This window comes from Buchnera aphidicola (Takecallis arundicolens) (genome assembly GCF_964058945.1).
Lineage (GTDB): Bacteria > Pseudomonadota > Gammaproteobacteria > Enterobacterales > Enterobacteriaceae > Buchnera_L > Buchnera_L aphidicola_AH.
The window spans coordinates 230,686-288,356 of sequence record NZ_OZ060369.1; the positions used below are offsets into that span (position 1 = coordinate 230,686).

Annotated in this window: 49 protein-coding genes, 3 tRNA genes and 1 pseudogene (2 of these 53 only partly in view); 26 read left to right on the plus strand and 27 right to left on the minus strand. The window is 24.1% G+C overall.

The genetic code is table 11. From position 1 onward, the window contains the following. Nucleotides 1-984 carry the 3' portion of a type I glyceraldehyde-3-phosphate dehydrogenase gene (gene gap / locus AB4W50_RS01045; protein WP_367676933.1) on the plus strand. 9 nt of this gene lie to the left of the window's left edge, so only the last 984 of its 993 coding nucleotides appear in the window; the start codon falls outside the window, past its left edge; it ends in the stop codon at nt 982-984. A 149-nt stretch (nt 985-1,133) separates the two neighbouring features. On the opposite strand, the gene fldA is transcribed toward gap, so the two are convergent. Beyond that, nucleotides 1,134-1,646, minus strand: coding sequence for a flavodoxin FldA (gene fldA, locus AB4W50_RS01050; RefSeq protein ID WP_367676934.1), 513 nt, complete (start codon nt 1,644-1,646; stop codon nt 1,134-1,136). A 359-nt stretch (nt 1,647-2,005) separates the two neighbouring features. On the opposite strand from fldA, the gene AB4W50_RS01055 reads away from it, so the two are divergent. The 5 genes from AB4W50_RS01055 to pfkA all read left to right on the plus strand — a co-directional run bounded on the left by AB4W50_RS01055 (nt 2,006) and on the right by pfkA (nt 8,500). Continuing rightward, nucleotides 2,006-2,749, plus strand: a complete 744-nt coding sequence (locus AB4W50_RS01055; RefSeq protein WP_367677310.1) for a Nif3-like dinuclear metal center hexameric protein — start codon at nt 2,006-2,008, stop codon at nt 2,747-2,749. Between the two features lie 62 nt (nt 2,750-2,811). Then, nucleotides 2,812-5,520 (plus strand): 2-oxoglutarate dehydrogenase E1 component, encoded by a 2,709-nt coding sequence (locus AB4W50_RS01060; protein ID WP_367676935.1) that lies wholly within the window; start codon nt 2,812-2,814, stop codon nt 5,518-5,520. A 14-nt stretch (nt 5,521-5,534) separates the two neighbouring features. Beyond that, a complete protein-coding gene (sucB, locus tag AB4W50_RS01065) occupies nt 5,535-6,686 on the plus strand; it encodes a dihydrolipoyllysine-residue succinyltransferase (RefSeq protein WP_367676936.1) in 1,152 nt (383 codons plus the stop codon). A 110-nt stretch (nt 6,687-6,796) separates the two neighbouring features. After that, the gene (gene gpmA / locus AB4W50_RS01070; RefSeq protein WP_367676937.1) at nt 6,797-7,495 is read left to right on the plus strand and encodes a 2,3-diphosphoglycerate-dependent phosphoglycerate mutase; all 699 of its coding nucleotides are present in this window, start codon (nt 6,797-6,799) and stop codon (nt 7,493-7,495) included. Between the two features lie 42 nt (nt 7,496-7,537). Continuing rightward, nucleotides 7,538-8,500, plus strand: coding sequence for a 6-phosphofructokinase (gene pfkA / locus AB4W50_RS01075; RefSeq protein WP_367676938.1), 963 nt, complete (start codon nt 7,538-7,540; stop codon nt 8,498-8,500). A gap of 60 nt (nt 8,501-8,560) precedes the next feature. On the opposite strand, the gene tpiA is transcribed toward pfkA, so the two are convergent. From tpiA to serS, 6 genes and pseudogenes are all read right to left on the minus strand, one after another. Continuing rightward, nucleotides 8,561-9,331 carry a triose-phosphate isomerase gene (gene tpiA, locus AB4W50_RS01080; protein WP_367676939.1) on the minus strand — a complete coding sequence of 257 codons (771 nt, stop codon included), beginning with the start codon at nt 9,329-9,331 and terminating at the stop codon, nt 8,561-8,563. Between the two features lie 175 nt (nt 9,332-9,506). Next, nucleotides 9,507-11,048, minus strand: a pseudogene (gene rpsA, locus AB4W50_RS01085) (30S ribosomal protein S1); the annotation flags it as partial. Between the two features lie 84 nt (nt 11,049-11,132). Then, nucleotides 11,133-11,813 carry a (d)CMP kinase gene (cmk, locus tag AB4W50_RS01090; RefSeq protein ID WP_367676940.1) on the minus strand — a complete coding sequence of 227 codons (681 nt, stop codon included), beginning with the start codon at nt 11,811-11,813 and terminating at the stop codon, nt 11,133-11,135. Between the two features lie 69 nt (nt 11,814-11,882). After that, the gene (gene aroA / locus AB4W50_RS01095; protein ID WP_367676941.1) at nt 11,883-13,172 is read right to left on the minus strand and encodes a 3-phosphoshikimate 1-carboxyvinyltransferase; all 1,290 of its coding nucleotides are present in this window, start codon (nt 13,170-13,172) and stop codon (nt 11,883-11,885) included. A 73-nt stretch (nt 13,173-13,245) separates the two neighbouring features. Continuing rightward, nucleotides 13,246-14,340, minus strand: a complete 1,095-nt coding sequence (gene serC / locus AB4W50_RS01100) for a 3-phosphoserine/phosphohydroxythreonine transaminase (protein ID WP_367676942.1) — start codon at nt 14,338-14,340, stop codon at nt 13,246-13,248. Between the two features lie 44 nt (nt 14,341-14,384). Beyond that, nucleotides 14,385-15,680 carry a serine--tRNA ligase gene (serS, locus tag AB4W50_RS01105; RefSeq protein ID WP_367676943.1) on the minus strand — a complete coding sequence of 432 codons (1,296 nt, stop codon included), beginning with the start codon at nt 15,678-15,680 and terminating at the stop codon, nt 14,385-14,387. Between the two features lie 202 nt (nt 15,681-15,882). Here serS and trxB point away from each other — a divergent pair, with 202 nt between their 5' ends. Genes trxB through aspS form a run of 3 tightly spaced genes read left to right on the plus strand, consistent with a single transcriptional unit; the run spans nt 15,883 to nt 18,838 of the window. After that, a complete protein-coding gene (gene trxB / locus AB4W50_RS01110; protein WP_367676944.1) occupies nt 15,883-16,854 on the plus strand; it encodes a thioredoxin-disulfide reductase in 972 nt (323 codons plus the stop codon). Nucleotides 16,855-16,869: 15 nt separating this feature from the next. Further along, nucleotides 16,870-17,088 (plus strand): translation initiation factor IF-1, encoded by a 219-nt coding sequence (infA, locus tag AB4W50_RS01115; protein WP_367676945.1) that lies wholly within the window; start codon nt 16,870-16,872, stop codon nt 17,086-17,088. 37 nt (nt 17,089-17,125) lie between these two features. Further along, on the plus strand, nt 17,126-18,838 hold the full coding sequence (gene aspS, locus AB4W50_RS01120; RefSeq protein ID WP_367676946.1) for an aspartate--tRNA ligase: 1,713 nt from the start codon (nt 17,126-17,128) through the stop codon (nt 18,836-18,838). Nucleotides 18,839-18,870: 32 nt separating this feature from the next. Here the strand turns inward: aspS and AB4W50_RS01125 are convergent, their stop codons facing one another. The 3 genes from AB4W50_RS01125 to pyk all read right to left on the minus strand — a co-directional run bounded on the left by AB4W50_RS01125 (nt 18,871) and on the right by pyk (nt 21,944). Next, on the minus strand, nt 18,871-19,647 hold the full coding sequence (locus tag AB4W50_RS01125; RefSeq protein WP_367676947.1) for an iron chelate uptake ABC transporter family permease subunit: 777 nt from the start codon (nt 19,645-19,647) through the stop codon (nt 18,871-18,873). Nucleotides 19,648-19,683: 36 nt separating this feature from the next. After that, a complete protein-coding gene (gene znuC / locus AB4W50_RS01130; RefSeq protein WP_367676948.1) occupies nt 19,684-20,400 on the minus strand; it encodes a zinc ABC transporter ATP-binding protein ZnuC in 717 nt (238 codons plus the stop codon). A gap of 104 nt (nt 20,401-20,504) precedes the next feature. Further along, nucleotides 20,505-21,944, minus strand: coding sequence for a pyruvate kinase (gene pyk / locus AB4W50_RS01135; protein WP_367676949.1), 1,440 nt, complete (start codon nt 21,942-21,944; stop codon nt 20,505-20,507). Nucleotides 21,945-22,184: 240 nt separating this feature from the next. Between pyk and zwf the strand changes: the two genes are divergently transcribed. The 4 genes from zwf to tsaB all read left to right on the plus strand — a co-directional run bounded on the left by zwf (nt 22,185) and on the right by tsaB (nt 26,831). Next, nucleotides 22,185-23,621 (plus strand): glucose-6-phosphate dehydrogenase, encoded by a 1,437-nt coding sequence (gene zwf / locus AB4W50_RS01140; RefSeq protein WP_367676950.1) that lies wholly within the window; start codon nt 22,185-22,187, stop codon nt 23,619-23,621. A gap of 145 nt (nt 23,622-23,766) precedes the next feature. Next, nucleotides 23,767-24,645, plus strand: coding sequence for a protease HtpX (gene htpX, locus AB4W50_RS01145; RefSeq protein ID WP_367676951.1), 879 nt, complete (start codon nt 23,767-23,769; stop codon nt 24,643-24,645). Nucleotides 24,646-24,703: 58 nt separating this feature from the next. Next, nucleotides 24,704-26,011: a TerC family protein gene (locus AB4W50_RS01150; RefSeq protein ID WP_367676952.1), complete on the plus strand. Its 1,308-nt coding sequence runs from the start codon at nt 24,704-24,706 to the stop codon at nt 26,009-26,011. Nucleotides 26,012-26,138: 127 nt separating this feature from the next. Next, on the plus strand, nt 26,139-26,831 hold the full coding sequence (gene tsaB, locus AB4W50_RS01155; protein ID WP_367676953.1) for a tRNA (adenosine(37)-N6)-threonylcarbamoyltransferase complex dimerization subunit type 1 TsaB: 693 nt from the start codon (nt 26,139-26,141) through the stop codon (nt 26,829-26,831). A 58-nt stretch (nt 26,832-26,889) separates the two neighbouring features. Here the strand turns inward: tsaB and leuD are convergent, their stop codons facing one another. The 7 genes from leuD to minC all read right to left on the minus strand — a co-directional run bounded on the left by leuD (nt 26,890) and on the right by minC (nt 33,524). Then, nucleotides 26,890-27,507, minus strand: a complete 618-nt coding sequence (gene leuD, locus AB4W50_RS01160; protein ID WP_367676954.1) for a 3-isopropylmalate dehydratase small subunit — start codon at nt 27,505-27,507, stop codon at nt 26,890-26,892. A 27-nt stretch (nt 27,508-27,534) separates the two neighbouring features. Beyond that, on the minus strand, nt 27,535-28,935 hold the full coding sequence (gene leuC, locus AB4W50_RS01165) for a 3-isopropylmalate dehydratase large subunit (RefSeq protein ID WP_367676955.1): 1,401 nt from the start codon (nt 28,933-28,935) through the stop codon (nt 27,535-27,537). Nucleotide 28,936: 1 nt separating this feature from the next. Beyond that, the gene (leuB, locus tag AB4W50_RS01170) at nt 28,937-30,031 is read right to left on the minus strand and encodes a 3-isopropylmalate dehydrogenase (protein ID WP_367676956.1); all 1,095 of its coding nucleotides are present in this window, start codon (nt 30,029-30,031) and stop codon (nt 28,937-28,939) included. Between the two features lie 80 nt (nt 30,032-30,111). Then, complete coding sequence (gene leuA, locus AB4W50_RS01175; protein ID WP_367676957.1) at nt 30,112-31,662, minus strand: 2-isopropylmalate synthase; 1,551 nt, start codon at nt 31,660-31,662, stop codon at nt 30,112-30,114. Nucleotides 31,663-31,713: 51 nt separating this feature from the next. After that, nucleotides 31,714-31,965 carry a cell division topological specificity factor MinE gene (minE, locus tag AB4W50_RS01180; protein WP_367676958.1) on the minus strand — a complete coding sequence of 84 codons (252 nt, stop codon included), beginning with the start codon at nt 31,963-31,965 and terminating at the stop codon, nt 31,714-31,716. 3 nt (nt 31,966-31,968) lie between these two features. Further along, on the minus strand, nt 31,969-32,781 hold the full coding sequence (minD, locus tag AB4W50_RS01185) for a septum site-determining protein MinD (RefSeq protein ID WP_367676959.1): 813 nt from the start codon (nt 32,779-32,781) through the stop codon (nt 31,969-31,971). A 26-nt stretch (nt 32,782-32,807) separates the two neighbouring features. Further along, complete coding sequence (gene minC / locus AB4W50_RS01190; RefSeq protein ID WP_367676960.1) at nt 32,808-33,524, minus strand: septum site-determining protein MinC; 717 nt, start codon at nt 33,522-33,524, stop codon at nt 32,808-32,810. Between the two features lie 85 nt (nt 33,525-33,609). Between minC and rsmC the strand changes: the two genes are divergently transcribed. After that, nucleotides 33,610-34,620 (plus strand): 16S rRNA (guanine(1207)-N(2))-methyltransferase RsmC, encoded by a 1,011-nt coding sequence (gene rsmC, locus AB4W50_RS01195; RefSeq protein WP_367676961.1) that lies wholly within the window; start codon nt 33,610-33,612, stop codon nt 34,618-34,620. A 15-nt stretch (nt 34,621-34,635) separates the two neighbouring features. Here the strand turns inward: rsmC and AB4W50_RS01200 are convergent. Next, a tRNA-Leu gene (locus tag AB4W50_RS01200) sits at nt 34,636-34,719 on the minus strand. Nucleotides 34,720-34,728: 9 nt separating this feature from the next. Next, nucleotides 34,729-34,799, minus strand: a tRNA-Cys gene (locus AB4W50_RS01205). Between the two features lie 209 nt (nt 34,800-35,008). Between AB4W50_RS01205 and AB4W50_RS01210 the strand changes: the two genes are divergently transcribed. Beyond that, nucleotides 35,009-35,096: transfer RNA gene (locus AB4W50_RS01210), tRNA-Ser, on the plus strand. Nucleotides 35,097-35,193: 97 nt separating this feature from the next. Here the strand turns inward: AB4W50_RS01210 and murJ are convergent. Further along, the gene (gene murJ / locus AB4W50_RS01215) at nt 35,194-36,726 is read right to left on the minus strand and encodes a murein biosynthesis integral membrane protein MurJ (protein ID WP_367676962.1); all 1,533 of its coding nucleotides are present in this window, start codon (nt 36,724-36,726) and stop codon (nt 35,194-35,196) included. A 756-nt stretch (nt 36,727-37,482) separates the two neighbouring features. Between murJ and AB4W50_RS01220 the strand changes: the two genes are divergently transcribed. The 9 genes from AB4W50_RS01220 (at nt 37,483) to ptsG (ending at nt 44,644) form a co-directional block, all read left to right on the plus strand. Beyond that, nucleotides 37,483-38,418: an RluA family pseudouridine synthase gene (locus AB4W50_RS01220; protein WP_367676963.1), complete on the plus strand. Its 936-nt coding sequence runs from the start codon at nt 37,483-37,485 to the stop codon at nt 38,416-38,418. Nucleotides 38,419-38,456: 38 nt separating this feature from the next. After that, on the plus strand, nt 38,457-38,639 hold the full coding sequence (gene rpmF / locus AB4W50_RS01225) for a 50S ribosomal protein L32 (RefSeq protein WP_367676964.1): 183 nt from the start codon (nt 38,457-38,459) through the stop codon (nt 38,637-38,639). A 116-nt stretch (nt 38,640-38,755) separates the two neighbouring features. Further along, on the plus strand, nt 38,756-39,700 hold the full coding sequence (locus AB4W50_RS01230) for an ACP S-malonyltransferase (protein WP_367676965.1): 945 nt from the start codon (nt 38,756-38,758) through the stop codon (nt 39,698-39,700). Beyond that, a complete protein-coding gene (gene fabG / locus AB4W50_RS01235) occupies nt 39,687-40,421 on the plus strand; it encodes a 3-oxoacyl-ACP reductase FabG (protein WP_367676966.1) in 735 nt (244 codons plus the stop codon). Before AB4W50_RS01230 ends, fabG begins: the two co-directional genes overlap by 14 nt. A gap of 72 nt (nt 40,422-40,493) precedes the next feature. After that, nucleotides 40,494-40,727: an acyl carrier protein gene (locus AB4W50_RS01240; protein WP_367676967.1), complete on the plus strand. Its 234-nt coding sequence runs from the start codon at nt 40,494-40,496 to the stop codon at nt 40,725-40,727. A 15-nt stretch (nt 40,728-40,742) separates the two neighbouring features. After that, nucleotides 40,743-41,408, plus strand: coding sequence for a dTMP kinase (gene tmk / locus AB4W50_RS01245; RefSeq protein WP_367676968.1), 666 nt, complete (start codon nt 40,743-40,745; stop codon nt 41,406-41,408). Further along, a complete protein-coding gene (locus AB4W50_RS01250; RefSeq protein WP_367676969.1) occupies nt 41,381-42,367 on the plus strand; it encodes a DNA polymerase III subunit delta' C-terminal domain-containing protein in 987 nt (328 codons plus the stop codon). The genes tmk and AB4W50_RS01250 overlap by 28 nt, the downstream gene beginning before the upstream one ends. An 18-nt stretch (nt 42,368-42,385) precedes the next feature. Beyond that, nucleotides 42,386-43,168, plus strand: a complete 783-nt coding sequence (locus tag AB4W50_RS01255; RefSeq protein WP_367676970.1) for a TatD family hydrolase — start codon at nt 42,386-42,388, stop codon at nt 43,166-43,168. 45 nt (nt 43,169-43,213) lie between these two features. Further along, complete coding sequence (ptsG, locus tag AB4W50_RS01260; protein ID WP_367676971.1) at nt 43,214-44,644, plus strand: PTS glucose transporter subunit IIBC; 1,431 nt, start codon at nt 43,214-43,216, stop codon at nt 44,642-44,644. A gap of 875 nt (nt 44,645-45,519) precedes the next feature. Here ptsG and asnS read toward each other — a convergent pair. From asnS to AB4W50_RS01275, 3 genes are all read right to left on the minus strand, one after another. After that, entirely contained in the window at nt 45,520-46,920 is a 1,401-nt protein-coding gene (gene asnS, locus AB4W50_RS01265; protein ID WP_367676972.1) for an asparagine--tRNA ligase, read from the minus strand. A 109-nt stretch (nt 46,921-47,029) separates the two neighbouring features. Further along, complete coding sequence (locus tag AB4W50_RS01270) at nt 47,030-47,977, minus strand: rhodanese-related sulfurtransferase (RefSeq protein WP_367676973.1); 948 nt, start codon at nt 47,975-47,977, stop codon at nt 47,030-47,032. Between the two features lie 76 nt (nt 47,978-48,053). Next, nucleotides 48,054-50,885 (minus strand): valine--tRNA ligase, encoded by a 2,832-nt coding sequence (locus tag AB4W50_RS01275; RefSeq protein ID WP_367676974.1) that lies wholly within the window; start codon nt 50,883-50,885, stop codon nt 48,054-48,056. 493 nt (nt 50,886-51,378) lie between these two features. Here AB4W50_RS01275 and argF point away from each other — a divergent pair, with 493 nt between their 5' ends. Together argF and AB4W50_RS01285 are read left to right on the plus strand one after the other, a co-directional pair. After that, nucleotides 51,379-52,410, plus strand: a complete 1,032-nt coding sequence (gene argF / locus AB4W50_RS01280; protein WP_367676975.1) for an ornithine carbamoyltransferase — start codon at nt 51,379-51,381, stop codon at nt 52,408-52,410. Nucleotides 52,411-52,442: 32 nt separating this feature from the next. Beyond that, complete coding sequence (locus AB4W50_RS01285; RefSeq protein ID WP_367676976.1) at nt 52,443-52,829, plus strand: Rid family detoxifying hydrolase; 387 nt, start codon at nt 52,443-52,445, stop codon at nt 52,827-52,829. Nucleotides 52,830-52,959: 130 nt separating this feature from the next. Here AB4W50_RS01285 and AB4W50_RS01290 read toward each other — a convergent pair whose 3' ends face one another. The 4 genes from AB4W50_RS01290 to truB all read right to left on the minus strand — a co-directional run. Beyond that, the gene (locus AB4W50_RS01290) at nt 52,960-54,597 is read right to left on the minus strand and encodes a DEAD/DEAH box helicase (protein WP_367676977.1); all 1,638 of its coding nucleotides are present in this window, start codon (nt 54,595-54,597) and stop codon (nt 52,960-52,962) included. Nucleotides 54,598-54,752: 155 nt separating this feature from the next. Then, on the minus strand, nt 54,753-56,843 hold the full coding sequence (gene pnp, locus AB4W50_RS01295; RefSeq protein ID WP_367676978.1) for a polyribonucleotide nucleotidyltransferase: 2,091 nt from the start codon (nt 56,841-56,843) through the stop codon (nt 54,753-54,755). A 124-nt stretch (nt 56,844-56,967) separates the two neighbouring features. Beyond that, nucleotides 56,968-57,225 (minus strand): 30S ribosomal protein S15, encoded by a 258-nt coding sequence (gene rpsO / locus AB4W50_RS01300; protein WP_367676979.1) that lies wholly within the window; start codon nt 57,223-57,225, stop codon nt 56,968-56,970. 51 nt (nt 57,226-57,276) lie between these two features. Continuing rightward, a protein-coding gene (gene truB / locus AB4W50_RS01305; RefSeq protein WP_367676980.1) for a tRNA pseudouridine(55) synthase TruB crosses the window boundary here: on the minus strand, nt 57,277-57,671 show its final stretch. The gene runs 517 nt beyond the window's last position; the window shows 395 of its 912 coding nt (coding positions 518-912); the start codon falls outside the window, past its right edge; its stop codon occupies nt 57,277-57,279.

A 57,671-nucleotide genomic window follows, 5' to 3' on the forward strand; every position in this document is an offset into this window, starting at 1 on the left:
AAAATTGGTATAAATGGATTTGGTAGAATTGGTAGAATAGTATTTCGTATTGCACAAAATAGACCAGATATTGAAGTAGTTGGTATAAATGATTTACTTAATATTGAATATATAGCGTACATGTTAAAATTTGATTCTACACATGGGAAATTTCCAGGTTCAATTTATATTAAGAATAATTGTCTTTTTGTAAATAATAACAAAATTCGAATTTTTGCAGAACGTGATCCAGTTAATATCGATTGGAAAAGTTTAAATACAGATGTTGTAATTGAATCAACAGGGATATTTTTAACTACTGAAAGTGCAAAAAAACATATATTTGCAGGATCAAAGAAAGTTATTATTACTGCTCCTCCCAAAGATGATACTCCAATGTTTGTCAATGGTGTAAATTTTAATAAATATTCTGGTGAAAATATCGTTTCTAACGCATCTTGTACTACTAATTGCTTAGCACCTTTAGCAAAAGTAATACATGAAAATTTTGGTATTGTAGAAGGATTAATGACTACTGTACATGCTACTACTGCTACTCAGAAAACTGTTGATTCTCCATCTCAAAAAGATTGGCGTGGTGGTAGGGGAGTATTACAAAATATTATACCAGCATCAACTGGTGCTGCTATAGCAGTTGGTAAAGTCTTACCTGAATTATATGGTAAATTAACAGGTATTGCATTCCGTGTACCTACACCGAATGTTTCAGTAGTAGATTTGACTGTACGATTAAAAATCTCAGCAAGTTATAAAAAAATATGTGAAGTCATTCAAAATGCTTCTCAAACACATATGAAAAATATTCTTGGTTACATTGATGAAGATGTAGTATCAAGTGATTTTAATGGTTTTCATGAAACATCAATTTTTGATGCAAAAGCAAGTTTATGTTTAAATGATAATTTTGTAAAATTGATTTCCTGGTATGATAATGAAACAGGTTATTCAAGCAAAGTATTAGATTTAGTACATTTAATTGCATAAATGTTTTATTAGTATTTTATTAATTGCACAGCATGTTTAATTTTTAAATAAATTATTACATGCTGTATTATTTTTAATGTATTATACAGTGATTATAAAAAAATATTATTTATATTTTAATAAGATATGTTTTTAATATAAAGATATTATTAAATATTTAATTCTTTAAATAATTGTTTTAACCAGGTTTTTATTCTATTTTCAGTATATTCTTTTTGTCGATCTTCATCAATTACTAAACCGACAAAATAATTTTTATCAATTACAGCTTTAGAACATTCAAATTGATAACCTGTTATAGGCCATCGGCCAATAAAATCAGCATGTCTTGTTTTTAAAATATTATATATAATACCCATACCATCACAAAAATATTCACTATAATCTTCTTGATCACCACACCCAAATAATGCAATAATTTTATTTTTAAAATTAATTTTTTTTAATTGTGGAATAAATTCATCCCAATCACATTGCAATTCACCGTAATACCAGGTTGGTATACCAAAGATTAAAATATTAAATTTATTAATATCATCAATTTTTGCATTAGCAATATCATAAATTTCTGCTTGTTTTATTCCAATCTTATTATAAATTTTTTTCGCAATTTTTTCAGTATTACCAGTATCACTTCCAAAAAAAATTCCTATTTTTTGCATTTTAGCCTCAAAAATATGTTAAAATTTATTTAGTAATATATAAAATTAATTTATATCATATATTGTATAAAATTGGATTTTATATTATAAAAATAATTTTTAACAAAAATAGTATTACGCATACAGAATATTTATTTGTATATATTTTTTATTTACTTTTTTTAAAACCATATAATAAATTTATTTTACCAATGTAGTTTATTATATAGATGTAATAATTACATTTTACTGCAATAAATAGATAAATTTTAAAATTAAAAAAATATACAAAATAAATATATTTCTATGATATATATATTTTACAAATTCATATATTAAAATATATACTTATAAATACATTATTGGAAATATATAATATGATGAATAATTATGAATTAGAAAAAATTATTAATAAAGAACTAGATACCCACTTATTTCATGATAATATACCTAATGGATTACAAGTAGAAGGTATAAAAAATATTCATAAAATTATTACAGGAGTTAGTATATGTGAAAAATTAATTAATATTGCAATTAAAAAAAAAGCACAAGCTATTATTGTACATCATGGTTTTTTTTGGAAGAATGAATGTTCAAAAATTATTAAAAACAAAAAAACAAGACTACAATTAATTTTAAAAAATAATATAAACGTATATAATTGGCATTTACCTTTAGATATACATCCAATTCTTGGAAATAATGTACAAATTGCTAATCAATTTAATATTAATATCTTAGGTCAAATATCTAATATATTATTATGGGGTAAATTTATTAATTCAATTACAGTACAAGAATTAAATACAAAAATAGAATTAATTTTACAAAGAAAACCTTTATGTATACAACATAATCGGAATAATATAATTAATAGTATTGCATGGTGTAGCGGAAAAGGACAAGAATTTATTAAAAATATTGGTGATATAAAAATAGATGCATTTTTAACAGGTGAAATATCTGAAGATACTATGCATTATGCATATGAAAATAAAATTCATTTTTTTTCAGCAGGGCATTATGCTACAGAATGTTGCGGTATACAAGCATTGGGACAATGGTTAATAAAAAAATATAATTTAGATGTTGAATTTATTAGAATTGATAATCCTGTATAAATCTATACTAAAATATATTTTTTAATAAAAAAATTTAATTATCCTATTAATATAGGTAAAATATGAAAAAAAATTATTCTTTACATGATAAATTTTGTAACTTGAGTAACAGTAATCAAATATATATTGAAAAAATATATCAATTTTTTATAAAAAACTCTAATTGTGTTTCTTCGGATTGGAAAGAATTTTTTCAATCAGATGATAATTATAATCAGTATATATGTCATACTGATCAAAAAAAACATATAAATAATGTTGATGATGATCATAATAGTATATATATTGCAGAATTTATAAAATTTGTTAGAACATATGGACATCAATATGCAAATTTAAATCCATTAAAAAAATCAATATCAAAAAATGCATTACGAAAAAAACTGTTAAATGATTTTTATCTTGATCAAAATATAAAAAATAATATTAATAATAATATGCAAAAAAACCCTTATTTTGAAGAAAAATATTCGATTTTTACCAATATATATTGTACATCTATTGGAATAGAATATATGCATATTAGTAATATAGAAGAACGTATGTGGATACAAGAATATGTAGAAAAAAAATTTTTAAAATTTTTTCTTTCACAAAACGAAAAAAAAAATTTATTAAGTTTGTTAATTAAATCAGAAATATTTGAAAAATATTTACATACTCGATTTCCTGGATCAAAACGTTTCTCGTTAGAAGGTTGTGAAGTATTAATTCCACTATTAAAAAAAATCATATGTTATACAAATAAAAAATTAACTTCAAAAATTATTATTGGAATGGCTCATAGAGGACGATTAAATGTTTTAGTTAATATTTTAAAAAAAAAAATCAATACTTTGTGTGATGAATTTACTTCTAACTATATTATAAAAAGTGGAACTGGAGATGCAAAATATCATTCTGGAATGAAAACCACAAAAAAAACAAAAAATAAAAATATAATAATTGATTTAAAACCAAATCCTTCACATCTTGAAATTATTAATCCGGTAGTTATGGGATCTTCTCGAGCATATCTTGATAGTTTTGAAAACAAAAATTCAGACCATGTTCTACCAATAAATATACATGGTGATGCTGCTATTATAGGACAAGGAGTAATTCAAGAACTATTAAATATATCACAAACAAGAAATTATACTGTTGGTGGTATTTTACATATTGTAATTAATAATCAAATTGGTTTTACTACATCCAGTTTAAAAGATATTAGATCTAGTCAATACTGTACAGATATTGCAAAAATGATACAAACACCAATTTTTCACGTTAATACCGATTTTCCAGAATCTGTCATTTTTATTACACAATTAGCATTAGATTTTAAATATAAATTTAAAAAAGATGTTTTTATAGATTTAGTATGTTATCGTAGAAGAGGACACAATGAAGCAGATGAACCGAGCGTTACACAACCTATAATGTATCAGAAAATTCAACAACATCCAACGGTATGTGAAATTTATAATACATTTTTACTATCTAAAAAAAATATTCCTTTAAATTATTTAAATGATGAACGTATAAAACAAAGAAAAAAAATACATGAACTCAGTGAATTGCCTATTGTACATCAAGATACTAAATGTATAAAAAAAAAAAATAAAAATATTGTTCCAAATATAGATTTAAAAATTTTATTTGAAAAAATTAATTACATACCTAAAACTTTCAAAATACATGAACGAGTTTTAAAAATTTATCAAGCACGACAAAACATGTTACATATTAATAAAGCATTTGATTGGGGAGCTGCAGAAAATTTAGCTTATGCAAATATATTATCGCACGGTATATCATGCAGATTATCTGGAGAAGATGTTAGTCGAGGCACATTTTTTCATAGACATTCTGTGTTATATGATCAAAATAATGGATTAAGTTATGTTCCATTATATAATTTACAAAATAATAAAACTAAATATTATATTTGCAATTCTGCTCTTTCAGAAGAAGCAGTATTAGCATTTGAGTATGGTTATTCTGTGGATGCAGAGAACACTATAAATATCTGGGAAGCACAATTTGGTGATTTTTCTAATGGTGCTCAAATTGTAATTGATCAATTTATTAGTTCTGGTGAGCAAAAATGGGGTATAAAATCCAAATTAGTATTACTTTTACCTCATGGATATGAAGGACAAGGTCCAGAACATTCATCATCTAGAATAGAACGATTTTTACAATTGTCTGCTCAAAATAATATGAAAATTTGTATTCCTTCTACTGCAGCACAAATGTATCATATTTTAATGTATCAAGCATTGTGTAATATAAAAACACCATTAATTATTTTTACACCAAAATCATTATTACGTAATAATATGACATATTCAACATTTTCAGATATACAATGTGGAACCTTTCAAAATATTATTCATGAAATTAATATTATAAATTGTAATAATATTACAAAAATCATTTTTTGTTCAGGAAAAATATATTACGAATTGTTTTCTACAAGACAACAATATAATATTAAAAATATTTCATTAATTCGAATTGAACAATTATATCCATTTCCTAAAAATGAAATTATTAAAATTTTAAATTATTATCATAATATTCAAGAAATTACTTGGTGTCAAGAGGAACCAAAAAACCAAGGTATGTGGTATTACATGTACAATAAATTAAAAGAAAATATATCATCTAATATAACTTTAAAATATGTTGGCCGTAATGCTTCTGCTGCTCCTGCAGTAGGATGCTTATCCATACATAACAAACAACAAAAAAAAATAATCTTTGATGCTTTAAATATTTTATAAAGAGAAACTTTTATATGACAGAAATTCTTATTTCGGTTCCTGAATTACCTGAATCAATTAATCAAGCTGTTGTTATTATATGGCATAAAAAGATAGGAGAATTTGTTAAACAAGATGAAGTTTTAGTTGAAATAGAAACTGAAAAGGTAATTTTAGAAGTACCAGCTCATATTAATGGAGTATTAACATCAATATTACATCCTAAAGGAGATATAGTCACTAATAAACAAACATTAGGATATATGAAAGCAATAAAAAATACAACTCAAGATACATACCAAAAAATTCAAACAAAAAAAACAAATATCGTAGAAAAAATAGTTGATACAACAATAAATAATCATACATTACAATTAAGTCCATCAATTAGGCGTATGTTTTATAAAAAAAATATTGATAATACACATATTAATCAAAAAAATAAATTACAACATGAAGGAGATCATTTACATCCTTTAAAATTAGAAAATCGTGAAAAACGTATTCCAATAACTGTAATTCGAAAAAGGATATCAGAAAGATTATTACGTACAATGCATAATACTGCTATGTTAACAACATTTAATGAAGTTAATATGTCTAAAATAATGAAGATACGTCAACAATATCGTAATTTATTTGAATTAAAACATGGTGTTAAATTAGGATTAATGTCTTTTTTTATTAAATCTGCTATAAAAGCTTTACAATCTTTTCCTGAAATAAATGCAAAAATCGATAATAATGAAATGGTATATTATAAATATTTTGATATAAATATTGCAATATCTACAGAAAAAGGTTTAATTACACCAATTATCAAAAACGTAGATTGTATGTCTATGGCTGATATTGAAAAAAAAATTCAGGATTTGATTTCACGAGGAAACACAGGACAACTAAAATTATCTGATTTATTAGGTGGTAATTTTACTATTACTAACGGTGGAATATTTGGTTCATTATTATCTACTCCAATTATTAATCCACCGCAAATTGCAATTTTAGGTATTCATACTATTCAAGATCGAGTAATATCTGTAGATAAAAAAATAAAAATAGCACCTATGATGTATATAGCATTGTCTTACGATCATTGTATTATTGATGGAAAAGAAGCTGTTGGTTTCTTAAATATTATCAAAAATACTTTAGAGAATCCTGAACGTATTTTACTAAATATTTAATACAACAAAATGTTCTAAATAAAAATGTAAAGTATGTAATAATGTAATAAGGAATATAAAATAACTTACTAGAGAATAGTAAAAAACAATAATTATTTTTAGGATACATTATGAAAAAAAATCAGTTAGTTTTAATTCGGCATGGTGAAAGTACATGGAACAAATTAAATCAATTTACAGGATGGACTGACGTAAATTTATCTAATCAAGGTAAAAAAGAAGCAAAGTTAGCTGGAAAATTATTAAAAGATAAAAACTTTATATTTGATCTATGTTATACATCTGTATTAAAAAGAGCAATTCATACTTTATGGTTGATCCTTTTTGAATTAGAACAAGTATGGCTACCAATTAAAAAAACATGGCGATTAAACGAAAGACATTATGGTGATTTACAAGGATTAAATAAAGAATCTATTATTTTGAAATATGGATCCGATCAAGTAAAAAAATGGCGTAGAAGTTTTACAGAAATTCCACCAAAAATAGAAAAAAATAAACATTCTTTTACATATCATGATCGTCGATATGAAAATTTACAGAAAATAAACATCCCGACTGCAGAGAGTTTAGAATTAACTTTGATAAGATTAATTCCATTTTGGGAAGAATATATTTTTCCAAATATAAAAAATGGAAAAAAAATATTAATTGTTGCACATGGTAATTCTTTAAGAGCGTTAGTAAAATATTTATCTAACTTAAATAACGAAGAAGTTTGTAATTTACATATTCCTACTGGTGTTCCAATGATATATGATTTTCATAATAATAAATGTTTAACAAAGTACTCTTTTCTAAAAAATTAACATTTTTTATACTTTATGTTTAATATTTTATAAGATTAATATATGATTAAAAAAATAGGTATACTAACAAGTGGCGGAGATTCTCCTGGAATGAATGCTGCTATTAGAGCAATAGTACGTACAGGTTTAAATCACAACATAAAAATGATTGGTATATATGATGGATATTTAGGTCTATATGAAAACCGAATGATTGAATTAAACCGTAATAGTGTATCTAATATGATAAATAGAGGAGGTACATTTTTAGGGTCTGCAAGATTTCCCGAATTTTATAAAACTAATATTCGTTCTATTGCTATACAAAATATTAAACATGCGAAAATTGATGCATTAATTATTATTGGAGGAGATGGTTCATATATTGGAGCAAAAAAAATTACAGAAATCGGTATACCATGTCTAGGATTACCTGGAACAATTGATAATGATATTTTTGGTACAGATTATACTATTGGTTATTTTACAGCATTAGAAACTATTGTAGAAGCTATTGATCGATTAAGAGATACATCATCTTCACATCAGCGTATTTCTATAGTAGAAGTTATGGGAAGATTGTGTGGAGATTTAACTTTATCTGCTGCTATTGCAGGAGGATGTGAGTTTATTGTACTACCAGATACAAATTTCAAAAAAGAATTATTACTTCAAAATATTAAAAATAGTATTCAAAAAGGTAAAAAACATGCTATTATAGCGATTACAGAATGTATTTGTGATGTTGATAAATTAGCTCAATATATTGAAAAAAATACTCATAGAGAAACAAGAGCAACGATTTTAGGGCATATACAAAGAGGAGGAGCACCAGTTGCATATGATCGAATTCTAGCATCCAGGATGGGTAATTATGCAATTAAAAAAATATTACAAGGTTATGGCGGACAATGTTTAGGTATTAAAAATGAAAAAATTATTCATTATAACTTAAATATTGCTATTGAAAACAAAAAAAAAAATTTTAAACAAAATTGGTTAAAAATAGCAAGAACATTATACTGATTTTTTGAGTGCCGGCCATAATACCGGCGCTTATAAATAATTAGCAAATAATTTTAATAATCATGCATAATATGCTTGATTTATATATTGAATAATTTGTATAAATGTTGAAAATTGTAGTGATGCAGTACCTAATAATACTCCATTAACAAAATCTGTATTCATAAAATCTTTTATATTACATAAATTAACTGATCCACCATATTGCACAATAATATTTTTTATATCAACATCACTATTATCTGAAATATAATATTTAATAAACTTATGCATTTTATTTACGTATTTAATATCTGCAGTTTGACCTGTTCCAATTGCCCAAATAGGTTCATATGCAATAATAGAATTTTTAAATACATCTTTTTCTTTTAGATTCAAAATTGCATCAATTTGTTTCCTGCAAATTAATTCAGATTGTTTTAAATTTTTTTCTTGTAAGTTTTCACCTAGACATAATATCGGTATTATATTTTTAGATTTAATAATTTGAAATTTTTTTGCAATATATGCATTATCTTCACGATGAAATATTCTACGTTCAGAATGTCCTATAATAACATAATTTACACCAATATCTTGTAACATATCAATAGAAATTTCACCAGTAAATGCTCCAGAATAATGTATATCGACATTTTGTGCGCCAATAAAAAAATTGTCATTTTGAATTGTATTTTTTATGTTATTAATATATATTACAGGAGGCGTAAAAATTATATTACTCAAGATTTGATTTGTATCAAAATAATATTTCAATTTCTTTATAAAACTATATATTAATACATTATTTCCATTTAATTTCCAATTTGCAGTTATTATAAATTTTTTCAAAAATTTTCCTCCTTAATGTAATAGAAAAACTAAGTCACTAAAAAAATTAATCATAGCACTTAGTTTCTTGAAAAATACATAATTAGATTATTTGTTTATTTAATTCAATATTTTGAGAATTAATTTTAAAAAATGTATCATTGTGAAATTTTTTAAAAAAATCTGTTTTTTTACATGTATTAAAAAATACAAGATGAATAGTACGATTCTTACGATCAAATTTATTAAATTTACATTCAATATAATCATTTATATTTAGAGCTGTAGTGTTATTTTTCATATGTATTGTTCCAATAACATTATCAGCTAATTTTATATAAACAATTTGATTTTTCAGTGCAATAATTTGCCCTGGTACAATATCATCACGTTTATATTTTTGAATATATTTACTAAAAGTATCTTCTTTTAACTGTTTAATACCTAGTGAAATTCTTTCTCGTTCTGGATCTACTTGTAGTACTACTGCAATTATATCATCACCTTTTTTATATTGATTTAATACTTTTTCATTAGCATGTTTCCATGAAAGATCAGATAAATGTACTAAACCATCTATACCACCTTCTAATCCAATAAAAATACCAAAATCAGTGATCGATTTAATTTTTCCTTTTACACGAACACCTCTTTCATTTATTTGAGAAAATAATTCCCATGGATTAGGTTTACATTGTTTAATACCTAATGAAATACGACGTTTTTCGACATCAATATCTAATATCATTACTTTTACAGAATCAGCAATATTCACTACTTTAGTTGGATGAATGTTTTTATTTGTCCAATCCATTTCAGAAATATGTACTAAACCTTCTATACCTTCTTCAATTTCAACAAAACAACCATAATCTGTTAAATTTGTTACTCGACCATAAACTTTTTTACCTTCATGATATCGTTCTAAAATTGAATTCCATGGATCTTCACTTAGTTGTTTTAATCCCAATGAAACTCTTGTTTTTTCACGATCGAATTTTAATATTTTTACAAATATTTCATCTCCAATACTAACAATATCACTTGGATGTTTTACTCGTTTCCATGCCATATCAGTAATATGTAATAAACCGTCAACACCACCTAAATCAACAAATGCACCATAATCAGTTAAATTTTTTATAATACCTTTAATTTTTATACCTTCTTGTAAATTTAATAATAATTGTTCTCGTTCAGCACTAGTTTCGGATTCAATAACGGCTTTTCTTGAAACAACTACATTATTTCTTTTTTGATCTAATTTAATGACTTTAAATTCTAACTCTTTATTTTCTAAATAACTAGTATCTTTGATTGGTCGGATATCTACCAATGAACCAGGTAAAAAAGCACGTAAATCATTTAATTCAACTGTAAAACCTCCTTTTACTTTTCCACTAATAATACCAGTAATAATTTCAGAATTTTCATATGCTTTTTCTAATTTGATCCATGACGCATGTTTTTTAGCTTTTTCTCGTGATAATACAGTTTCACCAAAACCATCTTCTATTGCATCTAAAGAAACATCAATATGATCACCAACTTTAACTTCTAAATGTCCAAATTTATTTTGGAATTGTTCAATTGGAACATAAGATTCAGATTTTAATCCTGAGTCAACTAATACTGTATCTTTTTGAATAGCAATAACTGTACCAGTAATAATTGATCCAGTTTTTGTTTTTATTTTTTTTAAAGATTCTTCAAATAATTTTGAAAATATTTCATTCATATATATTATTAAAAATAATGAGAGTTAACGTCTATTTTACTTCATGTTAAATAGGTTAATTGAAATTTTCTATAATCATCCTAATTATAGAGAAGATAATTTTATTATATTAATATATGACATAGCTACTTTAAAAACTTCTGTAACGTTCATATTACTGGAGTCGATTATAATTGCATCTTTTGCTTTTTCTAGTGGAGAATCTGTTCTATTTGTGTCGCGATGATCTCTTTTTTGAATTTGCAGTAATATGTTTTTGAAATTTACATAAAAACCTTTTTTTTTTAATTCATTCATTCTACGAAGTGCACGGTATTTTAATTTAGCTTTTAAAAAAAATTTTATTATGGCGTCTGGAAAAACAGTTGTACCCATATCACGTCCATTAGCAACTAATCCAGGTTTTCTCCTAAATAAACGTTGTTTAATTAATAAATTTTTTCTAACATATGTAATTGTTGCTAATTGAGAAGCAACTTTTGTTACTTCTTGTGACACGATATCATTTTCTGAAAAACTTTTTTTAATAATATTACATATTATTCCATTATCATAAGTAAAATAATGATTTAAATCTTCTAATAAAGAAATCAAATTTTTCTTGGAAAAAATCGGATTTTTTTTTAGAAATAAACAAGCAAATAATCTGTAAATTATACCAGATTCTAAATTAAACCATTCTAAATTTTTAGCAAGCGCTTGTGATAAAATACTTTTACCTGATCCACTAGGTCCATCAATTGTAATTACAGGAGCTAATTTCATATTTAAACATTCTCATACAAAATTGATATTATAAAGAATCATATTAAAATATATTATACAATATATTTTTTATGTTTTAAAACGACTAATTTTTTGAAATTCATAAAAATATTGTGGAAACGTTTTTGATACACATTCCGGATTAATAATGGTAACAGATTGATTTGATAATGCAAGCAAAGAAAAACACATTGCCATTCTATGATCATTATATGTATTTATATGAGAATAAATAAATTTTTTAGGAGGTTTAATAAAAATAAAATCCTTACCTTCTTTAATAATTGCACCAATTTTTTTTAATTCTGTTGACATTGCATATAATCTGTCTGTTTCTTTAACACGCCAATTATATATATTGTTAATTGTTGTACTCGATCCATCTGTAAATAATGCAAGCATAGCAATTGTCATTGCAGCATCAGGAATATCATTTGCATCTAATTGAATACCTTTTAATTTACCCTGTATACATTTTATATAATTTTCACCCCATATGATCTTTGCTCCCATTCTTTTTAGGATATCTACAAAATATATATCACCCTGTATACTATGTTTATTAATACCATATACCTTAACAGATTTACCTTTAATTGCAGCAGCTGCAAGAAAATAAGTAGCTGAAGACAAATCACCTTCAATAAAATATTTTCCTGGAGATTGATATTTTTGTTTAGCAGGAATCGTAAAAGTTTTATAATTGTTATTATATAAAATGATTCCAAAATCTTTCATAATTTTTAAAGTCATATCAATATATGGTTTCGATACTAACATACTATTTAAAATAATTTTAGTATCTATTTTAGCTAAAGGAGCTGCTATTAATAAAGATGTTAAAAATTGACTTGAAATTTCACCATTAACATATATTTTCCCTCCTTGAAAACCACCTTGTACTTGTATTGGTAAATAATGTTTTTGACCAAGATATTTAATATTACCACCACCTTGAATTAACGCATCTATTAAGTCTTTTATAGGTCGTTCTTTCATTCTATCATTACCAGTAATAATTATTTTTTTATTTTGTAATGCTAAAATAGCGGTTAATGGACGTACTGCCGTTCCTGCATTACCTAAAAATAATGATATACCAGACTTATATTGTAAGATATTTTCGCACCCTTGTATTATGCAATCAGTTTTATTTTTAAAATAATATTTTATACCAAGCATTTTTAATGCATCTAGCATATATATAACATCATCGCTATTTAATAAATTTTTTATATAAGTTGTTCCAGAAGATATTGCAGCCAACAATAGAACTCGATTTGAAATACTTTTTGAACCTGGTAAATTAATACTACCTTTAATTTCAGATATTGAACTTAAAGTTAATAAACTATTCATATCAAAGATTCCTTTTAATAAAATAATACTTACATATTTAATGATTAGTTTAGAATAAGTTTTATATAATTAACTATATTCTTTTAAATTTAAATTCGAAATTTTTCATAAACTGAATTAATTTTTTTACTCCAGTCATTGTCATAGAATTATAAATAGAAGCGCGTAACCCTCCTACTACTTTATGTCCTTTTAAAAATTTTAATCCTGCTTCATGTGATTTTTGTAGAAATATATCATTTAAATTTGGATTACGTAAATGAAAAGTAATATTCATATGTGATCTATTATTAGGATGTACAGTATTCATATAAATAGTACTGTTATCAATTGTTTGATATAATAAATGTGATTTTCGATAATTATTTTTTTCAAAAAAATCAATTCCGCCTTGATTTTTAGCCCATTTCAATACTAAACTAACGACATACCATGAAAAAGTTACAGGAGTATTAAACATAGAATCAGAATCAAAAATTTTTTTATAATCTAAAATAGATGGTACAAAAGGATAACTATTTTTTAATAATTTTTTTTTAATAATCACGATAGTAATACCTGAAGGTCCAAGATTCTTTTGTGCACTAGCATAAATTAAATCATATTTTTCAATATTAATTTTTCGAGATAATAAAGTAGAAGAAAAATCTCCAACAACAATTTTATTTTTAAAATTTGGTTCTTCGTGTATTGCAATACCTTCAATAGTTTCATTAGGACAATAATGTATATAGTCTGAATTTATATTTATTGGCCAATCTTCCATTTTTAATAGTGTTATTTGGCCATCAGTATTTTTTTTAATATTAATGTGATTTGGAACGCAATACTTTTTTGCTTCTATCATTGCATTATATGACCAATAACCACTATCAATATAATCCGCACAATGAAATTGATCAAGTAAATTCATTGGAATTGCAGAAAATTGAGCTCGAGCCCCACCTTGACAAAATAATATCGTATATTTATCAGAAATATTTAACAATTCATTTAAATATTTTTTAGAATTTACAATAATGTTATAAAATTCTTTACTTCGATGACTGATTTCTATAATTGATGCACCAATATTATTCCAATTTAAAAAATTTTTTTTTATTTCTTTTAAGACTTCATCTGGAAGCATAGCAGGTCCAGCGCTAAAATTATATATTTTTTTCTTCATATGTATACTAATAATATTAATATTTAAAAATGTTTTTATAAAAATTAATTGAGAAATTTCATACCATACATATATTTTTTACTTAATATTTTTGGTATTTCAACAACTCCATGAGAATTTTGATAATTTTCTAAAATTGCAGCTAATGTTCGTCCAATTGCCAATCCAGAACCATTAATTGTATGTAATAAAATATTTTTTTTTGTTTTTTTTTGACGATATTTAGCCTGTATTCTTCTCGTTTGAAAATCAGACATATTTGAACACGAAGAAACTTCACGATATTTGTTTTGAGCTGGAAACCAAACCTCTAAATCATAAGTTTTAGCAGCAGAAAATCCAAGATCGCCAGTACATAAAAGTACTTTTCTATATGGTAATTCTAGTAACTGTAATATTTTTTCAGCATGCAATGTTAACTTATCTAAACTACTCATAGAATTTTCAGGAGAGGTTATATGGAATATTTCTACTTTATCAAACTGATGCATTCGAATTAATCCACGTGTATCCTGCCCATAAGATAAACTTTCAGCACGAAAACAAGGTGAATAAGCTGTCAACATAATTGGTAATTGTTCTTCGGAAAGAATTGTATTGCGAAATAAATTTGTTAATGGTACTTCAGCAGTTGGTATTAAAATATACTTGTTATTTTTTTTTTTTTGATGTACTGTAGATACATAAAATAATTCCTTTTGAAATTTTGGTAATTGCCCAGCACCATACATACTTTCTGTATTGACTAAATATGGTATATTAGTTTCTAAATACCCATGTTCTATAGTATGTACATCTAACATAAACTGACCTATAGCACGGTATAATAATGCCATTTTATCTTTCATTACAACAAATCTTGATCCAGACATTTTAGAAGCTGTAAACCAATCAAAACCATTAATTTTTTTTCCTAATTCAATATGATTTTGAATATTAAATTTAAATTCTTTAATTTTACCCCATGAAAGTATTACTTTATTATCAGAATACCCAATTCCAAAAGGAACAGAATCATCAGGTATATTTGGTATATACGATACAATATTTTTAATTTTATCCTGTATTTTCTTTAATTGATGATTTTTTATTAATAAATTATTTTTTATACTAAATACTTCTTCTTTTAAAACTTTGTAATTTTGTTCAATATTTAACTTTTTCCCAATTATTTTAGATAAATTTTTATAACTATGTCTTAAATTTTCTATTTCAAACTGTATTTTTTTTCTTTTTTCTTGAATAAAATTTAAATTTTCTATATTTAAAGTAAAACCCCGATTTCTTAATTTTTCAAGAATTATATTCGGTTGATAACGTAATAACTTTGGATCAATCATAATATTTTTTTATAATTTTATTAATCATGGTTACGATAATATAAATCTATAAAAGATGTTATTATCCACAATATTTCTAATAATAAAAAAAATTATATAATGTATTATTATATACTATTATTTAGAAAAATAAAAAATATTTAAAAAACATTATATTATATAATAAAAATGATAAACTACATAAAATTAATTAGGTTATTTAATGATATATATAAAAAAAAAATTATTACATAAATTGATTATTATTGGATCAGGACCAGCCGGATATACTGCTGCTATATATGGTGCACGAGCAAATTTAAAACCATTATTAATTACTGGATTGCAAAAAGGTGGTCAATTAACAAAAACAGATCGAATTGAAAATTGGCCTGGACGATTTAAACCAGTAACAGGTATAGAATTAATGAATGATATGGAACAACATGCATTATCTTTAAATACACATATTATTCATGATCAAGTATTAGATGTTGATTTTTCTAGTCCAAAATTTAAAATAATATGTGAAAAAACAGAATATATTAGCATGAGTGTTATTATTGCTACAGGATCATCTCCCCGTTATTTAGGACTAAAATCCGAACAGAAATTCATAGGAAAAGGAATTTCAACTTGTGCAACATGTGACGGTTTTTTTTATCAAAAAAAAGAAATTGCTGTTGTTGGAGGTGGTAATTCAGCTGTAGAAGAAGCATTATATTTATCAAATATTGCTTCTAAAGTACATTTAATACATCGAAATACAGTGTTTAAAGCAGATAAAATATTAATACATCGATTAAATAAAAAAATAAAGATAGGATCTATTATTTTACACACTAATTATATTATTTCAAATATTATAGGACATGAAACAGGAATATCTAAAATTGAGATTACTAAATTAAAAAAATTTAATAATAAAAAAATACTTTCCGTTCAAGCATTATTTATTGCAATTGGTAGTATTCCGAATACTAATATTTTCCATGGAAAATTACAAATGGAAAAAGGATATATTAAATTACAATCAGGATTAAATAATATTTCTACCCAAACAAATATACCAGGAATTTTTGCTGCTGGAGATGTTGTAGATCATTTGTATAAACAAGCAATTACTTCATCCGCTAGTGGTTGTATGGCTGCATTAGATGCAGATCGATATTTAAGTACATTAGACTTAATTTAAAAAAAAGGAAAAAACATGAATAAAGAAGAAAATATTGAAATGCAGGGTAATATTATAGATACATTACCTAATACAATGTTTAAAGTAGAATTAGAAAATGGACATATTATTACAGCACACATATCTGGTAAAATGCGAAAAAATTATATTAGAATATTAACCGGTGATAAAGTAACAGTAGAATTAACTCCATATGATTTAAGTAAAGGGCGAATTATTTTTAGAAGTAGATAAAAATATAAATACTTTAATTTTATAGGTCAAAAAATACATGCGTACAAAATATTGTGGTAACATTACAATCTCTGATGTAAATCAAACCGTTACATTATGTGGATGGGTAGATCGTAAAAGAAATTTTGGAAATTTTATTTTTATTGATATGCGAGATTGTACAGGAATTATACAAATATTTGTTCATTCTAAAAATCACGATGTTTTTCAAAATGCACTAAAATTAAAAAACGAATTTTGCATTCAAGTTATTGGTACAGTAAAAAAACGCACCTTAAAAAATCAAAATATTAAACTAAAAACAGGGTTAATAGAAATTACTGTAAGTATTTTAAATATTATTAATAGTTCTCTTGCACTACCTATGGATATAAATCAAAAAAATGACGAACACATACGTTTTAAATATCGGTATTTAGATTTACGTCGATTTGATATGTTCCAAAATTTAAAAACACGTCATAAAATTACTGCATATATAAGACAATTTTTAAATAAAAATCATTTTATCAATATTGAAACTCCATTTTTAACTAAATCTACACCTGAAGGAGCTAAAGAATATTTAATATCTAGTCGAATACATCATAATAAATATTATGCATTACCTCAATCACCACAAATATTTAAGCAGTTATGTATGATATCTGGTATAGATAGATATTATCAAATTGTAAAATGTTTTCGAGATGAAGATTTACGTTCAGATCGACAACCAGAATTTACACAAATTGATATAGAAGCTGCTTTTATTGATGATATTTATATCAAAAATATTACTGAAGAAATAATAAAAATGTTATGGAAAAAAATTTTAAATTATTCAATAATAGATATTCCAACAATAAAATTTTATGATGCTATTAATACATATGGTTCTGATAAACCTGATTTACGTAATCCAATGAAAATATATCATTTAAAAAAAACAAATCTTATATATAATATTCATGATTTCAAACAAAACAATATAATTACAATTGCTCTAATTATACCTATGGGAATATCAAAATTTACAAGCAATCAAATAAATAATTTAAATGATATAATTAATATATATAATTCAATTCAATATATTTATATTTCTATAAATAATATTCATAAAAAAAAATATAGTATTACAAATACTATAAATAATTTAAAATCACAGCATATTATGGAAATAATATATGAAATAAATGCTAATAATGGCGATATTGTATTAGTTTTATCTGGTCAAAAAAATATTATTAATATATTATCAAATAATTTAAGACATATTATTGCAAAAGAACTTAATATAATCAATTATAATAGCTGGAAACCAATTTGGATTACTGATTTTCCGATGTTTAAAAAAGATAAAAATAATATCTTATCAGCAACACATCATCCTTTTACATCCCCTAAAGGTATCAGTATAAAAAAATTAAAAACTACAAATCCAGAATCAATTATTGCAAATTCTTATGATTTGGTAATAAATGGATATGAATTAGGTGGAGGTTCAGTACGCATACATCATCCTGAAATACAAAAAATTATTTTTGATATTTTAAACATGTCAATTACACACAAAAAAAATCCATTTGACTTTTTTGTTCACGCTTTACAATATGGAACTCCACCACATGCAGGTATTGCACTAGGTTTAGATAGAATAGTGATGTTGTTAACTAAAAGTCATAATATCAAAGATGTAATTGCTTTTCCAAAAACTAATATTGCAACTTGTTTAATGAGCGGTGCACCATCAAAATACACTTATTAATCATAATGGCACATGTTATATAATAATATTATTTATATCATGACACTAATTAAAAATATTATTGATTCTATTAATATAATTATTGAGCTAATTGGAATATTATAAATTATTGAAATTATTATACCTATCGTAATCGAAATGACATTAATACATATTGAAAATACTACCATATGTTCAGGTGAAGTAGAAAATTTTTGCGAAATAGCTGGTGGAATAATGAGAATCGCGGTGATTAATAAAGCACCAATTAATGTTGTTGATATACCAATTAAAAAAGCAGTTAATATCATTAATATTAAACGCATATTAAAAATATTAATGCCGCTTACTTGAGCAAGTTCAACATTAATAATCATTAATAACATTGATTTCCAAAAAAATAATATAATTGAACAAATTATCAATGTCATAATGACAATAATATTAATATCTATTCCCGTTAATTGTAATACATTACCTAATAAATATTGTGTCAAATCTGATTTTTCATCTTTTGAAATAAAATGTAAAATAATCATACCTATTGATAAAGAACTATATGTTATAATACCTAAAATTGTATCCATAGACAAATTTGACATACGTTCTATATAAATAATAATTATTGTTAATAAAATTAATATTACTAAAACTGTAAATACTCTATTAATATTAAATAATAATGCACATGCTAAACCCAACAAAGATGCATGTGATAACATATTACCAAATGATGACATTTGACGCCATAAAATAAAAGATCCTAAAGGTCCACAACAGAATGACAATAATATTCCTGTTATCCAAACAAAAAAAAAATGTTTGCACATTTTTGAATCCTCTAAAAATAACATATATATATTAATTTAAAAATCGTGTACATGATTATGTTTATGAGAATATAATGCTAATTTATATATTGGTGCAGTACCGAACATTGAAATAAATTTTGAATTCTTAGTAATAGTTTTAGGTGATCCAGAACAACATATATGATTATTTAAACAAATAACCTCATCAGTTTGTGCCATAACAAAATGTACATCATGCGATACAATTAAAATCGAGCATAATAATTCTTTTTTTAATTGATGTATAAGTTGATAAAAAGCAATTTGACCATTTATATCAACTCCTTGTGTAGGTTCATCTAAAATTAATAATTGAGGTTGACTTAATAACGCACGTGCTAATAGAACTTTTTGTATTTCTCCTCCAGATAATTTATTTAATTGAACATATTCTAAATGTTGTATATTAATTTTATTTAATGATTGAATAATATTATTTTGATTTTTATGATAAGATAATTTTAAAAAATCATGTACTGAAATAGGAAAATATGCATGAAAATTTAATTTTTGTGGAACATAACCAATACTCAAATTTGGTATACGTATTATAGAACCTTTTTTTGGATGAATTAATCCTAATATTACACGTACTAAAGTTGATTTTCCTGCTCCATTAGGTCCAATTAATGTAATAATACGATTCGAATATAATGATAACGATATATTTGATAAGATACTTCGATTAGATAGATCAATAAAAATGTTTCTTAAGGAAAGTAAGATTTTCATATGTTATTAGTGCGTATAATCGAATTAAAAAAAAGAAATTTTAAAAATATTATTTCTAATATATGTAAAATTTCTATAATAAATATAAATTGTATATAAAAAAATTAAACTTTTAAAATTCTATGAATATTAGTTTTACCAGATTTTCCCATAATATCACCTTGTGTAATAATAATAATATCTCCAATTTTTAATAAATTTTTCTTTAATAGCAAAAAAATTGCATCATTAGCTACTTTTAAATCTTTATTTGGGCTATTAAAATAAATTGGTACTACACCACGATATAAAGATACTAAATTTAATACATTTTGATGTTTAGATAATGCAAAAATTGGCAAACCTGAACTAATTCTCGAAGTTAATAAAGCACTTAAACCAGATTCTGTTAATGTAATAATTGCACTTACACCATTTAAATGATTTGCGGAATACATTGCAGACATTGTAATAGTTTCTTCAATATTGTTAAAATGTATTCCAATTCGATGTTTAGAAACGTGCATACTTGGTATTTTTTCTGCACCCTTACAAATATTAGACATTGCTTGTACTGTCTCAGATGGATAATATCCCGTTGCAGTTTCAGCAGATAACATAACTGCATCAGTACCATCTAGAACAGCATTTGCAACATCCATAACTTCTGCACGAGTTGGAATGGGATTATGTACCATAGATTCCATCATTTGTGTAGCAGTAATTACTATTCGATTTAATTGTCTTGCATACTTAATAAGTTTTTTTTGTACACCAACCAATTCAGAATCACCAATTTCAACACCTAAATCACCTCTTGCAACCATAATTGCATCAGATGCTAGAATCATTCTTTTCATAATATTAACATTTGATACTACTTCTGCACGTTCCATTTTTGCAATTATTTTTGGATAATTACCTAATGCACTTGATAGTTCTCTTGCTAACATTATATCTCTTGGATGTCGGGGAAAAGATACTGATAAATAATCTACTCCAATGTTAGAAGCAATAATAATATCTTTTTTATCTTTTTCTGTTAAAGATTCTGCAGATAACCCTCCTCCAAGTTTATTAACACCTTTATTATTTGATAATTTACCACCAATTAAAACTTGTGTAATTACTTGAGTATCATAAATTTTTAAAACTTTTAATTGTATACGACCATCATCTAATAATAAAATATCATTTATTTTTAAATCTGTTGATAATTCTTTATAATCTATACCAACCCTGGTTTCACTACCTTGATTACTTGGTAGATTTATATCTAATATAAATTTTTTACCTGGTATTAAAAATACGTATTTTTTTTTAAAACCAGATATACGAATTTTTGGTCCTTGCAAATCTCCCAACATTGCCACATGACAACCAAGTTTTTTAATAATTTGAAATGCATGATATGCTCGACTTTCATGTTCTTCTTGCGTACCATGAGAAAAATTTAAACGTAATATACTTGCACCTGCTAAAATAGATTTTTCAAGATTATCATTCTGATCTGTTGTTGGACCTAAGGTAATAACTATTTTTGTTCTTCTTCTACTTAAATTCATTTTATTCAACCATAATGTTTTGGATAAATTAAAATTAAAAAAAATTGTAATTATGAAATAATTATACGTGTAATAAATAATCATATAAAATATTTTATAAAATATATATATTTAAATTTATTAAAATTAATTTATGAACTAATATAAGATTATTTTAAGTTTTTTTTTGATATCAAAAATTAACCTTTATAATATATTATTTTTAAATATTAAAAAATAAAACATCTTAAAGAGGAATACGTGAAGATAAACAATATTAAACCACATGATTTAGTAATTTTTGGAGCAAAAGGTGATTTATCTTGCAGAAAATTAATACCTTCCTTATATCGATTAGAATTACAAAAATTATTGCACATAAATACTCGAATTATTGGAGTAGGACGCGCCGATTGGGATCATAATCATTATTCCAGTGTAGTATTTAAAGCATTAAATCAATTTAACAATGATGTCATCGATTATAATATCTGGAATAAATTTAAAAAAAAATTATATTTTTATAATCTTGATGTTACTAAAATAAACAATTTTATTCATTTAAAAAATATATTACAAGAATCTACAAATACTAAAATATATTATTTTGCTGTACCCCCTAATAAATTTAATGACATTTGTACAGGATTGGGTAAAATAAAATATAATAATCAACCAAATCGAATTATTGTAGAAAAACCAATCGGTGTATCATTACAATCATCAAAAATTATTAATCAACAATTAAATAAATATTTTCACGAAAATCAAATATTTAGAATAGATCATTATTTAGGAAAAGAAACAATACTAAATTTATTAATATTACGTTTCGCAAATCCCATGTTTCATAATATTTGGAATAATACTACTATTAAATACGTGAAAATTACTGTTGCTGAAACAATAGGAATAGAAAATAGATGGTCATATTTTAATAGTATTGGTCAAACGAAAGATATGGTACAAAATCACTTGTTACAAATATTAAGTTTGATTACAATGTCATCTCCAAAAAAACTAGATTCATATAATATAAGAAAAGAAAAAATTAAAGTCTTAAAATCATTACGAATAATTGATTCAAGTAATGTGCATACAAATACATTACGCGGACAGTACAGTTCAGGTGTGATTAATGGTAATATAGTACCTGCATATATTAAAGAAAATAGTTCAGAAAAAAACAGTGATATCGAAACATTTGTTTTAATTAAAGCAAACATTGATAATCCACAATGGTATGGTGTACCTTTTTATTTAAAAACTGGTAAACGCATGCATGTAAAAAAAACTGAAATTACGATGTATTTAAAAAATATACCAAATACAATATTTCAAGATAATATTAACAAAAATTATGTAAATAAATTACGTATTAAATTAGAACCAAATGAAGGTATAGAAATTGAATTTTTAAATAAAAAACCTGATATAAATTGTAAATATAAACTAAAAACAGCATATTTAAATTTTAATTATCATGAAATTACACAAAATAAAATTGCAGATGCATATGAACGGTTATTATTAGAAAGTATGAAAAACGATCAGTCATTATTTGTATCTAAAGAAGAAATTGAAACCTCATGGAAATGGATTGATTCTATTAGTAATGCCTGGAAAAAAAACCAAATAAAAGTGCAATTATATCCAGCAGGAACAAAAGGATTATCTTTTTCAAAAAAAATTAAATAAAAATATTTTTAAAAATATAATAAGTAATATACCCAATACAACTTAATAATTTTCTTTTTTATAAAATATAAAGTTATTAAATTAATTCATGTTTTTATAACATATTAAAATATAAAATTTATTTAAAATAGGAAAATATAATTATATGATACGAGTCATTCTATTTTTACTCACTAATTTGTCTGTTACATTTATGTTTGGAACAGTATTATTTTTGACCGGAATTGAATCAAATAGTATCAGAGCACTAATTATTTTTTCTTCCCTTGTTGGATTTACCGGTTCAATTACATCATTATTATTATCAAAATGGTCTGCTCTTCGATCTACCAATGGAAGAATTATTTATAAACCTCAGACATCAATGGAAGCATGGATTTTAAATGCAGTAAGATATCAATCTAATCAACTAGGTATTAAAGCACCAGAGGTTGCAATTTATACTTCAAATTCAGTAAATGCATTTGCTACTGGTTACAGCAGAAATAGTTCTTTAGTAGCATTTTCGAATAAACTTCTTGATGTAATGGATAAAGACCAATTACAAGCTGTAATTGCACATGAGTTAAGTCATGTTGCTAATGGTGATATGATTACATTAGCTTTAATACAAGGTGTAATTAATACATTTGTATTTTTTGTTTCTACAATCTTCTCACGATCAATTATGAATATGTTATCTACATATAGAAACTCAAATTATGTTAGATCGTATGGTTTTTTAATTAATTATGTATCTACTATGCTTTTACAAGCGATATTTGGTATGTTAGCAAGTATAATTGTTATGGCTTTTTCAAGATATCGTGAATTTAAAGCAGATGCTGATGCAGCAAAACGTGTTGGGTGGGATCGAATGATTCGATTGCTCGTAAGATTTAAAGAAGTTACTGAACCTAGACCACCTGAAGATATCAAAACATACTGTATTCATGGACAAACAAAATCTTTCTTCAATTTATTTTCTTCACACCCTCCAGTACAAAACAGAATTGACGCATTGCATGATAAAACTTATGAATAATAATTTTAAAATACATTTTATAAACTAAATTATCTATTACTTTTTATGGAGTTTGTTCATGGTATGCTTGTTAAATCCAGCAACATGGGTTGGATTATTAACTCTTGTTTTATTAGAAATAGTATTAAGTATTGATAATTTAATTTTTATTGCTATATTAATAGATAAACTACCTCCAAATAAAAGAGATAAAGCTCGTTTCATAGGTTTAGGAATATCATTAACTATACGATTAATTTTACTCAGTACAATATCATGGATGACAACATTAACTGATCCTATTTTTAGCAATAAATATTTTACTTTATCTGGGCATGACTTAATACTATTATCTGGAGGGTTATTTTTAGTATTTAAAGCAACCATTGAACTACATGAAAAATTAGAAGTATGTGTAAATAACCATCCAAATAATCAACATTATTCTGGATTTTTGACTATTATCTTTCAAATTATAATTGTAGATATTATTTTTTCATTAGATTCTATTATTACTGCAGTTGGCATGGTAAATAAATTGTTTATCATGATTTTTGCAGTAATAATTGCAACATTTATAATGTTAATAGCATCAAAATCATTAACAAAATTCATTCACGAACATCAAACAATTGTAGTATTATGTTTAAGTTTTCTATTAATTATTGGTGTTAATTTAGTTTTAGAATCTTTTGGAGTATATGTAACTAAAGGATACATGTATTGCGCAATAGGATTTTCATTGTTGATTGAAAAGTTAAATCAATTTATTTCAAAAAATCTTATAAAACACGAATCTTTAAAACCAATTCGACAACATGTAACTGAAATTATTTTCAGTATAATGCAAAAAAACAGTAATAAAAAAATAAATATACAAAGTAAAAAAATAAAAAATACAATGCGTCATATACTTCCTCTTTATAAGAATAATTTTCAAGATGAAGAAAAATATATGATTAAAAATATATTAACTTTAACAGAACGATCTATTCGAAGTATTATGACCCCTAGAAAAAAAATTATATGGATTAATACAGTCAATCATGTTAATAACATTAAAATACAATTATTAAATACACCTCATAGTATATTCCCATTATGTAAAGATACATTAGATAATATGATTGGAATAATTCAATTAAAAGAATTATTAATACATTTTGATTATCATAAATTTGATATTAAAAAATTTCCTATACTAAAATCACCAATTATAGTATTAGATACTGTAAATCCAATTCATGTAATTGGGACTTTAAAACATACAAAAAGTAATATTATTATTGTAACAAATAAATTTGGTATTATACAAGGATTAATTACTCCCTTAGATATTTTAGAAACAATTACAGGAAAATTTTCAAAAATTAATTCAAATAAATAAATTATTATAAAAAATACATTAATTTATAAATATATCAATAAAATAATAGTAAAAGTTTAAAAAATAATAAATATAAAAATCTTATTGCATATTGAATGATAAAAAACATAATCAGGTTATTAAAATAATGCACAATACAAAACATCATAATATATTATCTATTGATTGTTCCTTACAACATAATGTAATTGCTATATTATATAACAACATCCTTTATTATAAAATTGATCAATGTCATAAAAATCACGAAAAAAATATTTTAACAACACTTAATAGTTTGTTAACTATAAATCATATAACAATAAAAAATTTTAAAATTCTTTCTTTTTTTATTGGACCTGGAAGTTTTACTGGAATTAGATTAAGTGCAAGTATTGCTCAAGGATTATCAATCCCACATAATATTAATCTAATTGGGATTTCCACCTTAAAAATACTTGCAGAACAAGCATGGCGTTTATACCAAATAAAAAAAGTTATTGTGTGTAATATTGCTAATAAAACAAAATTATATTGGGTTCAATATAAAAAAAATGAAAAACATGATTGGATAGGTAAAGAATTATTATTAACTATACATCAAGCATATGAAAAAATTTATTCCTTGCAAGAAATATGGTATATGGTTGGATCCGGAATTTTTTATTTTCAAAATATAAAAAATCCATTTTTATATATTAAAAATATTAATACATCTTATGCACAAGATATGATTAAATTAACACAAATAGAAGATAAAAAAAGTAATTTTTTATTATTAGAAAATATCCACTTAAATTATTTAAACAACCCAAGTTATATAAAAAATAAAAAAATATAACAAACTACATATTTTCACTTATAAAATAAAATATATGTAGTTGCATTATACATGATGATTAAATAGTTGATTTTAATTGATAAAAATTTGGTATTTTTTTTTCATATTGAATAATTTTATCTTCATGTTTCAATGTTACATCAATATTATCTAGCCCTTGTAATAAACAAGAACGATAAAAATTATCAATTTCGAAAAAATATTTTTTATCGAGAATTATCAATTCATTATTTTTTAAATTAATAGTAGCTTGTATACCAGGTTTTTTATAAATCATATTAAAAATATTATTCACTTTATTTTCAGATAATGTAATTAATAACAAATGATTGTTAAAACTATTACTGTAAAAAATATCTGCAAAATTTGGAGCAATAATAGCACGAAAACCATAATCTAATAAAGCCCATACTGCATGTTCTCTAGATGAACCACAACCAAAATTATTTCTTGTAATTAAAATACTACATTGAAAATAATTTGGTTTATTCAAAACGAAATTTGTATCTAAAGTATGTATGTTACCCTTAATAAATCGCCAATTATAAAATAAACTTTCTGAAAATCCAGTTTTATCAATTTTTTGTAAAAATTGTTTTGGTATAATAGCATCAGTATCAACATTAGAGATATCTAAAGGTGCTATAATACCAGTATGACTAATAAATTTTTTCAATATTTAACTCCAAAAAAACGTTATATATTATTTTATTTTTCTAATATCTTTAAATTTACCAAATAATGCAGCAACTGCTGCCATAGCAGGACTAACTAAATGTGTACGACCTCTATGACCTTGCCGATGTTCAAAATTACGATTACTTGTTGAAGCACATCTATCCTCAGGATTTAATTGATCATCATTCATTCCTAAGCACATTGAACAACCAGGCAGCCTCCATTCAAATCCAGCATGAATAAAAATTTTATCTAACCCTTCTTTTTCAGCTTGTTTTTTAACAAGTTTCGAACCTGGGACAACAATTGCTGTGACTTTTTCATGAACATGTTTATTACAAATCATTTTAGCAGCTAATCGTAAATCTTCTATTCGAGAATTAGTACATGATCCAATAAAAACTTTATTGATTTCAATATCTGTTAAAAATAATCCTGATTGTAATCCCATATATAATAACGATTTTTCTGCTGCTTTTTTTGTAGAAATATCTTGAAATGATTCAATTGATGGAATAGGTTTATCAATTGAAATAACTTGACTAGGATTTGTACCCCATGTAACTTGAGGAGCAAGATTAGTAATATCTATTGATAATGATTTATCAAAACAAGCATCGTCATCCGATTTCAAAGTATTCCAATATTTTATAGCATTATTCCAATTAAAACCCTTAGGTGTAAAATTTTTATTTTTTAAATATTGAAAAGTTATTTCATCAGGAGCAATAATACCTGATTTTGCACCCATTTCTATTGCCATATTACATAATGTCATTCTACCTTCCATACTTAACTGAGATACTGTTGTACCAGTAAATTCAATTACATATCCTGTACCTCCAGAAACACCAACCTGATTAATAATAAATAAAATTATATCCTTAGGACTAATATTATCATTTAACTTACCAGAAACATCTATTTTCATCGTTTTATAACGTTTTTGTTTAATTGTTTGAGTTGCAAGTACATGTTCAACTTCTGATGTCCCAATTCCAAATGCTAAAGCACCAAAAGCACCATGTGTTGAAGTATGCGAATCACCACACACAATTAACATTCCAGGTAATGTCATGCCCTGTTCCGGTCCTATCACATGCACAATACCTTGATTTTCATGATTTAAATCAAATAACGAAACATTAAACTCATGACAATTATTAGATAATGCTTGTATTTGATTACGAGCCATATGATCTAATAAATTAACATTACTTGTTTTAGTGGAAACGTTATGATCCATTGTTGCAAATGTTTTTGACGGACAACGAATTTTTCTATTTTTTAAACGTAAACCGCTAAATGCTTGTGGAGAAGTCACTTCATGAATTAAATGTAAATCAACATATAAAATCGATGTATTTTGTGTATCTGTATGAACTATATGGCTGTTATACAGTTTTTCATATAATGTTTTTCCCATATTATATCTCTTTAAGTAACGTTTGGGAAATTATATCTCCCATTTGGTTAGTATTAACATAATCTTTTTTATTATTTGAAAGGTCAAATGTTCTGTAACCTTTTTTTAAAACTTGTTTAATAGTTTCAAAAATTGCATCGGATAATTCATATAACTTCATACTATAACGTAATAATAATGCAATTGATAGAATTTGAGCAATTGGATTTGCAATATTTTTACCTTGAATGTCTGGTGCAGATCCTCCAGCTGGTTCATACATACCAAAATTTTTTTCATTCAAACTTGCTGAAGCTAACATACCTATTGACCCAGTAATAGCTGCGCATTCATCTGATACAATATCCCCAAACAAATTAGAACATAATATTACATCAAAATGACTTGGGTTTTTAATAATTTGCATAACTGCATTATCAATATACAAATGTGATAATTGCACTTTTGGATAATTTTTAGCTACATTATTAACGGTTTCTCTCCATAACTTAGAACTTTTTAAAACATTAGCCTTATCAATTGATGTAAGTTTATTATTCCTTTGTTGTGCAATTTTAAATGCCATATCTGCTATTCTATAAATTTCAGATTGATAATATAGTTCAGTATCAAAAGCATAGTCCCCAAATTCAACACTATGCTTTTTTTGTGATTTTCCAAAATATATTCCGCTAATTAATTCACGCACACATAATATATTGATATTAGTATTAATAATATCTTGACGTAAAGGAGATAAATCTCGTAATTCAGTATATAAAATAGAAGGTCTAATATTTGCAAATAAATTAAAATGTTTTCTTAATGGAAGTAAAGCACCACGTTCTGGTTGTTTTTCATCAGGCAAATTATTCCATTTAGGTCCACCAACAGAACCTAGTAAAATTGCATCTGATTTTTCACAACCTATTAACGTATGTATTGGTAAAGCAGTACCATGTTTATCAATTGCAACTCCACCAATATCATATTCATGAAAAATAAAATTAATAAAGCATTTTTTTTTTAAAATACTTAAAATTTTATATGCTTCGTGCATTACTTCAGGACCAATACCATCTCCAGGTAAAATTGCTAAATGAAATTTTTTTTCCATATTAAAACACTCTTTCAATAAATATTTAAAAAATATAATAAAAAATATTTTTATAATATATATAATCCATTTAATTAATATTAAAGTTCATTCGATTTATTTAATGTTAGAATAACTTGATTAGCTCGCCAAATACTATTTAAAACATTTACCATAGCTTGTGCTGAAGACTCGATAATATCAGTTGCTAATCCGATTCCGTGAAATTTTCTATCCCGATAATCTACAATAATATCCACTTGCCCTAAAGCATCTTTACCCTGACCTTTTGCAAATAATTGAAATTTTTGTAATAAAATTTTATAACTTGAAATTTTCTGTAAAGCACGGTAGACAGCATCAACAGGACCGTTACTAGTTGTAGCAGATTTAGTAACAATCTCCTTTCCACACACTAAAGTCACTGAAGCAGTAGCAGAACCACTGGTACTAGATTTGACATTAAAGTATTCTAACCGAAAATATTCTGGTGTTTCTTGTTGATTATTTATAAAAGCTAAAGCTTCCAAATCATAATCAAAAACCTGACCTTTTTTATCTGCTAATTTTAAAAATGAAACATATAATTCATCAATATGATATTCACTATCCTGATAACCCATTTGTTGCATGCGATGCCGTACAGCTGCCCGTCCTGAACGTGAAGTTAAATTTAATTGTACTTCTTTTAAACCAATTTCTTGTGGAGCAATAATTTCATAATTTTTTCTATTTTTTAGGATACCATCTTGGTGTATTCCAGAAGAATGCGAAAAAGCATTACTACCTATTATTGCCTTATTTGCTGGTATAGGCATATTACAAATTTGACTAATAATTTTACTTGTGCGGTATATTTCTTTAAATTCAATATTTGTATGTACTTTTAATATATCTTGACGGGATTTAATTGCCATAATTACTTCTTCTAATGCTGCATTTCCTGCACGTTCACCAATACCATTCATAGTACCTTCAATTTGTCTAGCTCCAGATAAAATTGCTGAAATTGAATTACCAACTGCCATTCCTAAATCGTCATGACAATGTACAGAAAGCACTGCTTGATCAATATTTGGTACCTTGTCATATAATACTTTAATAATATTACTAAATTGATTTGGTAAAGTATAACCTACTGTATCTGGAATATTAATTGTATTTGCACCAGCAGAAATAGCACATTCAACAATTTTGCATAAATTATCTAAAGATGTTCGCCCAGCATCTTCACAAGAAAATTCTATATCATTTGTATAACGTTTAGCATATTTAATAGAATGAATTGCCATATTTACAATTTCACCAAAATTTTTTCTTAATTTAGATTGCATATGTAAATTTGAAGTCCCTAAAAAAACATGAATTCTAAAATTATCTAATACAGACATAGCATCTGCAGCTGCATCAATATCTTTTTCAACACAACGTGCTAAACTACATATTATTGTATTTTTAATATTTTTTGAAATTTCTCGAACGGAATTAAAATCACCAGGTGAAGAAATTGGAAAACCAACTTCCATAACATCAACTTTCATCCTCTCTAAAGCTAAAGCAATTTGCAATTTTTCTTTCACACTTAAACTGGCCTGTAAAGCTTGTTCTCCATCTCGTAATGATGTATCAAAAATAATAACTTTTTCATTCATGGTATTATCCACATAAAAATCATTAATATCTTATTATATAAAATAAAGATTTTACTTTTTCCATATTACTCGTAATTCTAAAATAAAAACATTAGGATCTTTTTGATTTGCATGAACCGTAAATATATTTGGTTTCATTTGTATATATTTATCCACTGTAAATAAAATTTCTTTTTTTAATTTTATAAAATGCCTGGAATAATGTACATATTGTTTTTGTTTAAAAAACACCATTTGTAATCTTTTTTTTGCTATATGTGCTGTATTTTTTTTACGAGATAAAAAAAAATCTAATAATGACATTGTTTATCTCCAAAACAATCTTTTAAAAAAATTTTTTTTTTCTTCGTGTAAAAAACGAAAATTACATTTTTTACCAAGTAATCTATTAATTGTATCATGATACGCTTGTCCTGCCTTAGATTTTTTATTAAGTATAATTGATTCACCTTGATTCGATGCTTTTAATACAGACGAATCCTCAGGAATAACTCCAATGATTGGAATACGTAAAATATCCAAAACATCATCCATACTTAACATTTCTCCATTTTTTACTCGAATTACATCATATCGATTTAATAATAAATATTCTTTCACAGGAAATAAATTATTTTCTGCTCTACGTGACTGTGCAGCAATAATACCTAAAATACGATCAGAATCCCTAACAGAGGATACTTCAGGATTTGTAACAATAATGGCTTCATCAGCAAAATACATTGCTAAAATAGCACCATCTTCAATACCAGCCGGAGAATCACAAATAATAAAATCAAAATTCATATCTAATAATTTTTTAAAAATTACATGCAAACCATCTTTAGTTAATGCGTCTTTATTTCTAGTTTGTGAAGCAGGTAAAATAAATAAATTGTCTGTATATTTATCTTTAATAATTGCTTGTTGAATGTTTGCATCTCCTTCTAATACATTAATTAAATCATACACAACACGTCTTTCACAACCCATAATCAAATCTAAATTACGTAATCCAATATCAAAATCGATTACTATAGTTTTATTTCCACATTGTGCAAAACCAGTTGCAATTGCTGCACTGGATGTAGTTTTACCTACCCCCCCTTTACCAGAGGTAACTACAATAATACGAGCCATATATTTATTCCATATTTTAATAGAATTTATGTTAACGATTTAACATATAAAATATTTTTATTTAAAAAAACATGCGCACTACATCCTAATAAACTAGAAGAAACCTGATCTAATAATACATACTCTCCTGAGATTGAAACAATTTCAGCAAAAAACTGTGTACAAAAGATATGTCTTGTATTATCTCCATGTACACCTGCTAAAGCACGTCCTCTCATTTTTCCATAAATATGAATATTACCACCAGAAATTAATTCTGCACCTGTACTGACATTATTGGTAATAATTAAATCTGATTGTTTAACGTAAATCTTTTGTCCTGATCTAACTGGTTTAGTAATAATTACTGATTTATTATTTTTAAAATTTAAAAAATTATTTTTTTGTAAATAATTTTTATTATTTAAAATAGTTTTACCATCATTAAAAATAGGTAAACCAGATCGAACTACAATACTTTTTAAAATACAATCAACATATCCGCAAATACCAATAATACGTAATCCAGTTGAAATAATTGCTTTATACATATCATTCCAGTTAACTGATGCTGTGAGATGCGAAATATTTAACATAACATATGCATCTTTAAAAAATACTGGTGATTCTTTAATTTTTTTGGATATTGCATTCTTTACTAGATTTATAATATGGTTTTTAATATATAGTACTAAAAATGTAAAAACACTACCTTTAAATTCAATAGGATTATTTTGTAACATAAAAAAATTTTTTAAAATCATATGTAATATAATATTATATTATAAAATTTAAGTATTATAATTATAATTTCAAATATACATTTTTATTCATAGAGGATAATTTATATTGTATTTAACTGATGAAAGTAAAATCGTTATTCAGTATAAACATCAATTTATAAACAAAAAAGTACTTTTTTCTGGAAATATTCACGATCAAAACTTTTTACACATAATTTCAAAAAAAATAAAAATACATATACAAAAATATTATCATGACAATATATCATGTTATAAAATAAAAAAAAATGTTTGTTTTAGAATGTTACCTAGAAAAAGTTTTATTAAAGATTGCGATATCATAATATTTTTTTTGATTCGGAATAAAATTGAATTAATTTTTCAGTTAACATATATATGTGCACAACTTACACAAAATAAAGAAATTTTTATAGTAGGAAAAAACAAATTCGGTATTAATAGTATTTGTAATTTGTTTAAAAATTGGATTTATTTTAAAAAAATTAGTTATAAAAAAAAATGTGCATTATATTATGGTAAAATAAAAGAAATACCTAAATTTTCTTTAAAAGAATATTGCAAAAAATATGTAATATATAATACCACAATCGTAACTTTACCTGGAATATTTGATTATAAAAAATTAGATTTAGGTAGTCAATTAATGATTCATAGTTTTAATACAATACATACAGGTAAAGTATTAGATATTGGATCAGGTTCAGGTGTATTATCTGCTATATTAAAAAAATATTCACCATTAGTAAAAATTACTCTTATTGATAACAATAGTACAGCATTATTTTGTAGTAGTTATACTCTTCGAATCAATAAGATGATTGGTAGAGTTTATTATAGTAATATTTTTTCAAACGTAAAAGATAAATTTGATTTAATAATAACTAATCCTCCAACACATTACGGAAATTTAAATAATTTAAGTATTATTTATAAAATAATTAAAGAATCAAAAAATTTTTTAAAAAAGAATGGAAAATTAAGAATAGTATTACATTCAAATATATCATGTAAAAAAATATTTATTAAATATTTTGGAAATTATAAAATATTGAAAACAAAAAAACATTTTAATCTTTATGAAGTATCTACTAAATAAAATAATATAATTTTATGCCCAGAGCGGGAATCGAACCCGCAAAGCTGTTAAGCCGAGGGATTTTAAGTCCCTTGTGTTTACCTATTTCACCATCCGGGCAAATATTTTAGGCGCGTTCTGGAATTGAACCAGATTATACGGATTTGCAGTCCGCCACATAACCAATCTGCCAACGCGCCAAAAATTTAATGCTAATTTATATTGTAATCAATATTACAAATATTGTCTAACTTTTTTTATTAAAATATAATATTATATAAGATTGTACCTAAATAATTATTTGATATAGTAAATAAAAAACTTTACATACAATGCTAATTGTATTAGTATATAGAAAGTATACATTGAATTTTAACATACTACAACACATTAATTTAAAATTACATTCGGAGGAGTGGCCGAGTGGTTTAAGGCAGCGGTCTTGAAAACCGCCGATAAGTAATACTTATCCGAGAGTTCGAATCCCTCCTCCTCCAATTTGAAATAAATAATATGTTGTACATAATATCAAATAATGATTTAAATTAATTCATAAAAAATCAGATAATATTATAATATAACTTTTTAAAGTTTCTATATCTTAAAGTAAAACTGGTGTATACGAATTCCAAATAAAAATAATATTATAAAATATATTATCCAAGAAAATATAAAAACCATCAATAATCTAGTCGCTTTATACCAAACACTACCGAAATTCCAACTAGGAATAAAATTTAAAATCAATATTAACATAATAAACATCATTACTGTAGAAATTATAATCTTTAATATAAAATAAAACCAACCAGGTTGAAATTTGAATAAATGTTTTCGATATAAAGTCCAATATAATAAAATACAATTAAACCAAGCTGAAAAACTAATTGATAATGATAAACCTAAATTACCAAACTTCATACACAAAAAAAATAAATTAATAATTTGTGTAATACAAATAGTTATAAAAGAGATAATCATAGGTGTTTTAACATCTTGACGAGCATAAAATGCAGGAGAAAGAATCTTTACTAATACTAATCCTAACAATCCTACAGAATACCCTATTAATGACCTTTCTGTCATCATAGTATCAAATTTTGTAAACTTACCATATTGAAATAACACCGTAATTAAAGGATGAGATAAAACATATAACATAATTGAACTAGGTAATCCAATTATAAAACTAATACGCATAGCCCAATCAATTAATTTACAAAATTGATCTTTCTTCTTATACACAATGCTTTTCGTTAAAGATGATAATAATATTGTACCAAGCGATATACCTAATATACCAACTGGAAATTCAATTAACCTATCTGCATAATACATCCAAGATACTGAACCTGACATAAATAAAGAAGATAAAATACTATTAATTAATAAAGAAATATGATTCGCTGATACACCAAGTACACCTAAACCAATTTTTTTTAACAAGCTAGATACATTTAGTATTTTAAAATTGATTGTTGGTGGAACTAACATATTAATTCGTTTTAAAAATAAAAATTGATATAAAAATTGTAAAATTCCTCCAAAAACAACGGACCAAGACAAAGCAAAAATTGGAGTATGAAAAAATTTTGTAAAAAATAATGAAGATATAATCATGCTACTATTTAATAAAATTGGTGAACATACCGGTATTAAAAAACAATTCCAAATATTAAGAATAGCAGTTGTTAAAGAAGATAAAGAAATAAAAAAAATATAAGGAAAAGTAATTCTTAATAACTTAACAGTTAATTTAAATAATAATTTTTTTTTAAAAAAACCTGGTACAATTATACAAATAATGTAAGGAGCAAAATACATACCAATGAAAGTTAAAAAACATAATATTAAAATCATAAAACCAAAAATAGCAGAAAAAAATTTTCTAGTAATATTGCTATTTTGTTTTTTATATTGAATAAAAATAGGAATAATAATTTGTAAAAATGCTCCTTCTGCAAATATCCTTTTCAATAAGTTAGGTATCTTAAAAGCTACAAAAAATGCATCAGTTGATATTGATACTCCAAATGTATAAGCAATAATAAAATCACGTATAAAACTCAATATTCTTGAAAATAAAGTTAATAAACTAATATTAATAAACGATTTTAAAAGATTCATATTGTTAATAAATATTTCAATTAACGTACAATATAAAAATTATCTGTATATAAGATATGTTTTATAAAATACTAAAGATAATTTTTTAAAATTCTAATTAAAACATAATTATATTATATAATATACTTATATACTTCATATAAATTCTAATTCGATAATAAATATATTTGCACGGAATATATAAAAAAATAAATATATTATATCACATATTATATATAAAACGTATTATTGAAAAATAATATACAAAATCATAATTGATATAAATTTAATATTAATAATTTATATAATATAATAAATATTTAAAAAAAATAACATTTTGTTAGTTTTAAAAATATATAATTACTTTTTAAAATATAAAACATAAAACATACATAATTATTTCTTCAATAAACTATTAATGTACATATAAATTATTAACATCATATTAATTATATAATATTTATTTTTATATGTATACATAACTAACATTAATAATTCATTATACATACACCTAAATAAATCAAACTATATAAAATATTTATATAAAATATAAATTTACATTAATATATTTTAAATTTACAAATAATAAATATTTCTAGGTATTAAATTAACATATTAATATTATAATCATTTAAGTAATATCAAAATATTTTTATAATGTATAATAATAAAAATACTTACAAAGTATTAGTATTCTTAATATAAAATAATAATACTATATTTAAAAATAAAAAATATGAAAGCAATATATTAAAAAGTAGTTTTTTACGGAGCAGTATGGATAGTCAACATATTTTAAGTATAAAAATTACGAATGATATAAATCACCAACGAATCGATAATTTTATACGTAAAAAATTTCAAAAAATTACAAAAAATACATTATATAAAATGTTAAGAACAGGATATATTAAAATTAACTCAAAAAAAATTAAACCATATTATAAAATACAAACAGGAGATATCGTTTCATACACAAAAAAATTGGAATTAAAAAAAAATAAAAACCTTATTTTAAACAACATTATAAAAAAAAAATTTTATTCTTACATTTTATTTGAAGATCGAGATTTATTAATTATTAATAAACCTACTGGAATTGCAGTACATGGTGGCAGTGGTGTAAAATTTGGAATTATAGAAATATTTAGATCACTAAAAGAAAATTATCGAATTTTAGAACTAATACACCGTATCGATCGTAATACTTCTGGAATATTAATGTTATCAAAAAAAAAATCTGTTTTAAAAAATATACATCAGCAATTTCAAGAAAAAAAAGTTTATAAAAGTTATACTGCTATAGTACATGGCGTTTTAAAAATAAATAAACAACATATTTCTATACCACTATCTAAAAAAAAGTTACAAAATGGTCAAAAAATTATTACAACAGATCCATTTGGAAAAGAAGCATTAAGTATTTTTAAAATAAAAAAACGGTTTGATAAAAATACATTAGTAGAAATTATACCAAAAACTGGACGAACACATCAAATCCGTGTACATGCTGCATATATTGGACACCCAATTGTCTTTGATAATATTTATGGAAACAATTTACTAGATCGTAAAATTAACTTTAAAAAAAAAAATAAAAAAATTTTATTACATGCTTCTAAAATTACATTTCACCATCCAAGAAACTATAAAAAATATTATATTTACGCTCCAATAGCAAATCGATTTATAGAATTTTTTCAAAATAGATAAAATAATAAAAAAATATACTTTATATAGGAAATGTAAATATGGCAGTGCAAAAAAGTAAACCAACTCGTTCAAAAAGAGGCATGAGAAGATCTCATGATAAACTATGTATGCCCACTTTATCACAAGATAAATTTAGTAAAGAAATTCATATACGTCACTGCATGACAAAAAAATTTTTTTATCAAGGTAAATCTATTTTTAAAAAAAATAATACTAATTAATATATTTTAAAAAACTTTAACATAAATAAAAACAATTTATTTATGTTAAACATTATATTGCACAAAATAAAAAATATATACTAATAAAACTTTTGTTGATAGATAAAGGATATAATATGATTTTCAAAATAGCAATGATTTTTCCTGGACAGGGAAAACAAAATATACACCGAATATTATGTCTAAATAATCAAGATAGTATTATTAAAAAAACTTTTGAAGAAGCTTCAGAACACTTACACTATAATATCTGGAAAGCAATTCAAAAAAAAACATATATAACCAAACAAGATATACATATTCAACCAATAATATTAACTACTTCGGTAGCTATTTATCGATTTTGGAAAAAGATAGGAGGAATAAATCCTGTAATTTCTTCTGGACATAGTTTAGGAGAATATTCTGCGTTAGTATGTAGTGATGCAATTACATTTTTAGACGGATTAAAAATAGTAAAAAAAAGAGAAATTATAATGAAAAAACAAATGAAAGGATTAGAAACACAAATGCAAGCTATTATTGGATTAGAAAAAAAAATAATACTAAAAATATGTAAACAAAATTCATGTAAAAAAAGTGTTAACATTGCAAATATTAATTCTAAAAATCAAATTGTTATTTCAGGATATAAACAATCTGTACAAAAAACAAGCATAATATGTCAAAACATGGGTGCAAAAACTATCATATTACCAATTAATATAGCTGCCCATTGTAATATTATGAAAAAAATTAAACGAAAATTTACGAAACAAATAAAAAAAATAAATATTCAAAAAACTAAATATCCAGTTATCAATAGTATCTCAGTTAAACAACAAATTTCTAAACATACTATTCGTAAATCATTAGTAAAACAATTATTTCAACCCGTACAATGGGAAAAAACAATGAATGTAATAAATTCAATGTCAAATATCATATTAGAAATGGGAACGAATAATATTTTAACAAATTTACACAAAAAAAATTATGTCAATATAATACCGATGAATACTATTCAAAATATTAATCAAACATTAAATTTATTACATAAAACTAATCATGCAAAAAAATAAAAAAATTGCTTTAATTACTGGAGCAAGTCGGGGTATTGGAAAAGAAATTGCAAAAACTCTATCTAAAAATAAGATTTTTGTTATTGGTAGTTCTAAAAATATAAATGGTAAAAATATTATAGATAAACAATTAAAACATAATGGATTTGGTATAATTTTAGACCTAAATAATCTAGAACAAGTATCACATTGTATACAAAATATATATAACCAATTTAAAAAAATTGATATCTTAATTCATAATGCTGCAGCTAAAAATGATAAATTATTAATTAATATGCACTTATGTGATTGGAATAACACTTTTAAAGTTAATTTAACAGCTATATTTCTTATTACAAAAATAATTGTAAGAAATATGATAAAACAAAAATATGGTAGAGTTATTATAATAAGTTCAGTTTCTGGATATACTGGAAACATTGGACAAATAAACTATTCAGCATCAAAATCTGGAATAATTGGATTCAATAAAACACTCGCTTTAGAAGTTGCTTCTAAAGGTATTACATCAAATGTTATTGCACCAGGTTTTATAGATATAGGAATGACTAAAACAATGACAGAACGTCAAAAAATAAAGTGCTTATCCAAAATTCCAATGAAAAAATTTGGTTCCGCAAAAGATATTGCTGCTATAGTATTATTTTTAACATCAAAATACTCATCATATATTACCGGACAAACTATTCATGTAAATGGCGGAATATATATGAATTAAATTTATAACATACATATTCAAAATTTCAATGATTGTATATAATAAATATATTTACTGATAAAAAAAAATATTATGAAAAAAATTAAATATGAAATAAAGAAAATTATTTCTAATATTATGAATATTAAAATAGAAAAAATAAATGAAAAAACTAACTTATTTGAAGAGTTAAAAGTTGATTCTTTAGATATGATTGAAATTACTATGGCTATAGAAGAAAAATTTGAAATTGAAATACCAGATTCAGATCTTGAAAATCTTTATACAATTGACCTTATTGTACAATATCTTCAAAAAAATAAATAGAATTTCATCAATTCAATGAAAAATATTATTTATAATAAAAGTAAATTTATTATTTTAGAAGGACTTGATGGATCAGGTAAAACGCATGCTTGTCAATTAATTAAAAAAATTTTAGAAAAATACAAAATTCCACATATTGTAATTCGTGAACCTGGGGGTACACCTTTAGCAGAAAAAATTAGGAATCTTATAAAAAATTTTTACACATATGAAATAATTAACCAAAAAACAATCCTTTTACTTGTTTATGCCTCCCGTATGCAATTAATTCAAAATATAATTGCACCAGCATTGAAAAATAATATTTGGGTAATATCAGATCGGTATGAATTATCTTCATTTGCATATCAAGGTGGTGGTTTTAAAATTAAAAAAGAATTAATCATATTTTTAAAAAAAATCATTGTTAAATCTTATTTACCAGATTTAACTATATATTTAGATATTATACCAAAATATGCATTACATCGCATGATAAAAAGAGGAAAATTAGATACAATTGAAAATAATAACATTAATTTTTTTCAAAGAACTCGGAATACTTATTTACATTTAATTTCTAAAAATAAAAATAGCTTAACTATTAATGCTAATCTAAAAATAGATATTGTACACCAAGATATAAAAAATAAATTAAAAAAATGGTTAAGAACATGCAAAATATATGGTACCCGTGGTTAAACTTAACTTATAAAAATATTATTACAAATTATCAAAATAAAAAATTACATCATACAATATTAATAGAATCATATAATATTCAAAATACATATAAAATAATATGGGCTGTAATTAGATGGATATTTTGTAATAAAAAAAATGGAAAAAAAAGTTGCGGAAAATGTACAGGATGTATCCTAATTAAAACAAAAAATCATCCTGATTTTTACATTTTACACTCTAAAAATACAAACCAAATATTTGAAATTAACAAAATTCGTAATATTATTAAAATTATAAAAAATACTGCACAACAAAGTCATGATAAAATTTTATGGATTCCAAATTATACATCATTAACAATATTTAGTATTAATGCATTATTAAAAATTATAGAAGAACCACCTAAAAATACTTTTTTTTTTATTGGTAATATATTATATAACAAAATACACTGTACATTCAAAAGTAGATGTGTATTTTACCAAATATTTACACCAAATGAAAACATCGGATTATCTTGGCTAAAAGAAAATACTACAATAAAAAAAAAAAATTGTTTAATTGCATTACGTATTAATAATTATGACCCTGAATTAGCAAAAAATTTCATACAAAAAAAAAATTGGATTGAAAGAATACATTTCTATGAAGATATTACTGATGCAATTAATAAAAATAATTTTTTAATGCTCTTACCAAAATTAAACACCACTGATGTATTAAATAAAATTTATTGGATAATATTATTATTGTGGGACAGTTTAAAGTTAAAAACAAATATTTTTACGTACTTCATTAATACAGATCAAATATATTTAATTCAAAATATATCAAAAAAATATTCATATATTACATTAAATAATATATTATATTCGTGGATACAATGCCGATATCAATTAATAACCATTGATAATATAAATTATGAATTGTTAATTTTACAACAATTATTAAAATGGCAAATTTTAAAGAAAAGATAATCACTTAAGAGAATATATATGGATTTAATTGATTCACACTGTCACTTAAACACGATTGTATCAAAATATCATCATAATATTCAAGATATATTAAAACAAGCATATGATAATTCTGTAAAAATAATTTTAAATGTTGCTATATCTATTAATGATTACAAAAACTCTTATAAAAATTTCAAAAACAAAAAAAATATTTTACATAGTTGTGGTATTCATCCTTTACATAAAAGTATTAATGAAAAAAATAATATAAATATATTAGAAAATATTATTTCTAATAATAATAACATCATTGCATTAGGTGAAACTGGTCTTGATTTTCATTATGAAAATACTACAAAAAATATTCAAATAGATTCATTTAAAAAACATATTTATTTAAGTATAAAATATAATATACCGATAATTATACATACGCGAAATGCACAACAAGAAACAATAAATATTTTATCTTCGCAAGAATCATTATCTTGTACTGGTGTTATACATTCTTTTACAGGCGATAAAGATATGGCAAGAAAACTTTTGGATTTAGGATTTTATATTTCCTTTTCTGGAATTATAACATTTAAAAATGCATTACATGTAAAAGAAATAGTAAAATTTATTCCAAAAAATCGATTACTCATTGAAACTGATGCACCTTATTTAACACCAGAACCATATCGAGGTAAATATAATCAACCAGCAAACTTATTACATATTGCACAATATGTTTCTGCATTAAAAAATATTACTGTTATAGATATATCAAGAATTATTAAAAAAAATTTTTATTCATTATTTCATATATCTAAATAATATAATAATAAATTTAAATAAAAATATATTTAGGAAATATTATATATGTTAAAAAATCTATTTTCAAATTTACAAAAATTAGGTAAATCTTTAATGTTACCAGTTTCAGTATTACCAATAGCAGGTATTTTATTAGGAGTAGGATCAGCAAATTTTACGATTATATCTCCAATAGCATCACATATTATGGCAGCAGCAGGAGGTGCCGTATTTAAAAATATACCATTAATTTTCTCTATAGGTATTGCATTAGGTTTCACAAATAATGACGGCGTAGCTGCATTAGCAGCAGTAGTTTGTCATGAAATTATGACTCAAACAACATCTATTATGATCCCAATTGTTTTAAAAAGTAATGTGCTTTGTACAAATAACCAACATTTTTGTGATATTGGTGTTTTAGGAGGTATTATCTCCGGAACAATTACAGCATATTTATTTAATCAGTTCTCAAGAATTGAATTACCAGAATATTTAGGTTTTTTTGCTGGTAAACGTTTTATTCCTATGATTGCAGGATTATGTGCAATATTATTTGGTTGTATATTATCGCTAATATGGCCACCAATTAGTAAAGTTATTCAAGCATTTTCACAATGGGCAGCTTATCAAAATCCTATGCTTGCATTTGGTATCTATGGTTTTGTAGAACGTATGTTAGTACCATTTGGGTTACACCATATTTGGAATGTCCCGTTTCAAATGCAAATAGGAGAATATAAAAATTCTCTAGGACAAATTTTTCATGGTGATATTGCAAGATACATGGCTGGAGATCGTACTGCAGGAAAATTAGCAGGAGGATTTTTATTTAAAATGTATGGATTACCGGGAGCAGCTTGTGCTATCTGGCGATGTGCACATAAAAAATACCGCTCTAAAGTTGGTGGTTTAATGATTTCTGCAGCATTAACAGCATTTTTAACTGGAATTACAGAACCCATTGAATTTTCATTTTTATTAACTGCACCGATATTATATTTTATACATGCAATTTTAGCAGGTCTTGCGTTTCCTATATGTATTTTATTTGGTATGAACGCAGGGACAAGTTTTTCTCATGGATTAATTGATTTTATAATATTAAGCGCACAAGGAAAATCTATATGGTTATTTCCAGTGGTTGGTGTTGCATATGGTTGTATTTACTATATCATATTTTACACATTAATAAAATATTTCAATTTTATCACTCCAGGAAGAGAAAACTTTAGGGATAATATCATTATTCAACAACCAAAAAAATTAGCACCATTATTAATTCAGGCGCTAGGAGGAATAAATAATATTCAACATTTAGATGCTTGTATTACACGAATTAGAATTACTGTTTATAATGTTAATTTAGTTAATCAAATTCAAATAAAAAAACTTGGTGCATCTGGAATAGTAATTTCCGGACTCGGAATACAAATTATTTTTGGTACTAAATCAGATAATATCAAAAGCGCAATGGATGATTATATGAAAAAATAAAATAAAAAATATACATCTTAATAACTACTATTATGATGTAATACATGCATAATAGTAGGAAAAACAAAATATTACGTATTTTAAAATTTGAGAGTCATACCACCTTCTAAAACATTATTTACTGTTAATAAGTACACAGTATAATGTTTACAATTTCGAAATTATTTTCAAGTATAAAATTATATTTTATTATAATACGATTTTACTGCTGTATTACATGTATTAAATATACTTATTATCTTTTTTAGATAAATCATCATGTTTTGATAAACATAATTCATTTAACAAACATGATTCATAAATACATGCATACTAAATAATACTGGCAGTAAAATTTAGCTTAAAATGATATTCCGATAATAATTCAAGTGCTTTACATTATAATGCATTTCATATTCTAACTGAAAAATCGATTTATTTTTACATTTATAAAAACTAGATTTATATTATTAAGAATATCTATTAGTTTATTAAGTTTAAACTTATCATATTCAACATGATATCCTATAGTAAAATAATTAAAAATATGGAAATTACAGTTTATACCAAATATTATCAAATTTAATAAATTATTACAATGCCTATTTTTAATATTATTACTTTGGAAAGTATATAACATATTTTTTTTATTTATAAAAGTATTCAGTTGAATACGCGTTTTATTATTTGTGTAAATTATTAATCCACTTACTACATTAATTGATAATAACATTAAAAAAATGATTATCATAAAATTTTTTATATTTATCATATCCATAATCTCATATATATATATTAAAAAATATTTATTAAGATATTTATTTTTAATATTATTATAATAAAAAAATAATATAAGGATATTATATATCAAAATAAAGTATTTGAATAGTAAATTTTTAGCATAATGCATGATTGACAGTACGCGGAAATGGAATTAAATCTTTAACATTTTGTACGCCAGTAATATATGATATTAATCTTTCAAAACCTAACCCAAAACCAGCGTGAGGAACACTTCCATAACGACGTAAATCAATATACCAAGAATAATCTATTTTATTTAAATGTAATTCTAAAATTCGTTTTTCTAATAATTTTTGACAATCTTCTCGTTCTGATCCTCCAATAATTTCTCCTACATTAGGAACTAAAAAATCCATTGCAGCAACAGTATTACAATCTTTATTTAATTTCATATAAAATGCTTTTAAATTTTTAGGATAATTTTTAATAAAAACCGGAGAATGAAAATAATTATTAACAAGGTATTTTTCATGTTCTGAAGATAAATCAGTACCATGAGTAATTTTATATCGAAATTTTTTTTTAGATTTCAGTAAAATTTTAATAGCATCTATATATTCAATTTGAATAATTGGAGAATGTAAAAAATTTTCTAACCTATGAAAAATATTTTTATCAATGTTACTATAAATAAACTCTATATCTAAAATATTATTCTGTAAAATATATTGAATAACATATTTTATAATATCATATGATAATTGTATTATATCTCCTAAATTACAAAATGATCTTTCAACTTCTAACATCCAAAATTCAGCTAAATGACGTGTAGTATTAGAATTTTCGGCTCTAAAAGTTGGTCCAAAAGTATATACTTTAGTCATAGCGCAAGCATAAGATTCTGCTGTTAATTGACCAGATACTGTTAAAAATGTTTCCTTACCAAAAAAATCTTTTTTTAAATATTTTGACTGATTTAATTTATTATCACATTGTTCATTTAATTCTGCAGATACTCGAAACATAGAACCTGCTCCTTCTGAATCTAACGTCGTAATAATTGGTGTAGGAATCCAACAATAATGTTTACTTTGTAAAAAACGATGAATAGCGTTAAACATACCATTCCTAATTCTTGTAATTACTCCTATAAAATTAGTACGAGGTCTAAGATGAGGTATTAATCTTAAATATTCATAAGTATGTTTTTTGGAAGAAATTGGATAATTATGTGGAGACTCTACTAATCCAATAATTTTAATTTTATGAACTTGAATTTCATATTTCTGATATTTACCAATTGAATATATAATCATACCTTCAATAGATATTGAACAACCATTTGTTAGTTTTAATACTTCGGACTTATAATTACATATATTTTTATTAATAATACCTTGTATAGTATGCGCACACGAACCATCATAAATATCAATAAATGAAATACCAGATTTTGAATGCCGACGATTACGAATCCAACCAGAAAGAGTAATATATTGATTAACTAAATTACAATTTCTATATATATCATGAACCAATATTTTTTTCATATTTTAATATACCTTATTATCTTGTAAAATAGAAAATATTATTTTTTTGATAAATCTTAAAAATAAATGTTATATATATGATATTAAAAATACATGAAATTATATTAAATCATTTTACAATAAAAATATCATGTATTTTACAAAATTTAGAACAATATCTATTATATTTTATTTGACAAACTCTACACTGAATAAATAAACGGTGACACGTATGTTTCCTACAATTAATATAAATATCGCAATGAATGTTACAGTTTTTACATCTAGATAAAATATGTTCAGATATTTTTTCAGTCATTCTGTAATCAAAAACAAAATTTTTACCCTGAAATTTTATTAAAAAATTATTCTTACGAGATTCATTAACATAATTTAAAATACCACCTTTTATCTGATATACATTCTGAAAGTTATTATACTTTAACCATGCAGTAGCTTTTTCACAACGAATTCCACCCGTACAATACATAACAATATTTTTATTTTGATATTTTTTTAAAAAATTAACAATAATTTTTAATTGATCACGAAAAGTTGATCCAGGTATATGTATTGCATTTTGAAAATGTCCAATGATATATTCATAATCATTACGCATATCTACACAAATTGTATTAGCTTGATTTAACATTTTGTTTACATTATGAATTTCAACATATTTTCCAATATTTTTATCATTAAAAAAATTATCTAATAAACCATCAGCAACAATTTTATTACGTACTTTCACTTGTAAAACCCAAAAGGATTTTTTTTGATTTAATGCGTAATTAATATGTACATCTTGTAAATTCTTATTTATATTATATAAACAACTTGTTAAAAAATATACTTTGTTTTTTAAAATATTAATCTGTGCATTAATTCCTTCTTTAGCAACATATATTCTTCCAAAAATATTTAGTTTTAAAAACTCATTATATATTATATTTCTAAGTTCATATGGATTATTTATATAAAAATATTTATAAAACGATAATGTAATACGGTGTTCATGACTTTTTAAAAAAACAGATTTTAAATCTTTTTTACAAGAAATATTGTGTAATATTAACATCTATCTTTCCATTTAAAAAATAAATTCTAAATAAATATCTAGAATTATACAAGAATATTAAATCAGGATATTATTTCTATATTGTATCATCACGATGTTGTATTAATTGTTTTAACAGCACTTGTTTTGCATTAACTATATCTTTTGGTGCTTTATCTAAAAATACTTTATTAGATAAAATTTTATTTAAAGAGAAAATTTTTTTGTTTAATTGATTTATTTTTTGTTTTTTATAATGTAACATTACTTGATTATTTAATTGACCATCAAATACAAAAAATATTTTATTATCATAAATCGTTTCTACAACAGCATGATCTGGAATATGATAATTTATATTAACAAAATCAATTTTTTCTAAAAAAGTAAATTTTTTAATAATTTTATGATTTAATTCTACCACTTTTTTAAATGTAATATTAAATCCTGAAATAAATAAATGTAATAAAATATTATTATTAATATTAAAAGTAATACGAGTTTTCCGAACAAATAAAATAATTTTTTGTAAACATGTCATAATATGCATAGTATCCTTACATATCATATCAAAATTAGTAATAGGAAAACGCTGTAACATAATAGTATTTTCTTTTATAAATAATAAATTTTTTATTTTTTTCCAAATATATTCTGTAATAAATGGAATCATTGGATGTGCCATCCGCAAAAATATTTCAAAAACATATACTAATACATATTTCGTTCTTTGAATTTCCTGACTTGTTCCTATTTCGAATATCACTTTAGAAATTTCTAAATACCAATCACAAAATTTATGCCAAAAAAAATTATATAATACATTTGAAGAAAGATCAAACCTATAATTCTCTAATTCTGTCCGATATAATTGTATTGTATTATTTAACTCAGATAGTATCCATACATCAAAAAATGCAAAAAAATTATTATCTGATTCATATGATAAATTTTTTACTCTAATATTCATTAAAATAAACCGACCTGCATTCCAAATTTTATTACAAAAATTTCTATATCCTTGTAATTGATTAATATCCCAATTCATATTACGAGTTATTGATGAATACGAAGAAAATGTAAAACGCAATGCATCAGCACCAAATCCTTTAATTCCTTCTGGAAACATCATATTAGTATTATTTAATATTTTCTTTAAATCACTTGTTTTTGTACTATTTATAGTACGTTTTTTTAATAAATTTTTTAAACTAATTCCATCAATCACATCAAGTGGATCTAACACATTCCCTTTCGATTTAGACATTTTTTGTCCAAATTCATCTTTAATTAAACCAGTAATATAAACATTTTTAAAAGGAATTTGAGGATTACTAGACTTGTCTTTCAACAAATGCATAGTCATCATAATCATTCGAGCAATCCAAAAAAATATAATATCAAAACCACTTACAAGAACATTTGTAGGATGAAAATTTTGTAATAATTTTTTATTTTTTGGCCAATCTAAAGATAAAAAACTCCATAAACTAGATGAAAACCATGTATCTAATACATCCAATTCACGCGTTATAATTCTATCTTTTGGTATTACATATTTCATCCGTATATGCTGTTCATCATATCCAACATATATATTACCTAAATTATCATACCACGCCGGTATACGATGTCCCCACCATAATTGACGAGAAATACACCAATCTTGAATATTATTCATCCATGACAAGTATAAATTTTTATATTGTTTTGGAAAAAAAACAATTTGACCATCTTGAACTGCTTTTATAGCTTGTTGAGACAATTTTTTAGTACGTAAATACCATTGGTCAGTCAACATACATTCAATTTCCGAACCACTCCTATCGCCATATAAAACAATAATATTAGTTTTTATTATACTATCTAATATTTTTTCATCCTGTAATATACTAAGTATTTTTTTTCTTGCTTGTAAACGTGTTAATCCTTTTAAATTCTGAGGCAATTCTGTATCATATATTTCAGTATGGCAACCATTTATATCATATACACTACAGGTGTTACAAATTTTACCATCAGTTGTGAAAATGTTAATCAACGGTAATTTTTTACGTATTGCAACATCATAATCATTAACATCATGTGCTGGAGTAATCTTCACACATCCTGTACCTTTTTTCATATCAACAAAGGAATCACTAATTACAGGAATAATTCTATTAATAATTGGAACCATTACAAATAATCCAACAAAATTTATATACCTAATATCGTCAGGATGTACTGCAATTGCAGTATCTCCTAATAATGTTTCTGGACGCGTTGTAGAAATGATTAAATATTCTTTTCGATTAATTTTTCCTGAGTTATCCACTAAAAAATATTTAATATTCCACATATTACCTAATATAGAACGATGTTCTATTTCTAAATCAGATAAAACTGTCTGTAATTTTATATCCCAATTAGATAATTTTTTTTTACGATAAATTAAACCATGATCATACAAATTAATAAATGCTTTTTTAACACCTTGTTTTGAAATATCATCTAAAGTAAATCTTATTCTATTCCAATCAACAGAACTACCTAATCGTTTTATTTGATAATTTATATTAAAATCATTTTCTTTTTTCCATTTTAAACATTGATTTAAAAAATTTCTACGACCAAATTCTTGTAAATCTTTTCCATACTGTAATTTAATTTGTTTTGATACAAGAATTTGTGTTGCAATACCTGCATGATCCACGCCCATTTGCCACAAAGTATTGTATCCTTGCATACGATGATATCGTATCAGAATATCCATAATAGTTTGTTGAAATGCATGACCCATATGTAAATTTCCTGTAATATTTGGAGGCGGCATAATTATACAGAAATTTTTTTTTGTAAGGCTGGTATTTGCAGAAAAATACCCATTTTTTTCCCAAAATTTGTATAACATTTCTTCAATGTCTTTTGGATTATATTTGTGTTTCATATTTTAAAATCTCATAAATAAACTTAATACAAATATTTTACGTATATTTATAACAGTAAAATACATGATAGTCATGAATTGAAAAGTTTTATTTTGAACATATACTATACCTAAAAATTTTATACTTCTTGTATTCATATAATATTTTAATTAAACATATTTTTATTAAAATATATATATAATATAACGTGTATTGAATTATTTTTTAAAATTATGATATTACAATAACTATAATAATCATATTAAATATATATTATATTTATTATATAGAAATAAATTTAAAATATAGTAATTTTTATAAAGTCAAACTGTAAAATAAATTAAAAATATTTTCAAACAATATAATATATATAATATTATAAAAATAATACAATATTATATAATAGACATAAAATACATTAAATTTTAAAAAACATATATTATAAATAATATTATTATTATTACATTATCAATATATAATATTTAAATGATTAATAGATATTATGTAATACGTATGAATAACTTATATAAAAAACATTGTTTAAAAATAAAAGATTTGACAAAACATGAAATTAATCAAATTATTAACTTAGCAGAAGTAATAAAAAAAGCACGTAATAAAAAACAAGAAATAAAATATTTAAAAAATAAAAAAATTGCTTTAATTTTTGAACAAGAATCTACTCGAACAAGATGTTCATTTGAAGTTGCTGCTTTTGAACAAGGTGCACAAGTTACATACCTTGGTGCAGGTAATACACATCTAGGTTACAAAGAATCTATCTCTGATACAATGCAAGTTTTGAACAGATTATATAATGGTATTGGATATCGAGGCATCCACCACAATAATATTAAAATATTATCACATTATTCTAAAATACCAATTTGGAATGCATTAACGAAAAAATATCATCCAACACAATTATTAGCAGATTTATTAACAATAAAAGAAAATACTATTAATAAATCAGTGTCTGAAATAACACTAGCATATGTAGGTGATGCTTCAAATAACATTGCTAATACATTATTAGAATTAGCATTAATTATAGGTTTTAAATTGCATTTAGTAGCTCCTAAAGAATATTGGCCAAAATCTGATGTAATACAAAAAATGTATAAAACAAACAAAAAAAAATTTCTATGTACTGAAAATATTAAAGAAGGTGTAAAAAAAGCTGATTTTATTTATACCGATGTATGGGTTTCAATGGGCGATAAAAAAAATGAATGGGATAAAAAAATTAATTTACTAAAAAAATATCAAATTAATCAAAAATTATTATCATATACAAAAAATTATAATATTCAAGTCTTGCATTGTTTACCAGCTTTACATGACCAAAATACTATAATTGGAAAAAAATGCTCAACATTATATAACTTACCTGACGGTATTGAAATTACAAATGAAATATTTCAATCACATAAAAAAATTATTTTTAATCAATCTGAAAATAAATTGCATACTATTAAAGCTTTAATGATACTGACATTAAAGAAAAATATCGATTATATATCTACAAAACAAACCAACATATAAAATATTTATAAAAATCCAATTATGGAGATATAATGCATAATATTATTTATACAAAATCAGCACCTAAACCAATTGGACCATATAGTCAGGGTATTAAGAGAAATAATATTGTAATGACATCTGGACAGATTGCAATTAATAAAAATAATCAAATTATATCAGATAATATTGTTGAACAAGCTAGGGTAATTTTACAAAATATAAAAAATATTATACAAAAATCAGGCCTACAAATTAATGATATTATAAAAATGACTATTTTTGTTACTCAATTAAATGAAATGAATGAAATTAATGTCATTTATAATGATTTTTTTCAAACACATAATGCAAGATTACCGGCTAGAACATGTGTTGAAGTCAGTAATTTACCTAAAAATGCAAAAATCGAAATTGATGCTATTGCAATACAGCATTAACTACAAAATATGCCACATTGTGGCATAAAATATATATAAACTGAAAAAGTACAATTAAAAAATAGTTTATATATGACATAAATAAGAAATATTAAAAAAATTAATATAAATAATATAAATATTTTATACACTATTTATTATGATATAATATCATGTTAATTGGTTTATTCAGAATTCTCGTATGTGATAAATTCTTAAAAATATCTTTTGGTAAATTCTGTGATAACTCTAAAGTAGAATATTTAGGATAAATTTTTACATTTCCAATATTATAACTGCTAATTCGTCCTTCATTAGCAATAGCACCAACAATATGTCTTACTTCAACTCCATCATTATGACCCACATCAATACGATACAAACACATACTAGATTTTGTATGATAAATTTTTGTTTTGTTATATTTTTTTTTAATATTTTGTTTTAAAAAAATTTTACGATTATTAGTAGGATTTTCTGTAACAATTAATGGACGTCCACCTTGTGCCATCTTTAATAAAGCAGCAGATAAGATATCTATATCAAACTTATTTTTCTCATTAATTTTTTTTAATAATGCACAATATTGATCTAAATCTTTACTTTCTAATTCTATGAGCAATTTTTTATAAAATTTATTAATTCGACATTGGCTTAATAACTGTGAATTAGGTAATTCTACTTTACGTATTGGTTGTTTAATAATACGTTCAATGTTTTTTAATAGTCTACGTTCACGATACTCAACAAATAATAAAGCACAACCCATACGACCAGCACGACCTGTACGACCAATTCTATGAATATATGATTCAGCATCCATAGGAATATCATAATTAATCACTAAACTAATTCTATCTACATCTAATCCTCTTGCTGCAACATCAGTTGCAATTAAAATATCTAACCTGCCATCTTTTAATCGTTCTAAAGTTTGTTCTCGAATATTTTGATTCATATCTCCGTTTAATGCTGCACTATTATATCCATGGCGTTCTAATGCTTCAGAAATCTCCAAAGTAGCACTTTTAGTACGTACAAAAATAATTGTAGCAGAAAAATCTTCTGATTCCAGAAATCGTATTAAACCATCTGTCTTTCTACCACACACAATCCAATAACTTTGTTTAATATTTGGTTGTGTTAAAATATTAGATTGAATCTGGATTTCTTTTGGAAAAACCATAAACTTTTGTGCAATCATTTTAATAGCCCGAGGCATAGTTGCAGAAAATAATGCTGTTTGATGTTTTTTAGGTATTTTTAACATAATATTTTCAACATCTTCTATAAACCCCATTCTTAACATTTCATCAGCTTCATCTAAAACTAAAGATCGTAAATTAGATAAATTTAACGTTCCCCGATTTAAATGATCCAGTAATCTTCCTGGAGTTCCAACAATAACTTGAGGACCTGTTTTTAATATTTTTAACTGTATTTCATACCTTTGTCCTCCATATAATGCTAATACTTTAATATTCATCATATACTGAGCAAATTCTGAAAATGATTTAGATACTTGAATAGCTAATTCTCGAGTAGGTGTTAAAACTAAAATTTGCGGACACTTTAACTGAACAAGAATATTATTTAATAATGGAAGTGCAAATGCAGCAGTTTTTCCACTTCCAGTTTGCGCCATTCCTAAAACATCTTTTCCCATTAAAAGATAAGGAATACATAACTGTTGAATAGGTGATGGTTTAATATATTGCATTTTTTTTAATGCTTTGATAAGCGCAGTATTTAAACCAAAATGTAAAAACGAGTTATTATTTTGAATCATGTATTATACATACCTTGTCAAGTTGTAATAATATATTTATATTATTGAATATAAATATATTTTTTTATATAATTTACAAAAAAACAAATCCAAAATAAAATTTATAAAAAAATTCATAAAAACTTTATTTTGAATAATTAAAATTCATCGTACTGTTAAGATGTATTAACAGCTTTTATACTTAATCTTAATCTACCTTGTCGATCAACTTCTAATACCTTTACTGAAACTTTTTGTTCAATACATAAATAATCTGTTACTTTTTCTACTCTCTGATTTGCTATTTGTGAAATATGTACCAAACCTTCCTTGCCAAAACCAATAGATACAAAAGCACCAAATTCTGTAATACGTACAACCTTTCCATGATATATTTGTCCAGCTTTAACTTCGGAAGTAATTTCACGAATTCGTTTAATAGCATGTTTAGCTTTACCTGCAACGGTAGAAGAAATTTTAATTATCCCATTATCTTGAATTTCAATTACAGTACCTGTTTCTTCTGTTAACATACGAATAATTGATCCACCTTTACCGATAACATCTTTAATTTTCTCTGGATTAATTTTCATAGTATGAATACGTGGAGCAAATTCAGAAATATTACTTCTTGGAGTACTAATCGATTTTTTCATGGTCTTTAAAATATATAACCGTGCTTTTTTTGCTTCATATAAGGCATCTTCTAAAATATCATTTGTAATACCAGTTGTTTTTATATCCATTTGTAAAGCAGTAATCCCTGTTTCTGTACCGGCAACTTTAAAATCCATATCTCCTAAATGATCTTCATCTCCTAAAATATCAGATAAAATTACATATTTATCTTGATCTTTAACTAAACCCATTGCTATTCCAGCAACAGCCGATTTTATTGGAATACCAGCATCCATGAGTGCTAAAGATGCTCCACATACTGAAGCCATTGATGAAGAACCATTCGATTCAGTTATTTCTGAAACTATTCTAATAGTATATGGAAATTCATCTACTTTCGGCATAACAGCTAACATACTTCGTTTAGCTAATTTACCATGACCAATTTCTCTTCTTTTTGGAGATCCTAAAATACCAATCTCTCCTACAGAATAAGGTGGAAAATTGTAATGAAATAGAAAATTATCTATTCTGTCTCCTAATAATTCATCTAAATTTTGTGCATCTCTAGCAGTACCCAAAGTTACAGAAACTAAAGACTGTGTTTCCCCTCTCGTAAATAAAGCAGAACCATGTACTCGAGGTAGAATTCCCATACGAATATCTAAATCTCGAATTGCATTACATTTCCGTCCATCAATACGATTTTCTTCATGTAATATTTTATCTCTTACAATCTTTCTTTCGATATTATATAAAATATTTTCTATTTCAGATTCTGAAAAATCAACATCATCAGATATTAATTTTTGTATTACAGTATTACGAATAATATCTAAAGATTCATGTCGTTGTTTTTTATTAAAAACTTGATATGCTGTAATAATATCCGATTTACAAAATTGAGTAATATAATTAAATAATTCATGTTGTTCAATATTTTTTTCAATATAATCCCATGGTGTAATATTAACATCTTGAACAAATAAACAAATATTATCAATTAATTGTTGTTGTTGTTTATGACCGAATATAATAGCCTGTAAAACCTGTTTTTCACTTAATAAATGTGCTTCAGCTTCTACCATTAAAATTGCATTCTTTGTTCCAGATACTACTAAATCTAACTTAGTATGTTTCATATCATCTGTTGTTGGATTTAAAACATATTCATTATTAATATATCCAACTCTTGCTGCACCAACTGGACCTAAAAAAGGCATACCGGATAATTTTAATGCTGTCGAAGCTCCAATAATTGCTACAATATCAGGATTAATTTTTGGATTTACAGATACTACTGTAGCAGTGATTTGTATTTCATTTAAAAAATCTACCGGAAATAAAGGACGAATTGGACGATCAATTAATCGTGCAGTCAATATTTCATTTTCACTTGGTCTACCTTCTCGTCTAAAAAATCCTCCTGGTATACGGCCAGCAGCATATGTACGCTCTTGATATGTTATATTTAAAGGAAAAAATTTTTGATTTACATCAGTTTTTTTTTTACCTACCACAGTTACTAAAACGGTAGTATCATCCATAGTTACCATAACTGATGAAGTTGCTTGTCTGGCTATCATTCCTGTTGATAAAGTAACAGTATGTTTACCATACTGAAATTTTTTAATAATTTCATTTAACACAATAAAATCCTTATTTTATGTTAATACGTTGAAAATAACATAAAAAGAGCTTTTCTGCCCTTTTTATGATATAAAAAATATTTTTATGAATTATTATTTAATTATGTATATAATATATTATTTTTTAGTGTCGTAATTCTAATTTTGCAATAATGTTATTATATCGAATCATACTAATATTTTTTAAATAATCTAATAATTTACGTCTTTTAGAAACCATTTTTAATAAACCGAGTTTGCTTGAAAAATCTTTTTTATGTATATCGAAATGTTTTTTTAAATAATTAATATGATAACTTAATAAAGCAATTTGCACTTCTGACTTACCTGTATTTTTTACATCCATACCATACTCTAATATAAGTTTTGTTTTTTTTTTCATAAATTCTTCACATCCTAAAGATATAATACATTTTATAAAATTCATCTTTGATTAAATATTTAATAATTTACATAAAATTAACTGACCGATTTGGTTTATTTTTCCTAAGATAAACATTTTATTATTGTTTTGTATAGTAATTCTAAAAAATTTTGGAGTATCGCTATTAAAAAAATATATTCTATTTTTTATATCATGTATGGAATTATAGTCTGAGCAAATCATTTCAGGTAATGTAAAGAATAAAGCTTGTACTGGTATTAAAAATTTTAATAATATATGATGAGATATATTACTAGGATATTTTTTAACTACAGTATTCAATTGATGTAAAGTAATAGCACGAGTTATTTTATAAGAACTTACTCGCAATCTTCTCAAAGATATGACATGAGCACCACATTTTAATAATACTCCTAAATCATGTACTAATCTGCGAACATATG

What these genes read in the sequence shown, in the direction of transcription:
- fldA (WP_367676934.1), bottom strand. Translation starts at nt 1,646, where the DNA reads ATGCAAAAAATAGGAATTTTTTTTGGAAGTGATACTGGTAATACTGAA.
- AB4W50_RS01055 (WP_367677310.1), top strand. Translation starts at nt 2,006, where the DNA reads ATGAATAATTATGAATTAGAAAAAATTATTAATAAAGAACTAGATACC.
- AB4W50_RS01060 (WP_367676935.1), top strand. Translation starts at nt 2,812, where the DNA reads ATGAAAAAAAATTATTCTTTACATGATAAATTTTGTAACTTGAGTAAC.
- sucB (WP_367676936.1), top strand. Translation starts at nt 5,535, where the DNA reads ATGACAGAAATTCTTATTTCGGTTCCTGAATTACCTGAATCAATTAAT.
- gpmA (WP_367676937.1), top strand. Translation starts at nt 6,797, where the DNA reads ATGAAAAAAAATCAGTTAGTTTTAATTCGGCATGGTGAAAGTACATGG.
- pfkA (WP_367676938.1), top strand. Translation starts at nt 7,538, where the DNA reads ATGATTAAAAAAATAGGTATACTAACAAGTGGCGGAGATTCTCCTGGA.
- cmk (WP_367676940.1), bottom strand. Translation starts at nt 11,813, where the DNA reads ATGAAATTAGCTCCTGTAATTACAATTGATGGACCTAGTGGATCAGGT.
- aroA (WP_367676941.1), bottom strand. Translation starts at nt 13,172, where the DNA reads ATGAATAGTTTATTAACTTTAAGTTCAATATCTGAAATTAAAGGTAGT.
- serC (WP_367676942.1), bottom strand. Translation starts at nt 14,340, where the DNA reads ATGAAGAAAAAAATATATAATTTTAGCGCTGGACCTGCTATGCTTCCA.
- serS (WP_367676943.1), bottom strand. Translation starts at nt 15,680, where the DNA reads ATGATTGATCCAAAGTTATTACGTTATCAACCGAATATAATTCTTGAA.
- trxB (WP_367676944.1), top strand. Translation starts at nt 15,883, where the DNA reads ATGATATATATAAAAAAAAAATTATTACATAAATTGATTATTATTGGA.
- infA (WP_367676945.1), top strand. Translation starts at nt 16,870, where the DNA reads ATGAATAAAGAAGAAAATATTGAAATGCAGGGTAATATTATAGATACA.
- aspS (WP_367676946.1), top strand. Translation starts at nt 17,126, where the DNA reads ATGCGTACAAAATATTGTGGTAACATTACAATCTCTGATGTAAATCAA.
- AB4W50_RS01125 (WP_367676947.1), bottom strand. Translation starts at nt 19,647, where the DNA reads ATGTGCAAACATTTTTTTTTTGTTTGGATAACAGGAATATTATTGTCA.
- znuC (WP_367676948.1), bottom strand. Translation starts at nt 20,400, where the DNA reads ATGAAAATCTTACTTTCCTTAAGAAACATTTTTATTGATCTATCTAAT.
- pyk (WP_367676949.1), bottom strand. Translation starts at nt 21,944, where the DNA reads ATGAATTTAAGTAGAAGAAGAACAAAAATAGTTATTACCTTAGGTCCA.
- htpX (WP_367676951.1), top strand. Translation starts at nt 23,767, where the DNA reads ATGATACGAGTCATTCTATTTTTACTCACTAATTTGTCTGTTACATTT.
- AB4W50_RS01150 (WP_367676952.1), top strand. Translation starts at nt 24,704, where the DNA reads ATGGTATGCTTGTTAAATCCAGCAACATGGGTTGGATTATTAACTCTT.
- tsaB (WP_367676953.1), top strand. Translation starts at nt 26,139, where the DNA reads ATGCACAATACAAAACATCATAATATATTATCTATTGATTGTTCCTTA.
- leuC (WP_367676955.1), bottom strand. Translation starts at nt 28,935, where the DNA reads ATGGGAAAAACATTATATGAAAAACTGTATAACAGCCATATAGTTCAT.
- leuB (WP_367676956.1), bottom strand. Translation starts at nt 30,031, where the DNA reads ATGGAAAAAAAATTTCATTTAGCAATTTTACCTGGAGATGGTATTGGT.
- leuA (WP_367676957.1), bottom strand. Translation starts at nt 31,662, where the DNA reads ATGAATGAAAAAGTTATTATTTTTGATACATCATTACGAGATGGAGAA.
- minE (WP_367676958.1), bottom strand. Translation starts at nt 31,965, where the DNA reads ATGTCATTATTAGATTTTTTTTTATCTCGTAAAAAAAATACAGCACAT.
- minD (WP_367676959.1), bottom strand. Translation starts at nt 32,781, where the DNA reads ATGGCTCGTATTATTGTAGTTACCTCTGGTAAAGGGGGGGTAGGTAAA.
- minC (WP_367676960.1), bottom strand. Translation starts at nt 33,524, where the DNA reads ATGATTTTAAAAAATTTTTTTATGTTACAAAATAATCCTATTGAATTT.
- murJ (WP_367676962.1), bottom strand. Translation starts at nt 36,726, where the DNA reads ATGAATCTTTTAAAATCGTTTATTAATATTAGTTTATTAACTTTATTT.
- AB4W50_RS01220 (WP_367676963.1), top strand. Translation starts at nt 37,483, where the DNA reads ATGGATAGTCAACATATTTTAAGTATAAAAATTACGAATGATATAAAT.
- rpmF (WP_367676964.1), top strand. Translation starts at nt 38,457, where the DNA reads ATGGCAGTGCAAAAAAGTAAACCAACTCGTTCAAAAAGAGGCATGAGA.
- AB4W50_RS01230 (WP_367676965.1), top strand. Translation starts at nt 38,756, where the DNA reads ATGATTTTCAAAATAGCAATGATTTTTCCTGGACAGGGAAAACAAAAT.
- fabG (WP_367676966.1), top strand. Translation starts at nt 39,687, where the DNA reads ATGCAAAAAAATAAAAAAATTGCTTTAATTACTGGAGCAAGTCGGGGT.
- AB4W50_RS01240 (WP_367676967.1), top strand. Translation starts at nt 40,494, where the DNA reads ATGAAAAAAATTAAATATGAAATAAAGAAAATTATTTCTAATATTATG.
- tmk (WP_367676968.1), top strand. Translation starts at nt 40,743, where the DNA reads ATGAAAAATATTATTTATAATAAAAGTAAATTTATTATTTTAGAAGGA.
- AB4W50_RS01250 (WP_367676969.1), top strand. Translation starts at nt 41,381, where the DNA reads ATGCAAAATATATGGTACCCGTGGTTAAACTTAACTTATAAAAATATT.
- AB4W50_RS01255 (WP_367676970.1), top strand. Translation starts at nt 42,386, where the DNA reads ATGGATTTAATTGATTCACACTGTCACTTAAACACGATTGTATCAAAA.
- ptsG (WP_367676971.1), top strand. Translation starts at nt 43,214, where the DNA reads ATGTTAAAAAATCTATTTTCAAATTTACAAAAATTAGGTAAATCTTTA.
- asnS (WP_367676972.1), bottom strand. Translation starts at nt 46,920, where the DNA reads ATGAAAAAAATATTGGTTCATGATATATATAGAAATTGTAATTTAGTT.
- AB4W50_RS01270 (WP_367676973.1), bottom strand. Translation starts at nt 47,977, where the DNA reads ATGTTAATATTACACAATATTTCTTGTAAAAAAGATTTAAAATCTGTT.
- AB4W50_RS01275 (WP_367676974.1), bottom strand. Translation starts at nt 50,885, where the DNA reads ATGAAACACAAATATAATCCAAAAGACATTGAAGAAATGTTATACAAA.
- argF (WP_367676975.1), top strand. Translation starts at nt 51,379, where the DNA reads ATGAATAACTTATATAAAAAACATTGTTTAAAAATAAAAGATTTGACA.
- AB4W50_RS01285 (WP_367676976.1), top strand. Translation starts at nt 52,443, where the DNA reads ATGCATAATATTATTTATACAAAATCAGCACCTAAACCAATTGGACCA.
- AB4W50_RS01290 (WP_367676977.1), bottom strand. Translation starts at nt 54,597, where the DNA reads ATGATTCAAAATAATAACTCGTTTTTACATTTTGGTTTAAATACTGCG.
- rpsO (WP_367676979.1), bottom strand. Translation starts at nt 57,225, where the DNA reads ATGAAAAAAAAAACAAAACTTATATTAGAGTATGGTATGGATGTAAAA.